The organism is Roseateles sp. P1_C1_2 (assembly GCF_056406535.1).
This window is the reverse complement of record NZ_JBFUAB010000019.1, coordinates 113650-169421: the sequence shown is the minus strand read 5'-3', so window position 1 is coordinate 169421 and position 55772 is coordinate 113650. Positions and strand designations below refer to the sequence as shown.

General features: G+C 68.0%; 54 protein-coding genes (2 of these 54 only partly in view). 29 read left to right on the top strand and 25 right to left on the bottom strand.

The annotated features are described in order from the left end of the window. From AC1D2H_RS19855 to AC1D2H_RS19845, 3 genes are all read left to right on the top strand, one after another. A protein-coding gene (locus tag AC1D2H_RS19855; protein ID WP_478012171.1) for an MFS transporter crosses the window boundary here: on the top strand, positions 1-708 show its 3' portion. The gene continues 552 nt to the left of window position 1, outside the view; only the last 708 of its 1260 coding nucleotides appear in the window; its start codon lies beyond the left edge, outside the window; it ends in the stop codon at positions 706-708. A gap of 60 nt (positions 709-768) precedes the next feature. Beyond that, positions 769-1233 carry a hypothetical protein gene (locus AC1D2H_RS19850; protein WP_478012170.1) on the top strand — a complete coding sequence of 155 codons (465 nt, stop codon included), beginning with the start codon at positions 769-771 and terminating at the stop codon, positions 1231-1233. A gap of 66 nt (positions 1234-1299) precedes the next feature. Continuing rightward, entirely contained in the window at positions 1300-1764 is a 465-nt protein-coding gene (locus AC1D2H_RS19845; RefSeq protein WP_478012169.1) for a hypothetical protein, read from the top strand. Here the strand turns inward: AC1D2H_RS19845 and AC1D2H_RS19840 are convergent, their stop codons facing one another. Further along, entirely contained in the window at positions 1765-3516 is a 1752-nt protein-coding gene (locus tag AC1D2H_RS19840; RefSeq protein ID WP_478012168.1) for a bifunctional protein-serine/threonine kinase/phosphatase, read from the bottom strand. It lies immediately after the preceding gene. A 195-nt stretch (positions 3517-3711) separates the two neighbouring features. Between AC1D2H_RS19840 and nirB the strand changes: the two genes are divergently transcribed. From nirB to AC1D2H_RS19810, 6 genes are all read left to right on the top strand, one after another. Beyond that, a complete protein-coding gene (gene nirB / locus AC1D2H_RS19835) occupies positions 3712-6162 on the top strand; it encodes a nitrite reductase large subunit NirB (RefSeq protein WP_478012167.1) in 2451 nt (816 codons plus the stop codon). Further along, entirely contained in the window at positions 6162-6944 is a 783-nt protein-coding gene (locus AC1D2H_RS19830; RefSeq protein WP_477937225.1) for a type IV pili methyl-accepting chemotaxis transducer N-terminal domain-containing protein, read from the top strand. Before nirB ends, AC1D2H_RS19830 begins: the two co-directional genes overlap by 1 nt. Before the next feature lie 5 nt (positions 6945-6949). Then, complete coding sequence (gene nirD, locus AC1D2H_RS19825; RefSeq protein WP_478012166.1) at positions 6950-7333, top strand: nitrite reductase small subunit NirD; 384 nt, start codon at positions 6950-6952, stop codon at positions 7331-7333. Positions 7334-7363: 30 nt separating this feature from the next. Further along, positions 7364-10108 carry a nitrate reductase gene (locus AC1D2H_RS19820; RefSeq protein WP_478012165.1) on the top strand — a complete coding sequence of 915 codons (2745 nt, stop codon included), beginning with the start codon at positions 7364-7366 and terminating at the stop codon, positions 10106-10108. Further along, the gene (gene cobA, locus AC1D2H_RS19815) at positions 10105-10854 is read left to right on the top strand and encodes a uroporphyrinogen-III C-methyltransferase (protein WP_478012164.1); all 750 of its coding nucleotides are present in this window, start codon (positions 10105-10107) and stop codon (positions 10852-10854) included. Before AC1D2H_RS19820 ends, cobA begins: the two co-directional genes overlap by 4 nt. Before the next feature lie 96 nt (positions 10855-10950). Next, a complete protein-coding gene (locus AC1D2H_RS19810) occupies positions 10951-11571 on the top strand; it encodes a YdeI/OmpD-associated family protein (protein ID WP_478012163.1) in 621 nt (206 codons plus the stop codon). 182 nt (positions 11572-11753) lie between these two features. On the opposite strand, the gene AC1D2H_RS19805 is transcribed toward AC1D2H_RS19810, so the two are convergent. After that, a complete protein-coding gene (locus tag AC1D2H_RS19805; protein WP_478012162.1) occupies positions 11754-12164 on the bottom strand; it encodes a hypothetical protein in 411 nt (136 codons plus the stop codon). Between the two features lie 36 nt (positions 12165-12200). Then, entirely contained in the window at positions 12201-13751 is a 1551-nt protein-coding gene (locus AC1D2H_RS19800) for a methyl-accepting chemotaxis protein (RefSeq protein ID WP_478012161.1), read from the bottom strand. A 118-nt stretch (positions 13752-13869) separates the two neighbouring features. Between AC1D2H_RS19800 and AC1D2H_RS19795 the strand changes: the two genes are divergently transcribed. Then, complete coding sequence (locus tag AC1D2H_RS19795; protein ID WP_478012160.1) at positions 13870-14634, top strand: type III pantothenate kinase; 765 nt, start codon at positions 13870-13872, stop codon at positions 14632-14634. On the opposite strand, the gene AC1D2H_RS19790 is transcribed toward AC1D2H_RS19795, so the two are convergent. Continuing rightward, positions 14615-15760, bottom strand: coding sequence for a helix-turn-helix transcriptional regulator (locus AC1D2H_RS19790; protein ID WP_478012159.1), 1146 nt, complete (start codon positions 15758-15760; stop codon positions 14615-14617). The genes AC1D2H_RS19795 and AC1D2H_RS19790 overlap by 20 nt on opposite strands. A gap of 252 nt (positions 15761-16012) precedes the next feature. Further along, positions 16013-16717 (bottom strand): phosphatase PAP2 family protein, encoded by a 705-nt coding sequence (locus AC1D2H_RS19785; protein ID WP_478012158.1) that lies wholly within the window; start codon positions 16715-16717, stop codon positions 16013-16015. A 603-nt stretch (positions 16718-17320) separates the two neighbouring features. Here AC1D2H_RS19785 and AC1D2H_RS19780 point away from each other — a divergent pair. Both AC1D2H_RS19780 and AC1D2H_RS19775 read left to right on the top strand, forming a co-directional pair. Further along, on the top strand, positions 17321-18160 hold the full coding sequence (locus tag AC1D2H_RS19780) for an ABC transporter substrate binding protein (protein ID WP_478012157.1): 840 nt from the start codon (positions 17321-17323) through the stop codon (positions 18158-18160). Beyond that, positions 18157-20499 carry an ATP-binding response regulator gene (locus tag AC1D2H_RS19775; protein WP_478012156.1) on the top strand — a complete coding sequence of 781 codons (2343 nt, stop codon included), beginning with the start codon at positions 18157-18159 and terminating at the stop codon, positions 20497-20499. The genes AC1D2H_RS19780 and AC1D2H_RS19775 overlap by 4 nt, the downstream gene beginning before the upstream one ends. 2 nt (positions 20500-20501) lie before the next feature. Here AC1D2H_RS19775 and AC1D2H_RS19770 read toward each other — a convergent pair whose 3' ends face one another. After that, complete coding sequence (locus AC1D2H_RS19770; RefSeq protein ID WP_478012155.1) at positions 20502-21239, bottom strand: response regulator; 738 nt, start codon at positions 21237-21239, stop codon at positions 20502-20504. Between the two features lie 288 nt (positions 21240-21527). Between AC1D2H_RS19770 and AC1D2H_RS19765 the strand changes: the two genes are divergently transcribed. Beyond that, positions 21528-22172: a helix-turn-helix transcriptional regulator gene (locus AC1D2H_RS19765; RefSeq protein ID WP_478012154.1), complete on the top strand. Its 645-nt coding sequence runs from the start codon at positions 21528-21530 to the stop codon at positions 22170-22172. A 95-nt stretch (positions 22173-22267) separates the two neighbouring features. Here AC1D2H_RS19765 and hslU read toward each other — a convergent pair whose 3' ends face one another. The 5 genes from hslU to AC1D2H_RS19740 all read right to left on the bottom strand — a co-directional run bounded on the left by hslU (position 22268) and on the right by AC1D2H_RS19740 (position 27808). Continuing rightward, positions 22268-23581: an ATP-dependent protease ATPase subunit HslU gene (hslU, locus tag AC1D2H_RS19760; protein WP_477931836.1), complete on the bottom strand. Its 1314-nt coding sequence runs from the start codon at positions 23579-23581 to the stop codon at positions 22268-22270. Beyond that, complete coding sequence (gene hslV / locus AC1D2H_RS19755) at positions 23578-24144, bottom strand: ATP-dependent protease subunit HslV (protein WP_477931837.1); 567 nt, start codon at positions 24142-24144, stop codon at positions 23578-23580. The genes hslU and hslV overlap by 4 nt, the downstream gene beginning before the upstream one ends. A gap of 42 nt (positions 24145-24186) precedes the next feature. Continuing rightward, the gene (locus AC1D2H_RS19750; protein ID WP_478012153.1) at positions 24187-25938 is read right to left on the bottom strand and encodes a hypothetical protein; all 1752 of its coding nucleotides are present in this window, start codon (positions 25936-25938) and stop codon (positions 24187-24189) included. Between the two features lie 18 nt (positions 25939-25956). Beyond that, on the bottom strand, positions 25957-26595 hold the full coding sequence (gene dksA / locus AC1D2H_RS19745; protein WP_478012152.1) for an RNA polymerase-binding protein DksA: 639 nt from the start codon (positions 26593-26595) through the stop codon (positions 25957-25959). A gap of 157 nt (positions 26596-26752) precedes the next feature. Next, complete coding sequence (locus AC1D2H_RS19740; RefSeq protein WP_477931840.1) at positions 26753-27808, bottom strand: CobW family GTP-binding protein; 1056 nt, start codon at positions 27806-27808, stop codon at positions 26753-26755. A gap of 115 nt (positions 27809-27923) precedes the next feature. On the opposite strand from AC1D2H_RS19740, the gene AC1D2H_RS19735 reads away from it, so the two are divergent. Genes AC1D2H_RS19735 through AC1D2H_RS19705 form a run of 7 tightly spaced genes read left to right on the top strand, consistent with a single transcriptional unit; the run spans position 27924 to position 35608 of the window. Next, positions 27924-28805, top strand: coding sequence for an HlyC/CorC family transporter (locus AC1D2H_RS19735; RefSeq protein WP_477931841.1), 882 nt, complete (start codon positions 27924-27926; stop codon positions 28803-28805). Next, positions 28802-30244, top strand: coding sequence for an apolipoprotein N-acyltransferase (lnt, locus tag AC1D2H_RS19730; protein WP_478012151.1), 1443 nt, complete (start codon positions 28802-28804; stop codon positions 30242-30244). The genes AC1D2H_RS19735 and lnt overlap by 4 nt, the downstream gene beginning before the upstream one ends. Positions 30245-30273: 29 nt before the next feature. After that, positions 30274-31206, top strand: a complete 933-nt coding sequence (gene glyQ / locus AC1D2H_RS19725; protein WP_477931843.1) for a glycine--tRNA ligase subunit alpha — start codon at positions 30274-30276, stop codon at positions 31204-31206. Then, positions 31206-33338, top strand: a complete 2133-nt coding sequence (gene glyS, locus AC1D2H_RS19720; RefSeq protein WP_478012150.1) for a glycine--tRNA ligase subunit beta — start codon at positions 31206-31208, stop codon at positions 33336-33338. Before glyQ ends, glyS begins: the two co-directional genes overlap by 1 nt. A gap of 7 nt (positions 33339-33345) precedes the next feature. After that, a complete protein-coding gene (gmhB, locus tag AC1D2H_RS19715) occupies positions 33346-33990 on the top strand; it encodes a D-glycero-beta-D-manno-heptose 1,7-bisphosphate 7-phosphatase (RefSeq protein ID WP_477931845.1) in 645 nt (214 codons plus the stop codon). Further along, positions 33990-34793 (top strand): lysophospholipid acyltransferase family protein, encoded by an 804-nt coding sequence (locus AC1D2H_RS19710; protein WP_478012149.1) that lies wholly within the window; start codon positions 33990-33992, stop codon positions 34791-34793. Before gmhB ends, AC1D2H_RS19710 begins: the two co-directional genes overlap by 1 nt. A gap of 5 nt (positions 34794-34798) precedes the next feature. Further along, positions 34799-35608 (top strand): M48 family metallopeptidase, encoded by an 810-nt coding sequence (locus AC1D2H_RS19705; RefSeq protein ID WP_477931847.1) that lies wholly within the window; start codon positions 34799-34801, stop codon positions 35606-35608. A gap of 220 nt (positions 35609-35828) precedes the next feature. Here AC1D2H_RS19705 and AC1D2H_RS19700 read toward each other — a convergent pair whose 3' ends face one another. Next, the gene (locus AC1D2H_RS19700) at positions 35829-36899 is read right to left on the bottom strand and encodes an MBL fold metallo-hydrolase (protein ID WP_478012148.1); all 1071 of its coding nucleotides are present in this window, start codon (positions 36897-36899) and stop codon (positions 35829-35831) included. Positions 36900-36939: 40 nt separating this feature from the next. On the opposite strand from AC1D2H_RS19700, the gene AC1D2H_RS19695 reads away from it, so the two are divergent. From AC1D2H_RS19695 to AC1D2H_RS19685, 3 genes are all read left to right on the top strand, one after another. Next, positions 36940-37353, top strand: coding sequence for a MerR family transcriptional regulator (locus AC1D2H_RS19695; protein WP_478012147.1), 414 nt, complete (start codon positions 36940-36942; stop codon positions 37351-37353). A gap of 136 nt (positions 37354-37489) precedes the next feature. Beyond that, the gene (locus AC1D2H_RS19690) at positions 37490-38245 is read left to right on the top strand and encodes a TonB family protein (protein WP_478012146.1); all 756 of its coding nucleotides are present in this window, start codon (positions 37490-37492) and stop codon (positions 38243-38245) included. Positions 38246-38343: 98 nt separating this feature from the next. After that, a complete protein-coding gene (locus AC1D2H_RS19685; protein WP_478012145.1) occupies positions 38344-39363 on the top strand; it encodes an SGNH/GDSL hydrolase family protein in 1020 nt (339 codons plus the stop codon). On the opposite strand, the gene AC1D2H_RS19680 is transcribed toward AC1D2H_RS19685, so the two are convergent. Then, positions 39325-40239 carry a LysR family transcriptional regulator gene (locus tag AC1D2H_RS19680; protein ID WP_478012144.1) on the bottom strand — a complete coding sequence of 305 codons (915 nt, stop codon included), beginning with the start codon at positions 40237-40239 and terminating at the stop codon, positions 39325-39327. The two genes, AC1D2H_RS19685 and AC1D2H_RS19680, sit on opposite strands and share 39 nt — an antisense overlap. 116 nt (positions 40240-40355) lie before the next feature. Here AC1D2H_RS19680 and AC1D2H_RS19675 point away from each other — a divergent pair, with 116 nt between their 5' ends. Genes AC1D2H_RS19675 through AC1D2H_RS19665 form a run of 3 tightly spaced genes read left to right on the top strand, consistent with a single transcriptional unit; the run spans position 40356 to position 42771 of the window. Beyond that, complete coding sequence (locus AC1D2H_RS19675; RefSeq protein ID WP_477931853.1) at positions 40356-40961, top strand: FMN-dependent NADH-azoreductase; 606 nt, start codon at positions 40356-40358, stop codon at positions 40959-40961. Positions 40962-40970: 9 nt separating this feature from the next. After that, positions 40971-41840, top strand: coding sequence for a pirin family protein (locus AC1D2H_RS19670; RefSeq protein WP_477931854.1), 870 nt, complete (start codon positions 40971-40973; stop codon positions 41838-41840). A 31-nt stretch (positions 41841-41871) separates the two neighbouring features. After that, positions 41872-42771 carry a LysR family transcriptional regulator gene (locus tag AC1D2H_RS19665; protein WP_477931855.1) on the top strand — a complete coding sequence of 300 codons (900 nt, stop codon included), beginning with the start codon at positions 41872-41874 and terminating at the stop codon, positions 42769-42771. Here the strand turns inward: AC1D2H_RS19665 and AC1D2H_RS19660 are convergent. Both AC1D2H_RS19660 and AC1D2H_RS19655 read right to left on the bottom strand, forming a co-directional pair. After that, positions 42768-43679, bottom strand: a complete 912-nt coding sequence (locus AC1D2H_RS19660) for a pyridoxamine 5'-phosphate oxidase family protein (protein WP_477931856.1) — start codon at positions 43677-43679, stop codon at positions 42768-42770. The two genes, AC1D2H_RS19665 and AC1D2H_RS19660, sit on opposite strands and share 4 nt — an antisense overlap. A gap of 5 nt (positions 43680-43684) precedes the next feature. Further along, positions 43685-44311: a glutathione S-transferase family protein gene (locus AC1D2H_RS19655; RefSeq protein ID WP_478012143.1), complete on the bottom strand. Its 627-nt coding sequence runs from the start codon at positions 44309-44311 to the stop codon at positions 43685-43687. A 103-nt stretch (positions 44312-44414) separates the two neighbouring features. Here AC1D2H_RS19655 and AC1D2H_RS19650 point away from each other — a divergent pair, with 103 nt between their 5' ends. From AC1D2H_RS19650 to AC1D2H_RS19640, 3 genes are all read left to right on the top strand, one after another. After that, complete coding sequence (locus AC1D2H_RS19650) at positions 44415-45017, top strand: DUF938 domain-containing protein (RefSeq protein ID WP_478012141.1); 603 nt, start codon at positions 44415-44417, stop codon at positions 45015-45017. Between the two features lie 19 nt (positions 45018-45036). Continuing rightward, entirely contained in the window at positions 45037-45777 is a 741-nt protein-coding gene (locus tag AC1D2H_RS19645; protein ID WP_478012140.1) for a sulfite exporter TauE/SafE family protein, read from the top strand. A 940-nt stretch (positions 45778-46717) separates the two neighbouring features. Beyond that, a complete protein-coding gene (locus AC1D2H_RS19640) occupies positions 46718-47482 on the top strand; it encodes a helix-turn-helix domain-containing protein (protein ID WP_478012139.1) in 765 nt (254 codons plus the stop codon). A gap of 13 nt (positions 47483-47495) precedes the next feature. Here the strand turns inward: AC1D2H_RS19640 and AC1D2H_RS19635 are convergent, their stop codons facing one another. The 10 genes from AC1D2H_RS19635 to AC1D2H_RS19590 form a co-directional block, all read right to left on the bottom strand. Beyond that, complete coding sequence (locus AC1D2H_RS19635; protein WP_478012138.1) at positions 47496-47792, bottom strand: hypothetical protein; 297 nt, start codon at positions 47790-47792, stop codon at positions 47496-47498. Between the two features lie 3 nt (positions 47793-47795). After that, a complete protein-coding gene (locus tag AC1D2H_RS19630; protein ID WP_478012137.1) occupies positions 47796-48530 on the bottom strand; it encodes an ABC transporter ATP-binding protein in 735 nt (244 codons plus the stop codon). After that, a complete protein-coding gene (locus AC1D2H_RS19625; protein WP_478012136.1) occupies positions 48527-50302 on the bottom strand; it encodes a branched-chain amino acid ABC transporter ATP-binding protein/permease in 1776 nt (591 codons plus the stop codon). The genes AC1D2H_RS19630 and AC1D2H_RS19625 overlap by 4 nt, the downstream gene beginning before the upstream one ends. Positions 50303-50486: 184 nt before the next feature. Continuing rightward, the gene (locus AC1D2H_RS19620) at positions 50487-51524 is read right to left on the bottom strand and encodes a branched-chain amino acid ABC transporter permease (RefSeq protein ID WP_478012135.1); all 1038 of its coding nucleotides are present in this window, start codon (positions 51522-51524) and stop codon (positions 50487-50489) included. Positions 51525-51842: 318 nt separating this feature from the next. Next, a complete protein-coding gene (locus AC1D2H_RS19615) occupies positions 51843-52007 on the bottom strand; it encodes a hypothetical protein (protein WP_478012134.1) in 165 nt (54 codons plus the stop codon). Between the two features lie 6 nt (positions 52008-52013). Further along, positions 52014-53891, bottom strand: coding sequence for a potassium transporter Kup (locus AC1D2H_RS19610; protein WP_477931865.1), 1878 nt, complete (start codon positions 53889-53891; stop codon positions 52014-52016). Positions 53892-54042: 151 nt separating this feature from the next. Continuing rightward, positions 54043-54324 carry a hypothetical protein gene (locus AC1D2H_RS19605; protein WP_478012173.1) on the bottom strand — a complete coding sequence of 94 codons (282 nt, stop codon included), beginning with the start codon at positions 54322-54324 and terminating at the stop codon, positions 54043-54045. A 3-nt stretch (positions 54325-54327) separates the two neighbouring features. Further along, positions 54328-54618, bottom strand: a complete 291-nt coding sequence (locus AC1D2H_RS19600; RefSeq protein ID WP_478012133.1) for a hypothetical protein — start codon at positions 54616-54618, stop codon at positions 54328-54330. A 27-nt stretch (positions 54619-54645) separates the two neighbouring features. Then, the gene (locus AC1D2H_RS19595) at positions 54646-55377 is read right to left on the bottom strand and encodes a type 1 glutamine amidotransferase (protein ID WP_478012132.1); all 732 of its coding nucleotides are present in this window, start codon (positions 55375-55377) and stop codon (positions 54646-54648) included. 146 nt (positions 55378-55523) lie between these two features. Beyond that, positions 55524-55772: the end of a response regulator gene (locus AC1D2H_RS19590; RefSeq protein WP_478012131.1), read on the bottom strand. It continues 444 nt past the right edge of the window; only the last 249 of its 693 coding nucleotides appear in the window; the start codon falls outside the window, past its right edge; it ends in the stop codon at positions 55524-55526.

The window sequence follows — 55772 nt, the reverse complement described above, 5'->3', positions numbered from 1 at the left end:
GTCGTCTTCGCCAAGGAGCCGCCCGATGTCGACTCGCACGCCTCGCTGCGCGAGCACGTCGCCTGCCTGTTCGAGAAGGACGGCTGGGCCTTCAGCCTGATCTATGGCGTGACCTTCGGTGGCTTCATCGGCCTCACCACCTTCCTGCCCACCTACTACTACGACCAGTTCGGCGTCTCCAAGGTGCAGGCCGGCCAACTGACCATGCTGGCGGCCTTCATGGGTGCGGCGGTGCGCGTCATCGGCGGCGCGCTGTCGGACCGCTGGGGTGGCGTCAATGTGCTGACGGGGGTGCTCGTCGTCGTGGCGGTCACGTTGACCGGTGTCGGCATGGCCAGCGGCTCGCTGGTGCTGACGACGCTGCTGCTCATCGCCTGCTTCGCGGCCCTCGGCGCGGGCAACGGAGCCCTGTTCCAACTGGTGCCGCTGCGCTGGCCCGCGGCCACGGCCGTGGCGGGCTCGATGATCGGCGAGATCGGCGCGCTGGGCGGCGGCCTGGTGCCCAACCTGATGGGCCTGTCCAAGCAGCATGCCGGCACCTACCTCTGGGGCTTTGTCGTCTTCGCCGTGCTGGCGGTGCTGATGCTCTTCGTCATGCGCGTCATGCAGATCCGCTGGACGCGCACCTGGGCCGAAAAGGGTGGCCGCGCGCGCCATGCGGCGGAGACATCCAAGGAAGCCGAGCCGGTGCACTACCAGCGCGTCTGAGCCCCTATGCCCCTGGCGTGAGGGACAGCCGCAGGCGGATCGCTGGGCACACTGCGGCCCATGAAACCCTTCGTTGCCCTCACCCTTCTCGCCCTCGCCGCAGGCGCCCAGGCCGGCGTCAGCTGCAAGTTCGGCGGCGCCGCCATCAACGTCTCCGACAGCCTGGCCGACCTCAGCCACTCGCCCGCGGGCAAGCGCGACGCCAACGGCAAGCTGTCGCTGTTCCGCCTGCTGACACTGGACGAGTCCGAGGGCGATACCAACAGCATCGAACTGAAGACCGTCGACGTGACCCGGCCCGGCGACTACGTGCTGTCGGTCGAACCGGGCTGGCGCTCGCTCGTCAATGTGCGCGGCAAGCGCGAAAAGGTGAGTGGCGGCAAGTTCCACATCACGCAGTTCGAGGTGAAGGACACGGTCGCCCACGCCGTCGGCACCGTGGAGTTCACGAGCGAGACAACGCGCGGCAGCTGCAGCTTCGACGTGCAGGCCCAGGCCATCAACCGCGACCGGCTGGGGCTCTGAGCCCAGGGCCACGTCCCAACTGAGGGGGACAGGGGCCGCATGCGACCGTCGGCACACTGCGGCGGCATGAAGACCCTCATCGCCCTCACCCTCTTCGGCCTGGCCGCCAGCGCCCAGGCCGGTACCAGCTGCAAGATCGGCGGCGCCGACATCCGCGTCTCCGACAGTTATTCCGACTTCAACTACTCGCCCAGCGGCAAGGCCGGCGCCACGGGCAAGCTGTCGCGCTTTCGGCTGATGACGCTGGACGGCGGCGAAGCCCCGACCAGCAACGTCGAGCTGAAGGCCGTCGACATCACGGGACCCGGTGACTACACCCTGTCCATGGAGTCGCTGTGGCGCTCGGTCATCCGCGTGCAGGGCAAGAGCCAGCGCGTGACGGCCGGCAAATTCCACTTCACGCGCTTTGAAATGAAAGACGCCGCCGGCCGCGCGGCGGGCACGGTCGAGTTCACGACCGACCAGACCAGCGGCTCCTGCACGTTTGACGTCGAGATCAAGGGCATCAACCGCGACCGGCTGGGTCTCTGATCATTTCGGCAGGAAGACGAGCCAGGCAATCAGCAGCAGATTGAGGATCAGGGACAGACCCAGGGCAATCTGCCAACCCGACACCGTGTCGTGCGATGACCTGACTGGACGCGTTGATGCCGGCTGATCCCGCGCCGCCAGGCGCTCCAGCGCCAGCAGCAATTCATCGGCCGTCTCGAAGCGGGCCTTGGCCTCGCGCGCGACTGCGCGCATGACGAGACGGTCCAGCGGCATCGGCACACTGGGCTGCAGCCGGCTGACGCTGGCCGGCTCGCGCTTGTAGCGCGCCAGCTGGTAGGGCTCGATCTCGCCATAGGGCAGGCGGCCGGTCAGCGCCTGATACAGCGTCACACCCAGCGCAAACAGGTCGGAACCGGCATCGGCCGGGACGGGTGGGTCCTGCCATTGCTCGGGGTTGATATAGCTGGGCGTGCCGGCATGCAGCTCGTGCGAGGCCGCCGGCGCGCGTGAGCTCAAGGCCACGCCGAGGTCCAGCACGCGCCACTGGCCGTCGTCGCCGAAATGCAGGTTGGCGGGCTTGATGTCGCGGTGCACGACGCCGGCCGCATGCAACAGGCTCAACGAGCGAGCGACGGCGCTCGCCAGCGCCTGTGCCTGGGCCACATCCAGCGGGCCTTTGGCCAGCAGCTGCTCCAGCGTGTGGCCGCCATGCCAGTCGAACACGGCATAGAAGTGGGTGGCGCCGTCGGCCGGTGCATGCACGCGCACGAAGCCACTTTCGCCACCACCACGCCGCCGGTGCCGCGGCGCCTCGGCCAGGCGCAGGCCCAGCCAGATCTCGTGGGCCAGCATGGCGCGCTCTTCGGGGTCGTCGGCGCGGCCCGGGCGCAGCATCTTCAGGGCCACAAGGCGCCCCGTGGCCAGCTCGCGCGCCTGCAGGAGGCGGTGCACGCCGTTGTCGGCCACGACGGCGGTGACCTGGTAGCCGTCCAGCGTTGCACCGACACCGAGCGGCCCGGGGCTGGGCAGGGTGCGGCCGAGCGCCGCGAGATCGTTCAGGCCCGGGTCCGCCAGGTCCTTCACATCCAGCACCAGGGCGGTCGCGTTGTCGTGGCTGCCAGCCGCCAATGCCGTGGCGGTCAGCGCATCGGCCGCCGCCTGGGCGCCGGGCGTCGTGCGCAGCACATCGGCGATCTGGCGGCTGCGCAGGGCGCCATGCACGCCATCGCTGGTCAGCAGCAGGCGGTCGCCCACCTTGAGATCACCGGCGCTGTGGTCCAGGCGCAGCGCATCGTCCAGGCCCAGGGCGCGCGTCAGGCCGGCGAAGTCGCGGCGCTCCATGCGGTGGTCCTGCGTCAGCAACAGGCATTGGCCGTCGCGCAGCAACCAGGCGCGGCTGTCGCCCACATGGGCCAGCGCATAGCGGCGGCCGCGCAGCGCGAGGGCGGTCAGCGTCGTCAGCGCTTCGCGCGGCTGGCCATCGGCCCCGGGGCGGCGGTTGTGGGAGGCCAGCCAGGCGTTCTGGTGGCCGAGCAGGCGATCCAGGGCCACGCTGGTATCCCAGTCGGCAGGCACGCCATGGAAGTCGCGCAGCAGGCTCATGACCGAGGTCTGGGCGGCCATCAGCCCGTCGCCATTGGAGTGCTCGCCACCGCTGACGCCATCGGCGAGCGCCGCCACCCAGCCGCGCTCGGCCTCGTGCGCAGCCGGCGCCTGCACGCCAGCGAAGTCCTCGTTGCGAGGACGCTTGCCTTGCAGGCTGGACAGGCCGGTGTCGAGTTCGAAGCGCATGCGCGTGAGTGGATCACCAACGGGGTGCTTGCCCGCTCTTGGTGCGATTTTTGGGGTGAGTGCACCCGCACCGGGCCGGAAACCGCTTCGGTGTGGGGCGCTGTCGGCCGTGGAACACGGTGCAGCGGGGAAAACGGCCAGCTTCATCGCTGGCACATGGCTTGCAAAGCAATTGACAGGCCACAGGAGTACGGCATGAAAAAGATGAAGCTGGTGATGGTGGGCAACGGCATGGCCGGCGTGCGTACGCTGGAGGAGCTGCTGAAGATCACGCCGGATCTCTACGACATCACCGTCTTCGGCGCCGAGCCGCATCCGAACTACAACCGCATCCTGCTGTCGCCGGTGCTGGCCGGCGAGCAGACGATCGACGAGATCATCCTGAACCCGCTCTCCTGGTATGAGGAGAACGGCATCACCCTGCACCTGGGCAAGACGGTCACCGAGATCGACCGCGTGCGCCGCCGCGTCGTGGCGGCCGACGGCACGGTGGCCGAATACGACCGCCTGCTGATCGCCACCGGCTCCAACCCCTTCGTGCTGCCCGTGCCGGGCAAGGATCTCGAAGGTGTCATCGCCTACCGCGACATCGCCGACACCAACGCGATGATCGACGCGGCCACGAAGTACAAGCACGCCGTCGTCATCGGCGGCGGCCTGCTCGGCCTCGAAGCCGCCAACGGCCTGATGCTGCGCGGCATGCAGGTGACCGTCGTCCACCTGGTCGACACGCTGATGGAGCGCCAGCTCGACGGCGTTGCCGGCGACCTGCTGCGCAAGTCCCTCGTCGATCGCGGCCTGAACTTCATGCTCGGCGCGCAGACGCAGGAGCTGGTGGCCGGTCCCTCGGGTCGCGTCCAAGCGATCAAGCTCAAGGACAAGGACGGCCAGGTCCTCGACGTGCCGGCCGACCTCGTCGTCATGGCCGCCGGCATCCGCCCCAACACCGGCCTGGCCGAGAAGGCCGGCCTGCACTGCAGCCGCGGCATCGTCGTGACGGACACCATGCAGACCGTCACCGACCCGCGCGTCTACTCGGTCGGCGAGTGCGCGGCCCACCGCGGCATTGCCTACGGCCTGGTGGCGCCGCTGTTCGAGCAGGGCAAGGTCTGCGCGACCCATCTGGCCCAGTTCGGCATCGGCCGCTACCTCGGCTCGTCGGTCAGCACCAAGCTCAAGGTGACGGGCATCGACCTCTTCAGCGCCGGCAACTTCACCGGCGGCGCGGGCACCGAAGAGATCGTCATGAGCGACCCCTTCGCCGGCGTCTACAAGAAGCTCGTCATCCAGAACGACCAGCTCGTCGGCGCCTGCCTGTATGGCGACACGGTGGACGGCGGCTGGTATTTCAAGCTGCTGCGCGAGGGCCGCAAGATCGGCGACATCCGCGACAAGCTGATGTTCGGCGAGGCCGGGGCCAATATCGGCGACGTCGGCCACCAGGGCGTCAATCGCGCCGCGGCGATGGCCGACACCGACGAGGTCTGCGGCTGCAACGGCGTCGCCAAGGGCGCGATCTGCAAGGCCATCCGCGACAAGGGCCTGTTCACGCTGGACGAGGTGCGCAAGCACACCAAGGCGAGCGCGAGCTGCGGCAGCTGTACCGGCCTGGTCGAGCAGCTCATCATGTTCACGGCCGGCGGCGACTATTCCGCCACGCCCAAGAAGAAGGCCATCTGCGCCTGCACCGACGCCAGCCACCAGGACACCCGCGACGTCATTGCCAAGGCCCATCTACTGACCTCGGCCGAGGTCTTCCGCGCGCTGGACTGGAAGACGCCCAACGGCTGCGCCACCTGCCGCCCCGCCATCAACTACTACCTGATCTCGACCTGGCCCAAGGAGGCCGTCGACGACCCGCAGAGCCGCTTCATCAACGAACGCTCCCACGCCAACATCCAGAAGGACGGCCGCTACTCGGTCATCCCGCGCATGTGGGGCGGCGAGACGACGAGCTCCGAACTGCGCCGCATTGCCGACGCGGTGGACAAGTACCAGATCCCCACCGTCAAGGTCACCGGCGGCCAGCGCATCGACCTGCTGGGCGTCAAGAAGGAAGACCTCGTCAACGTCTGGAAAGACATCGGCATGCCCTCGGGCCATGCCTATGCCAAGGCGCTGCGCACCGTGAAGACCTGCGTGGGCTCGGAGTGGTGCCGCTTCGGCACCCAGGACAGCACGCAGATGGGCAAGGACCTGGAGCGGGCGCTGTGGCGCATGTACGCCCCGCACAAGGTCAAGATCGCCGTGTCGGGCTGCCCACGCAACTGCGCGGAGGCCGGCATCAAGGATGTCGGCGTCATCGGCGTCGACTCGGGCTGGGAGATCTATGTCGCCGGCAACGGCGGCATCAAGACCGAGGTGGCCGAGTTCTTCTGCAAGCTGAAGACACCCGAGGAGGTGCTGGAGTACAGCGGCGCCTTCCTGCAGCTCTACCGCCTGGAGGGCTGGTATCTGGAGCGCACGGTGCACTACGTCGCCCGCGTTGGCCTGGACCATGTCAAGAAGAAGATCCTCGAGGACGCCGACAACCGCAAGGCGCTGTGGGCGCAACTGCAGTTCAGCCTGGACGGCGAGCCCGACCCCTGGTTCGACTTCGGCCCCGCCCATGTCGACCTGCGCCAGTTCGAGAAGGTGGGCGCGTGATGCTGAACCGACGCGTCATCCTTCTTGCAGGCCTCACTGGTTTGACTGCGGGCCCCGCACTGGCCCAGGGCCGCATCAACCAGCTCGGCGAAGCCATCGACAAGTCCGGCGCCCAACGCATGCTGAGCCAGCGCATGGGCAAGGCCTGGCTGGGGCAGTTGCGCCCGGAACTCGCCCCACGCGCTCGCGCCGTGCTGCAGGCCAGCGAGGCGCGCTTCGAACGCCAGCTGCAGGAGCTGCTGGCCTTTGCGCCCACCCCTGAGATCGCGGGCAGCTACAAGGCCATGCAGCACCGTTTCGGCGACTACCGCGCCCTGCTGCAGAGCAAGCCCAGCGCCGAACGCGTCGACGAGCTGCTGCAGGCCTCGGGCGAAATGCTCAGCCTGGCCCAGGTCGCCACCGGCCAGTTGCAACAGCGCTCCGCTGCGGCGACCGCCATGCTGGTCAATATGTCGGGCCGGCAACGCATGCTGTCACAGCGCCTGGCCCTGTTCTTCATGGCGGGCCAGCAAGGCGCGCGGCCCGACCTGGTCGCCAAGGAAACCGTCAAGGCCCGCGCCGAGTTCGAGACCGCCATGCGCGTGCTGGGCTCGGCCCCCGAGGTGACGCCGGCCATCCGCGACAACCTGGAGCTGGCGCGCAATCAATGGGTCTTCCTGCAATCGGCGCTGGGCGGCGAAAGCCAGGGGCCGGAAGCGGCCAGCAACGTCTTCGTGGCGAGCGAGAACCTGCTCGCCGTGATGGAAACCGTGACGGGGCAGTTTGCCCGCCAACTGGGGTGATGAGCATGGACGACTGGACCCGCATCTGTGCGCTGCAGGACATCCCCGTGCTGGGCTCGCGCCGCGTGCAGCGCGCCGTCGGCGTCGACGTGGCCGTGTTCCGAAATGCCGAGGACGAGGTCTTCGCGCTGCTGGACCGCTGCCCGCACAAGGGCGGCCCCTTGAGCCAGGGCATCGTCTTCGGCAAGAGCGTGGCCTGCCCGCTGCACAACTGGACGATCGGTCTGAACGACGGCAGCGCCCGCGAGCCTGATGAGGGCTGCACGCCGAGCTTTCGCGTGAAGCTGGAGGGCGGTGCCGTCTTCCTTTCGCAGACGGAGCTGGACACCTTGGCCCTGGACCTGCCGGCACCCGTGGCCGGCCCGAAGATTTCGATAGCGGTGGCGTAAGAGGCTGAGACCCGCCCGCCTGAGAAGAACATGAGCGAGACAAAGTCCACCTGCCCCTACTGCGGCGTCGGCTGCGGGGTCGTCATCGAGCATGACGACACCCAGATCACCGGCGTCCGCGGCGACCCCGACCACCCGGCCAACTTCGGCCGGCTCTGCACCAAGGGCACCAATCTGCATCTGACGGCCACGCCGGTCGTCATCCAGCACCAGCGCCTGCGTGAGCCCGCACGCCGCGCCGCGCGTGGCGCCCAACCCGAGGTCATCGGCTGGGACCAGGCCAACCGCGAGATCGCCGACAAGCTGCTGGCCATCCGCGCCGAGCATGGTCCGGAATCCATCGGCGTCTACATCTCCGGCCAGCTGCTGACCGAGGACTATCACGCCTTCAACAAGCTGGCCCGCGCCGTCATCGGCACACCCCACATCGACTCCAACTCGCGGCTGTGCATGAGCTCGGCCGTCGTCGGCTACAAGCAGTCGCTCGGCGCCGACGCGCCGCCCTGCAGCTACGAGGACATCGAGCTGGCCGACTGCGTGCTGATCAGTGGCGCCAACCCGGCCTGGGCCCATCCCATCCTGTTCCGCCGCCTGGAGGCCGCGAAAAACAGCAAGCCGGGCCACAAGCTCATCGTCATCGACCCGCGCCGCACCGAGACGGCCGAGCTGGCCGACCTGCATCTGCAGATCCGCCCCGGCACCGACGTGGCCCTGTGCCACGGCCTGCTGCACGCCGTCATCTGGCAGGGCTGGACGGCGGGCGACTTCATCGCCCAGTCCACCGAAGGCTTCGATGCGCTGAAGGAGCTGGTGCGCGACTGGGCGCCGTCCCGCGCGGCCCAGGTCTGCGGCGTGAAGGAAGCCGACATCTGGCAGGCCGCGGAATGGTTCGCCACCTCGCCTTCGTCACTGAGCCTCTATTGCCAAGGGCTGAACCAGAGCAGCAGCGGCACGGCCAAGAACACGGCCCTGATCAACCTGCACCTGGCCACCGGCCAGATCGGCCGCGCCGGCGCCGGCCCCTTCTCGCTGACGGGCCAGCCCAATGCCATGGGCGGCCGTGAGAGCGGCGGCATGGCCACACTCTTGCCCGGCCACCGCGACCCGGGCAAGGCCGAGGACTGGGCCGAGATCGAGACGCTCTGGGGCGTGCCCGAGCTGCCGGGCAAGCGCGGCCACACCGCCGTCGAGATGTTCGAAGCCGCCGCGCGCGGCGAGATCAAGGCGCTGTGGATAGTCTGTACCAACCCGGCCCAGTCCATGCCCGACCAAGCCACCGTGCGCCAGGCGCTGGAGCGCTGCGAGCTGGTCATCCTGCAGGAAGCCTTCGCCCACACCGCCACGGCCAAATACGCCGACTACCTGCTGCCCGCCGCCACCTGGGGCGAGAAGGAAGGCACGGTCACCAACAGCGAGCGCCGCATCAGCCGCGTGCGACCGGCCGTGCCGGCGGCCGGCGAGGCGCGGGCCGACTGGCTCATCGCTCGCGACATTGCCGCATTGGTCGACGCCGGCCTCGGCCGCGCGCCACGCCTCAGCGTCGGCAAGGCCGAAGACCTCTGGCTTGAGCACCGCGAGGCCACGCGCGGCCGCGACCTCGACATCACCGGTCTGTCCTGGATCACGCTGGATACCGAAGGCCCGCAGCAGTGGCCCTACGTCAACGGCCCCACGGCGCGCCTGTACACCGACGGCCGCTTCGCCACCGCCGATGGTCGCGCGCGCTTCATCACCAAGGCCTACCAGGCCACTGCCGAGATGGCCACGCCCAAGCGGCCATTTGCTTTGACCACCGGCCGCATGCGCGACCAATGGCATGGCATGAGCCGCAGCGGCAGCGTGCCACGCCTGTTCGCCCACGAAGGCAAGCCGCTGGTGCGCATCAACCCGAGCGACGCCGCACGCCGCAAGCTGGCCGAGGGTGAACTCGTGCATGTGCGCTCCAAGCGCGGCGAGCTCGTGCTGCCCCTCAAGCTCGACGAGAACGTGCCGCTGGCCGGTGCCGACATCGCCATGCACTGGGGCGACGAATTCATCGGTGCCCAGCTCGGCATCAATGCCGTCACGCAAGGCGCCTTCTGCCCCGACTCCAAGCAGCCCGAGCTGAAGTTCAGCGCCGTCGCCATCGAGCCGGCCGACCTGCCCTGGCGCCTCAGCGCCTGCGCCTGGGTCGCGCCCCCGGACGGCCCGCGCCTGCGCGAACAGCTGCGCGCGCTGATGCCACGCTTCGGCTATGCGCATTGCCTGCCCGAACCCGCCAAGGGTGAGCAGGTGGGCTGGGCGTTTGAAGCCGCCTGCGCCGAGGCGCCCTCACCCGAACTGGTTGCGGAACTCGGCGCCGTGCTGGGCCTCAACAGCCCCGCCGTGCTGCGCTATGCCGATGCCCAGCGCGGCCGACTGCGCCTGCTCAATCTCGATGGCGACGATCTGCACACCGCGCCGCTGCAGGCCCTGCTGCGCGTCGGCCAGCACGACGAAGGCGCCTGGCTTGTCGATCTCTGGCGCGAGCGCACGGCCGCATCCACGGTCGGCCGCTGGCTGCTGTCGCCCGGCGCACCGCCGACCAACCCCGCTGCCGCGGCCAGCCCCCAGGTCTGCAACTGCTTCGACGTTCGCGAGGACGTCATCCGCCTGACGCTGTCGCGCTGCAGCGGCAGCCCGACCGAGCGCCTGGCCCAGCTGCAGTCAGAGAAGCGCTGCGGCACGCAATGCGGCTCCTGCCTGCCGACGCTGCGGCGCCTGGTTGCCACGACACCTGAAGAGGTCCCCGCATGAACCACGCCGTCTCTCTTGTTGGCGCCGGCCCCGGCGACCCGGAACTGCTGACCGTCCGTGCACTCAAGCGCATCGAAGGCGCGGATGTGGTGCTGGCCGACGACCTGATCGACCCGCGCGTGCTGGCCCTCGTCAAAGGCCGCCTGCTGCGCGTCGGCAAGCGCGGTGGCTGCATCTCGACGGACCAGCACTTCATCCACGCGCTGATGATCCGCGAGGCCCGCGCCGGCCACCGCGTCGTGCGCCTCAAGGGCGGCGACCCCTTCGTCTTCGGCCGCGGCGGCGAGGAAGTGGATGCCCTGCGCGAAGCCGGCCTCGACGTCGAAGTGGTCAGCGGCCTGACCAGCGGCATCGCCGGCCCGGCCGCCGTCGGCATCCCGGTGACGGACCGTCGCGCCTCGCCCGGCGTCATCCTCGTCACCGGCCACCCCGGCGAAGGCCGCGCCGAGCCCGACTGGGCGGCGCTGGCCCGCACCGGGCTGACCCTGGTCATCTACATGGGCGTGGCCCGCGCGGCCGACATCACGGCCCAGCTGATCGCAGCCGGCTTGAAAGCCGACCTGCCGGCGGCCATCGTCAGCGCAGCGCACACGGCGCAGCAGCGCCATGCGGTGACGACACTGGCCGGCCTGCCCGACTGCATCGCTCGCGAGGGGCTGAAGAGCCCGGCCTTGCTGGTCATCGGCGAGGTGGCCGCCCATGCGGCGCTCGATGCGGTCCAGCATGGCTTGCGCAATGTCGGCTGAGCAGCCCGCTCGGCGCTGATGCCGATTGCGGCGGCAGCAGCTTCAGGCTGACCCTGCGGCCCTACGGTTCGCCAGGGCCTGCGGCACACTGCACGCATGCCCGCCATCAAGCCCGCTGCCCCGGCCGAGGCCGCCCCGACGCTGTTCAAGAACGCCAAGGCCTTCGAGGCCTGGCTGAAGAAGAACCACGCGAAGTCCGATGGCCTGTGGCTGCAGATCGCCAAGCGCGGCGCTGCCGAGCCCAGCGTGACCTACCCCGAGGCGGTGGAGATCGCGCTGTGCTGGGGCTGGATCGACGGTCAGAAGAAGGGGCTGGACGACCAGCACTTCCTGCAGCGTTTCACGCCGCGGCGCGCGCGCAGCATCTGGTCCAAGATCAATGTCGACAAGGTGGCCGCGCTGACCGAGGCGGGCCGCATGCAACCGCCTGGCCAGGCGCAGGTCGAGGCCGCCAAGGCCGACGGCCGCTGGGCCCAGGCCTACGACGGCGCCAAGACGTCCACCGTGCCCGACGACCTCGCCGCGGCGCTAGACGCCAGCCCGCCAGCCAAGGCCTTCTTCGCCACCGTCAACGCGAGCAACCGCTACGCCGTGCTCTGGCGCGTCCAGACCGCTGTCAAGCCTGAGACGCGCGCCAAGCGAATCGCGCAACTGGTGGACATGCTCGCCCGCGGCGAAACGGTGCACATCTTCAAGCCCAAGGCCAAGGCCGGCTAGGCCGGTGGCGCTCGGCCAACGCGAGGGGCTGCGGCTCCGACAGCCGATAGCTGAGGCGCTCGGTCGCAAACTTCACTGCCGAAGGACGTCGGCTCCAGGCTGGGAGCAGCCTTCGCAATCTGCGGGTCGACCACGGCCGCGAACCCCAGTACTCGGGCGCATCTCCACCCCAGAGGGCGGCATCAGCCGTCGTTTGCAGTGGAAGCCTGCTTCTCCGGCCAAAGATTCTTCAGAGGCGGACCACGATCAAAGACTTCAGTGCCGACCTTGACCAGCAAGTAGCCTGCTGCATCAATCTCGTATGTCACTCCCGAGAGATTTCTATAGGACGTGGCGGTGATGCGAGTCAGCGGAATGCCGATCGAGCCATCGATCTGAGCTTGATCAAGACAGCGGGCAACGATGAAGAATCGATCAGCTATCTGCTCAATGGCCCGCGTGCAGTCCGGGCTCCTTAGCTTCCAGACTCCAAGAACCTGGCGTTGCGCATCCTGAGGCAACGTTTCCGGCCGATTCGGAGGATCCGCGGAAGCATTCGAACCGCAGATGCCTAAGACGAGCCATGCAGCAAGGAAGAGAACAGGGATCTTCATTTTGTCCGGCAGCAGCGTCGAGCAATACGGATCCCGTCAGCTCAGCTTGAAGCTGCTCACCAACCCGGCCAGGCGCACGGCCTGCTCCTTCAGCGACTGAGCTGCCGCGGCGGACTCTTCGACCAGCGCGGCGTTCTGCTGCGTCATCTGGTCCAGCTCCGTCACCGTGCCGTTGACCTGGGCGATGCCCTGGCTCTGCTCGACGGCCGCAGCGCTGATCTCGCCAATGATGTCGGTCACGCGCTGCACCGAGCCGACGATGTCGGTCATCGTCGTGCCGGCGTCGTTGACGAGGTGGGTGCCGGCCTCGACGCGCTCGACGCTGGCGCCGATCAGCGCCTTGATCTCGCGGGCCGCTTCGGCGCTGCGCTGGGCCAGCGAGCGCACCTCGCCGGCCACCACCGCGAAGCCGCGGCCCTGCTCGCCAGCCCGCGCCGCTTCCACGGCGGCGTTCAGCGCCAGGATGTTGGTCTGGAAGGCGATGCCGTCGATGGTGCCGATGATGTCGGCGATCTTGCGGCTGGCGGCGTTGATCTCGCCCATGGTGCTGACGACGCGCGACACCACCGCGCCACCGCGGCCGGCCGTCTCGGCGGCGGCGCCGGCGAGCTGCTTGGCCGTCATGGCCGAATCGGCGCTCTGGCTGACGGTGCCGGTCAGCTGCGTCATGGAGCTGGAGGCCTGCTGCAGGTTGGACGCCGTCTGCTCGGTGCGCTGTGACAGGTCCATATTGCCGGTCGCCACTTCGGTCGAGGCGACCTGGATGCTCTCGGCCGATTCGCGCACCTGGCCGACGATCTCGGACAGGGACTTCTGCATGGCCGCCAGGGCCTGCATCATCTCGGCGGACTCGTCCGTGCCGCGGGCCTCGGGTGCGCGCGACAGGTCACCGTCGGCCATGCGTTCGGCAAAGCGCTTGGCGGCCACCAGCGGGCCGATGATGGAGCGCGAGATCAGCACTGCCAGCGCGCCGCCGATGACGACACAGACGACGAAGGCGACCAGGAAACCGATGAAGACGTTGCCGACCAGGCTGTCGACCTTGGTGAAGACATCGTCCCCCCGCTTCTTCAGGTCGCCCTCGATGTTGTTCAGCATGGCCAGGGCGGGGTCGTAGGCCGCGTCGGCGGCCTTGATGTCCTCGAAGGCGGCCTGGGCGTCGGCATAGCTGTCGGCCAGGATCTTGTCGGCCACCGGCTTGACGGCCTTGCGGTAGTCGGCCATCAGGCCGCGGAACTTGACCAGGGCCTCCTTGCCCTTCTCTTCGGTCGAGATCTTGCCGAAGTCCTCCATGGCCTGGTCGAGGCTCGTCTGGGCGGTGTCCCACTCCTTCCGGGCACGGGCCATGCCCTCCTTGTTGAAGATGGAAGCCACCAGCGTGGACGTCGCCGCCTTGCTCTGCAGCAGCTGGCTGCGCGCCGACATGGTGATGTTGGACGCCGGGATCAGCTTCTGCGTGATGCCCTGGATGGCCTGCTGCGACACCTTGAGCCCGAAGCCACCCACGGCCACCAGCAGCGCCGTCATCGCCAGGATGATGCCGAAGGCCAGCCAGAGGCGGGCTTGGATGCGCAGACGTCGCAGCATGGAAATTCTCCTGGTGAGAGGGGGCAATCAGAAGTAGCCGCTGATTGAAGCAGAAACCCGCACAGGCAGATACAAATGCGCTGGTAGGCTCGCGGCATCGTTCACGCCACAGCCGCCCATGAGCTTTCTGGCTATCGACATTGGCAACACCCGGCTCAAATGGGCCGTCTATGCAGACGACGCCCAGCCCGGCGACCCGCCGCAGCAGCACGGCGCCGTCTTCCTGGAAAACATCGACCGCCTGGCCGACGAGGACTGGCAAGGCCTGGCCCCGCCCACCCGCATCCTCGGCAGCAATGTCGCCGGTGACGCGGTGCGGCGCCGCGTCGAAGAGCAGATGGAGCACTGGGACCTGGTGCCGCGCTGGGTCGTGCCCGCCGCCGAGGCCGCCGGCGTGAAGAACGGCTACGACCACCCGACGCGCCTTGGCGCCGACCGCTGGGTGGCTGTCATCGGTGCCCATGCGCATGCGAAGAAGCGTGGCTTCGAGGGACCGGTGCTGACCGTCATGATCGGCACGGCGGTGACCGTGGACTCGCTGTCCACCGACGGCCAGTTTCTCGGCGGCCTCATCCTGCCCGGCCACGGCATCATGCTGCGTGCGCTGGAAGGCGGCACGGCCGGCCTGCGCGTGCCCACCGGCGAGGTGCGTGACTTCCCCACCAACACCAGCGACGCGCTGACGACCGGCGGCACCTTTGCCATCACGGGCGCCATCGAGCGCATGCACCGCCTGCTGACCAAACGCGAGAACCGCGAGCCGCTGCTGCTGATGACGGGCGGTGCCGGCTGGAAGGTGGCGCCGGCGCTGGACGCGCCTCACGAGCTCATCGAAGGCCTGATCTTCGACGGCCTGCTGGCCATCAATTCGGCGCGGACCTGAGCTTGTCGACCAGCTCGCGCGCCGAGCGCACGCCCAGGCGCTGGTAGAGCTTGCGGGCGTGGTCGACGACGGTGCTGGGGGCCACGTTCAGCCTTTGCGCGACCTCGGCCTGGGCCAGCCCCCGCAGCAGCAGCCGCGCGACGGCGGCCTGGCCGCTGGACAGCTCGAAGCCCTGCAACCGGCGCTCGTCCGCCAGTTCGCGCGGCTCGAAGCGGCGCAGTTGCACCTGTGTCCAGCTCGGCGCACTCCCGTCGACGGCATCCAGGCGCCGGGCGCTGAATTCGAAACGCCCCCAGGGGCTGTCCACCCTCTGCACGACCGGACCCTGCCGCGCGGCCACGTGGAGGCCAGCCAGCACCGCTTCGGCGGAAGGCTGGCTCGGCTCCGGGCCCGGCCCCGGGCCGGCCAGCGCCAACAGGCGCCGGGCGCCGGCGCTGGCGTGGCCCAGGCGGCCTGCCTCGTCCAGCAGCAGCACCTCGGCGGGCTCTGGCGCGGCCTGCCAGCGCTCGGGCTCGCAGCGCGGCGCGACGTCGCGCGACAGGGCCTGGGCCAGGTGGGGCAGCAGCGACAGCAGCCGGGTCTCTTCGGCGGCCGTGAAGCAGGGCTCGCCCGGCCCGCGGTAGAGCACCAGTGAGCCCAGGGGCTGGCCGCCGCGCGAGCGCACGATGAGCTCGACGCGGTAGCGGAAGCCCTGGGGCCGCCAGATCTCGGCATACAGGGCCGAGCCGAGGAAGCGCGCCGTGTCCAGCTGCGTGGCGCTGTTGAGCACGGCGCCGGAGCCGAGCGCCTGGGCGAAGGAGGGCATGGCCTCGGCCTCGCGCTTGTTGTGGAACTCGTCGAAATAGAGCCTGGCGACGGCCTCATCCACCGGCCCCTCGATGCAGTAGCGCGTCAGCGCGCCATCGCCGTCACACCAGTCGAACAGGTTGCGGCTGGACGGCACGAAGGCGTGCAGCTCCGCGAGCAGCGTCGGCATGACGAGAGGTGTGGGCAGGCCCAATGCACACAGCTCGCGCAGGCGGATCAGCTCGCGGGACTTCTTCGGCGTCATGCGTCGATTCTCGTGAGCAAGCGGCGCCAGCGGCTCACCAGTCTTGGGGATGCCGCGCGAGGGCTGGCGCGGCATCGTGCATCCTCCGCCAGCGCGTTTCGCCTCCGGGCGCTTGCCGCGGTCACCGGAGCCTGAATCCAACGCCAGGCGACACCAAAGGGCCTCCATCAAGAACACACATCCATGCCGTCGCGTCGCGCTGGCGATCGTCGGCTTGCTGCGGCAGGTCAGCGCGGGGCAGCCGATTGCGTGGAGGCGTCTCGCTTGATGGCGTTCCCACGCGATCAGCGATGCGCATGGCGCGACCGCGCCATGCGCGAAATGCCGTTACTGAGAAGCGGCGAGAGCCGCCAGTTCGGCCTTGGCTTTCGCGAAGACCGGCTGGAAGGTCGCCGACTTCATCAGCAGGCCGACGAATCCCTCGGCCAGTTCGCGGCCACCCGCGGTGTCGGAGGCGTAGTGAAGGCCAGCGATTTCGCGGTTTCGGCCGACGGAATAGGCCGCCGCCATCAAGTTCTTCGTGCTGCCGGGACGGATCAGGGCCAACAGCAAGGCCATCGTGAAGGCCTGGCTGGAATGCCCACTCGGATAGGACGGATGCCCTGGATGGTCGGGATCACCCGGCGGGAACATCGGGTCCAGGTCGAGCTTGCAGCAGAAGGCCGGACGCCCGCGGTTGAAAGTCATCTTGGTCCTGAACACGCCCGGCGTGAGGTCCCAGAACGCGGCACGGATCATTTCCCGCGTATCCGGAGCGGCGGCGCCCGGCGCGACCACATAAAGCACGGCTTCCACGAGCTTGTCATAGAAGCGCGCCTGCTCAAGGATGACCTGCTCCCGCATCGGGCGTTCGGTGGTGGCAGCAAACACCGCCCGGCATTCCACTTCGATGCAATCTGGCCCGGGTGGCGGGGAGATCTGAACCTGGTCGATCCAAGCGATCGGCAGGTGTTTGGGCTCCCGATCGACCATGGCCCTCGTGTTCTTGTCCCAACCGCTGAACGGAAAGGGTTTCACTTCAAAGTCACTCATGACTCATCCTTCTCTCAAAACGAACATCAAGAAGACAACGCGACGGAGATTCGAAGGCGCGGCATGTCGGTCGCCAGCACGGCTTGAACCCGGCAGACCTGGCACCATCGAGCAGCGTCAGGACCGTACCGGCGAAGGCGGCTGACTGATGACTGACTGCGCCAGACGCGATGCCTGCACCGGCCGAGCCACGTCGGGAGTCGGCGGCGGCGGGTCTTTCCATTCCGTCGTACCCCCTGGCTCACCGAATCGAACCCAAACCGGCTCCGGCGCCGCATGGCCCGGTGGCGGGCTGGGAAGCGCCGAGTCGGCCGAGGACGTGCCCTTAGCGAGAACACGCCTTGTCGCGCCCTGCGGACCCTCAGAAGATCGCAAACTGGTGGTTTCCATTTCATTCCCTCCTCTATTGGTGACGGTTGACTGATGTCGCAGACCGAGACTTCCGGAGTCGCAGCGCGCGGAACGCGAAGTCGCGATCTGTGGGCCCATTCCTTCTTCTTGCCTGCTTTGGCAGTTTTGATTGCTTGCGGTTTGCACGCATCCACAGATCAGAGGAGCCGCCCGCTGGTCGTCTACCTTGGTCGGGCAACTGCGGAACTGGACTTGAGCTACCGCGCCTTCATGCGCGCGCTGCAACCCCATCTCGGAGCGCTGAGCGCGCGACCCCGAATCGAGTTCGTCGCCGTCGATGCGCGCAACGAAGATGAAGCCTTGGCGCGCGTGTTGCGGAAGGGGCCCACCGTCATCGTTGCTCCCAATGGGTCCACCGCCCTGGCTGCCCGTCGTTCAGCCCCAAGCATCCCGACCATATTTTCCAGCTACCTCGACCCCGTCCAGGCCGGATTGGTGTCCTCGGTCCAACAGCGCAGCGAGTCGGCCACGGGCGTATGGATTTCAGATCATCTTGATGGCAAGCGCCTCGAATTGCTCCACGACGCTTACCCCTACGTGAAGTCCATCCTTGTCTTGGGCGACAGTTACTGGCGCGAGGGCATCCAGGCGGAAAGCAGCCTACCCCCGGTTGCGGCCAGGCTGGGCATCGAACTGGTGATCCTCTCCGCTGATACGCGAGCCGAGATCGATGCCGCCCTCGATGACCCACGGTTCGGCCGGTTCGACGCTTGGTGCATTCCACGCACGTCCGTGGCCATGGCCGCAACGGGCGACATCGTCGAACGCGCCCGCACGCTGAAGAAGCCCCTCATCCTCGCCAACACGGCGGACGTCACAGCCGGCGCACCAATGTCCTACGCCCTGGACACAGCCTTCATTTGGCCGGCCCTGGCTGAGCTGGTTGTCCGGGTGCTGAACGGAGAGTCCGCCGCCTCGATTCCGGTGCAACGCCCGCAACGGTTCGTGCTTGCAGTGCGCACGGGGCCTGAGACGGGCTTACCACCTCCAAGCATCGAAGTCGTGCGTCGGGCCGACATCGTCATCCGATGAGCCTCGCGCGCCGCACGGGCGTGCGCCCGCTGGCCCACCAGTACGCCGCGCTGATGTGCGGCCTGACACTTCTGCTGGTGATGCTGTCCGGCATCTCCGAGAGCTATTTCGGCTATCGAGAATCCCTGGAACATATCGAGCAGATCCAGCAGGCCCAGGCCGGCCAGGGGGCGAACGAGATCGCCATCTATCTAGGCATCATCAAGACCGGCATCCGCGACGTCGCGAAGATGCCATGGGGGCGGCAGAGCTTCGGGCCGCAGCAGCGTCGCGACGAGTTCTACCGGCTGATGCAATTGGTGCCCGCGATCATCGACCTGCAGGCCATCGACGGGCAGGGCCGCGAGACGCTGCACATCTCCAAGCATGCACCGGACCGAATCGATTCGGGTGAACCGCTGGCGGAGCCCGAACTGCTGTTCCGTACCAAGGACCTGTCGGCGATCCGCCATGGCCGCACCTTTTTCCGCGACGGCTACCTGCCCACGATCCGGCTCTCGGCGTTCGATGGTGTCGGTGCGATCGTTGCCACCGTCGACCTGCGCCTGCTCAGCGAGGTGGTAGCGCGATTGAACGCGGGCGAGGGCGGCCGCGCCTATATCGTCGACGAGCAAGGCCAGTTGATCGCACACACGCGGTCGACCCATGTGTTGAGCCGCATCGACCTTTCGAAGTCCGAAGCCGTCGTGAAAGCCAGGGCTTCGGCCGCCTCGACGGCCATCCTGGTAACAGGCCTCGCGACGACAGACCTCGAGCATCTGCCGGTGATCGTGACCGCCGCCAGCGTTCCCCTCACAGGTTGGCTGGTCTTCATGGAGCAACCGCGCGGCGAGGCTCTCAAGCCAGCCTGGGCAACGCTGACACGCACCCTGCTGCTGATGGCCCTGGGCGGCGCGGTCGCGGTTGTGGGCGGCATTGCATTCGCGCGCCGCATGGCGGCACCCATCGTGGCGCTACGCCGCGCAACGGCTCAGGTCGCGCGCGGCGATCTCGACGCGACCATACAGCTCAGTCGCCACGACGAGATCGAAGATCTGGCCCAGGATTTCAACCAGATGGCGGCACGCCTGCGCGACCTCTACGCCAGCCTGGAAGCCAAGGTGGAGGCGCGCACCCAGGAACTCTCCGACGCCCGCGATGTCCTCGAAGACAGCGCCCACGAGATCGACCTGCTGAACCAGCGCCTGATGACGCAGCTCGACGAGTTGTCCCTTCGCAAGGATGAAGCCGAACGCGCCAACGCCGCCAAGAGTCGCTTCCTGGCCGCGGCCAGCCACGACCTGCGCCAGCCGATGCATTCCATCAGCCTGCTGATCGGTGTGCTGCGCACCCGCCTGGCCGACCCGGCGCAGATCGACCTCGCCGACAAGGTGCAGTCCTCGGTCACCACGATGGAAAACCTGTTCGGCAACCTGCTGGACATTTCAAAACTCGACGCCGGCGCCGTGCATCCCCACATAGAGGACGTGGACCTGGGCTGGCTGCTGGAGCGCGCCGTCGAGACCTGGTTGCCGCAGGCCCAGGAGAAGGGGCTCAGCCTGCGATTGCGGCACGGCCGCTGGGTAGTGCGCGGCGACGCGACGCTGCTGGAGCGCATCGTCGGCAACCTGCTCGCCAACGCCATCCGCTACACGCGCAGCGGTGGCGTGCTGGTCGGCTGCCGGCGCCGCGGCGAGCAGTGCGAACTGCAGATCTGGGACACCGGGCCGGGCATCGCGGAAGAGCACCGCGAGGCCATCTTCGAGGAGTTCTTCCGCATCGGCGTGCCCGGCACGGGGCAGGAGAAGGGGCTGGGGTTGGGCCTGTCCATCGTGCAGCGCTGCGTGCACATGCTGGGCTATTCGATCGCCGTGCAGAGCCGCGAGGGGCGGGGCTCGGTGTTCAAGGTGACGTTGCCGCTGGCGGCCGGCACCATGGCGCCGCATGCCACCAACAGCACCATGGACTCGCCGCCGCAGGCGCTGGAAGGGAATTTCATCGTCGTCATCGACGATGAAGCCACCAACCGCGAGGCCGTGCGGGACGGCCTGCTGGGCGCAGGTTGCCACGTGGTGATCGCGTCCAGCGGCGACGACGCGCTGACGCAGTTGCAGGCCCATCTGCGCACGCCCGACCTCATCCTGACCGACTTCCAGCTCGGCGCCTCGGGCGACGGCCTGGACGTGATCCGCCGGCTGCGCGCCCACTACGACGAGGAGATCCCCGCGCTGGTGGTGACTGCCAATACGGATACCCGCCTGGTGGCCGAGGCTACGGCCCTGGGCGCCGGCCTGTTGCACAAGCCGGTTGGGCTTCAGCGCCTGCTGATGGCACTCAAGGACTCGCTGGAAACGGCCTGAGGCTAGGCGCCGTCGAAACGCAGGCCGATGCGGCCCGCAGCCACGATGGCCTGGGTGCGGGTGGTGACGTTCAGGGCCCGCAGCACGGCCGAGGTGTGGGCCTTCACGGTGCTGAGCGACAGGTCGAGCTCGCGGCCGATCAGCTTGGCGGGCTTGCCCTGCAGCAGCAGATGCAGCACTTCGGCCTGGCGGGGTGTGAGGCCCAGATCGGCAGGGCGGCGCGGCGCTATGCCCGCCGCCGGGGATTCGGGCCCCGCTGGCGAGGCGCTGAGCATGGGCGTGACGGCGGCCGAAGGCGTCGTCATCATCGTGGCCGGCGGCGTGGCCGGGGCCGGGTTGCGCGCCGCGAGGAAGACGCTCGGCGGCAGATAGATGCCCTTGGCGAGGATGAGCTTGAGCGCGCCGATCATGACGGCCGACGTCGAGCTCTTGGGGATGAAGCCCATGGCGCCAGCATCCAGGGCAGCGAGGACGGTGTCCTTGTCGTCGGCCGACGACATGACGACCACCGGCATCTCCGGATGGGCCTCGCGCAACTGCCGCACGCCCTCCAGGCCCGAGGCGCCCGGCAGGCCGAGATCGATGAGCACGAGATCGGCGGCGCCACGCTCCGCGATCACAGCGACGGCCTCCTCGCAGCTGCCGGCTTCCCAGGTTTCCAAAGGCTGCACGAGGGGGCGCAGCAGCAGGGCAATGCCCTCCCTGAACAAGGTGTGGTCGTCGACGAGCAGGACTCTCATGGGGCGCAGAAGGTTCGAGCCGATGTTAGCGAGCAATGGGCTTCTCCAACCCGATCCGGCATTGGGCTTTGGGATAGGCCTTAGTGGCAAGCCATGCTCACAAACCCTCACAACCGAGCCGCCTCTTTCACGGGCATGACGCTTTCTTCCAGCGGCAGCGCCACGGCCTCGCGATGGCGACGACCGGGCCATTTGGCCGGGCCGTGTAGATGATGTGTGACCGGGGCTGGGCCATCAAACTTGTCAGCAAATCAACCGCTGTCATCGCCACTGCTCGGGGAGATCTTCATGCTGACCGCCCTTCAAACCAACACCACCAATCCTCGCATTCAGGCGGGCTACACGCCGCCGGTCAACACCTGCCAGGTGCTGGCCGCCCTGCCCCAGCCGATGTTGGTCGTGCGGCCGGACCGGCGCCTGCTGTTCCGCAATCGCAGTGCCGAGGGCTTGCTGCGTGACCGGCGCGTCGACGTGAGCGCCGACCACCTGATGCAGGTGGGCCAGCTCGACGCCCAGCGGCTGGAATCGCCACTGCGCCTGGCCCAGGCGGGCTCGGCCTCCCATGTCGGCCTTTGGTTTGCACCGCAGATCAGCACCGGCTGGCTGCACTGCATGCCCCTGCCCGAAGATTTCACCGCCAGCACCGGCTGGCCGATGGAGGCCGTCCTGCTGGTCATCCACCTCGACCAGCCCGCCCTGACCCAGGCCGCCCGCATCGACGCGCTGGCGCGCCACAGCCGGCTCAGCGCCACCGAACGCCATGTGCTGATGCTGCTGGGCGACGGCATGACGGTCGAGATCGCCGCGACTCATCTCGGCCTGTGCCTGTCGACGCTGCGCAGCCATGTGCGCAACCTGCTCGGCAAGACGCAGGCGTCCACGCTGATGCAACTGCTGCGCTGGGTGGGCAGCGGCCAGGCGCTGCCGCATTAGCCCACCCCCTACGGCCTGACGGCCGCCCCCTCAAGGAGGCACTGCCAGTGGCCCGGCAAGCCGGTTCCACGGCAGTCACTCGGTAATCCCAATCCCTAAAGAATGAAGCGCGACAGGTCTTCGTTCGCCGCCAACGCCTCCAGCTTGGCGTTCACCGCCGCCGCGTCGATCGTCACCGTCTGACCCGCGTTGTGCGGCGCATCGAAGCTGATCTCGTCGAGCAGCCTCTCCATCACCGTCGCCAGGCGCCGCGCACCGATGTTCTCGGTGCGCTCGTTGACCTCGAAGGCGATCTCCGCCAGGCGGCGGATGGCACCGGGCTGCAGGTCCAGAGTGACGCCTTCGGTGGCCAGCAAGGCCTGGTACTGCTTGACCAGGCTGGCGTGGGTGCTCGTCAGGATGGCCTCGAAGTCGGCCACGGACAGCGAATCCAGCTCGACGCGGATGGGCAGGCGGCCCTGCAGTTCGGGGATGAGGTCGCTGGGCTTGGCGAGATGGAAGGCACCGCTGGCGATGAAGAGGATGTGGTCGGTCCGCACCATGCCGTACTTGGTCGACACCGTCGTACCCTCCACCAGCGGCAGCAGGTCGCGCTGCACGCCCTGGCGCGACACCTCCGCGCCGCCGTGCTCGTTGCGCGAGGCGACCTTGTCGATCTCGTCGATGAAGACGATGCCCATCTCCTGGGCATTGGTCAGCGCCGCTGCGCGGATCTCTTCCTCGTTGACGAGCTTGGCCGCCTCTTCGTCGACCAGCAGCTTCATCGCCTCGGCGATCTTGAGCTTGCGCGTCTTCTTCTGGTTGCCGCCGAACTGGCTGAACATGCCCTTGAGTTGCTCGGCCATGTCCTCCATGCCCGGCTGATTGCCGAAGGGGCCCAGCACTTCCATCGTCGGCTTGGGGGCAAGCAGGTCGAGCTCGATGTCCCTGTCGTCGAGCTGGCCTTCACGCAGGCGCTTGCGCATGGTCTGGCGCGTGGCGTTGTCGGCGTCAGTGCCGGGCAGCAGCACGCCAAGGATGCGGTCCTCCGCAGCATCCTCGGCGCGGGTCTGGCAGCGGCGCATGGCCACCTCGCGCTCCTGCTTGACGGCGACTTCGACGAGATCGCGCACGATCGAGTCCACGTCCTTGCCGACATAGCCCACCTCGGTGAACTTGGTGGCCTCGACCTTGATGAAGGGCGCGCCAGCCAGCCGAGCCAGGCGGCGTGCGATCTCGGTCTTGCCGACGCCGGTCGGCCCGATCATCAAGATGTTCTTGGGCGTGATCTCGCCGCGCAGCTTCTCGTCGACCTGCTGGCGGCGCCAGCGGTTGCGCATCGCGATGGCGACGGCGCGCTTGGCAGCGTTCTGGCCGACGATGTGGCGGTCCAGCTCCGAGACAATCTCTTGTGGCGTCATGGAACTCATTCCAGAACCTCCAAGGTGTGGTTCTGGTTGGTGTAGATGCAGATCTCGCCGGCGATCTCCAGCGACTTCTTGACGATGTCGGCGGCGCTCAGTTCGGTGTGCGCCAGCAGCGCCTTGGCCGCGGCCTGGGCATAGGCGCCGCCGGAGCCGATGGCGACGATGCCCTGCTCGGGCTCCAGCACGTCGCCATTGCCGGTGATGATGAGGGAGGCCGTCTTGTCGGCCACGGCCAGCATGGCTTCCAGGCGGCGCAGCACGCGGTCGGTGCGCCAGTCGCGCGTCAGCTCGACGGCGGCGCGAACGAGGTGCCCCTGGTGCTTCTCGAGCTTGGCTTCGAAGCGCTCGAACAGCGTGAAGGCGTCGGACGTCGCACCGGCAAAGCCCGCCAGGACCTGGTCGCGATAGAGCTTGCGCACCTTGCGCGCGCTGGCCTTGACGATGGTGTTGCCCAGCGTCACTTGGCCGTCGCCACCGATGGCGACCTGCCAGCCGGTGGGCGTCTGGCGCCGCACGGAAACGATGGTGGTGCCGTGATAGACGGCGGAAGAGGAATCAGAAGACATAGCCGTTCCAGTTGAGGTTCGGCCCGAGTTTCGCAAGGCCGGTCAGTTGATTCTGACCTTCACCTTGGCGTGCTCGTTGATCCCCATGGCGCCGAAGAACAGCGCGACGAGCCGGTGGGCGTCGTTGAAGACGACCATGCGGTTCTCGCTGCGGCGCTGCAGCACCCAGTTCAGCAGATCGCCGGCGGCCATGAAGTCCAGGCGGATCAGCTTGGTGCAGGAGATGTTGATGATGCTCGCGTCTCCGACCTCGCCGGACAGCGCGCGCAGGTTGTCGGAAATGTCGCCGCTCATCTGGCCCATCAGCTCGAGCATGGCCAGGCTGACCTCGGAGACGCTGGTGTCGAGGAAGGTCGACTGCGCCTCGCTCTGCATCGTGCTCGTGGCCGGGCTGTTCGTCGACGAGCCTTCGCCGCCGATGCGCACGCGGCATTTGGCGCGCTCCCACGACGGTGGCGAGACCTCGTAGGTCACGCAGTAGTCGATGGCGGCCTCGTCGAACTGGTCGGGCCGGTTGGCCAGGCGCAGGGCTTCCAGGCGCAGCATCCACATTGCCGGGTCGGTGTCGCGCTCGCCGACCGGGGCCAGTTCCTTGAGCTGGTTCAGGAAGCGGTCGCCCCCCACCCAGCGCTGGTCGACCTGCTGCTGGGCCCAGGCGCGGAACAGCTGGCGCATCTGGATGGCCGCCTCGATCTCGATGTCTTCCAGCGTGCCCCAGTCGAAGACCCAGGGCATGGGCAGGGTCTCGCTGCGCTTTTGCAGCAGGGCCACGTCCTCGGCCCTCACCGTCGAGGGCGCCGTCCAGCTCACCTGGCTGGCCTTGGCCATGGGCGAGCGGTTGGCCTGGCGCGTCGATTCGGCCACCAGCTTGGGCATGGAGAACCACTGCGGCGCCGACAGGCCGAACTGCTGGGCGTACTCGACGGCCAGCGCCTCGAACTTGCCCTGGGCACCGGTGGCGCGGTAGTGGTCGAACAGCACCAGCCAGGTTTCGCCGTGCAGATTGCGGCTGCCGCCCGGGCGCACCAGTTCGGTCAGCGCGCGCTCGCTGTTCTCGTAGTCGGCGTTGGCGAAGGCGATGACGGCCTCATCGAGCTCGGGGTCGTGCACGACCTCCTGCACCTCGACATCGGGCGTGGACTCGGCCAGCGTGAAGGACAGCGGCATGTCCAGCGGCGGCAGGTCGGGCAGGCGGCTGGGCGGCGAGTCGGACAGCGGCGGGATGGCCGCGCCCATGGTCACCGCGGCGGGTGGCGTCGGGGCCTGCAGGCGCTCCACCTCGCGTGGCGTGGAGAACTCGCTGACGCGGCCGCCATCGGCAGGCGGCGGAGCGGCCACGGTGGACGAGAAGGCCACGGGCCGCGTGCTGGTGTCGAAAAAACCGGGCTGCTGCTTGGGCACGGCCTGCGTCGTCGCAAAGCTCTCGCCCACCATCTGCTGCTCGATCTCGTCGATCTTGGCCTTCACGCCGAGATCGATCTTGGAGTTGGGCTCGCTGATGCGCTCGTCGTCGCCCAGCCGGGACGGCGACGCCGCCAGGGCCGCGAGCTGCTCGGGCGTCAGGCCCTCGCGGCGGATGCGGCGCAGCATGTCGAGCTCGCGCTTGCGCACGAAGTCATTGCGGCGCTTGCGCTCCACCATCGCGCGCAGTTCGGCCTTGGCGAGGTCGCCCTCGGGGTCGTCCTGGCGCGAATTGATCTCGGACCAGTCCGTCGTGGGGTTGGCCACGAAGCGCGCAACCTTGCGGAAGAAGCTGTCGCCTTCCTTCGGGTCTGCGGGCTTGGATTCGGACATGGTCACTTGGCTAGGGTATCAGTCCCCGAACATCTTTTGCTTGAGCTCGCGGCGCTGCTGCGCTTCGAGCGACAGCGTGGCGGTCGGGCGGGCGATCAGTCGGCCGAGGCCGATGGGTTCGCCAGTCTCGTCGCAATAGCCGTACTCGCCACTGTCCAAACGTGCGATGGATTGCACGATCTTCTTGAGAAGCTTGCGCTCGCGGTCGCGGGTGCGCAGTTCCAGGGCGTGCTCTTCCTCGATCGTGGCGCGGTCGGCCGGATCGGGGACGATGGTCGTGTCCTCGCGCAGATGCTCGGTCGTCTCGCCCGCGTTGGACAACACGCCGTCCTTCAGCTCGGTGAGCTTGGCGCGGAAGAACTCGATCTGCTTGGCATTCATGTACTCCGAGTCCGGCATGGCCAGAACCTCGGCGTCACTCAGCTCGGCGCCCGATTTGCTCTTCCAGGCGTTCACCAGCTTGGGGTCGCCCTTGGCGGCCACGCGCGGCGCGGCCTCGTCGACCTGGTTGGCGCTGCGCGAGGGCGGTTTTGGCGGGGCGAAGCGATCGGCAAAGCGATTCGCAGGTGCGGGCGCTTCCAACATCGCCACGTCGGCGCCGATATCGGTCTTCTTTGCACCCTTGGATGCGGTTTTTGGGGCCGGGGTCTTGCTCACTGTCTTCTCCTCGCTCAGGGCGTGCATCGGCGCGGTGTCAGACCTTGATCCCACTGCTTTTCAGCCGGCTGCCCAATTTTGAGCGCGGCGGATTGTAGCCACAGGGATTCATCGGTCCTCACCCCCCGGAAACGGTGCTCCGGGGGATAAAAAAACATCACGCCAAACAGCCTTCCAAGCCTTGCATCAAAACCTCTTTGGGCAGGTCGATACCAATGAACACCATCTTGCTCTGCTTTTTCTCGCCGGGCATCCAACGCGGGCCGAGATCGGAGCCCATCATCTGATGGACACCCTGGAAGATGACCTTCTTCTCCGTGCCTTTCATGTGTAGGACACCCTTGTATCTGAGCATCTTGGGGCCATAAACCTGCACGATGGCGCCAAGGAAATCCTCCAGCTTGGCCGGATTGAAGGGCTTGTCCGAGCGGAAGACGAAGCTCTTCACGTCGTCGTCGTGGGCATGGTGGTGGGGGTGGTCGCAGTGCTCGCCATGTTCATGATCGTGGTGATCGTGATCATGATGATGGTGGCCATGGTCGTCCGCCTTGAGGAAATCGGGGTCGATCTCCAGTTTGGCGTTCAGATTGAAGCCGCGCAGGTCGAACACCTTGGACAGGGCCACCTCGCCGAAATGGGCGGTCTGGATGGGCGCCCGCGGGTTCATGTGCTTGATGCGGTGCACCAGGGCCTCGACGGCCGCCGGCTCGGCCAAGTCGCTCTTGCTGATGAAGATCTGGTCGGCAAAACCGACCTGCATGCGGGCTTCCTGGCGGGAATTGAGCTGCTCGTCGGCGTGCTTGGCGTCCACCAGCGTCAGCACCGAGTCCAGCAGATAGCTCTCGGCGATCTCGTCGTCCATGAAGAAGGTCTGGGCGACCGGGCCGGGGTCGGCCAGGCCGGTGGTCTCGATGACGACGCGCTCGAAGTCCAGCTCGCCCTTGCGGCGCTTGGCCGCCAGGTCGCTCAGCGTCGTGCGCAGATCCTCGCGGATGGTGCAGCAGACGCAGCCATTGTTCATCTGGATGATCTGCTCGTTGGTGTCCGACACCAGGATGTCGTTGTCGATGTTCTCTTCGCCGAACTCGTTCTCGATGACGGCGATCTTCTGGCCGTGGGCCTCGGTCAGCACGCGCTTGAGCAGCGTGGTTTTCCCGGCGCCGAGGAAGCCGGTCAGGATGGTGGCGGGAATGAGGCCTTGGGGCTTGGACATGATGGAGGACCGTTTTCTCGAAGGCAGCAGATATGAGGGCTAGGGGGCCCGAAACAAGGGGCTTGTCAAACCAATCGGCTATTCTGTCCCTTCCGCAATATCCTGACAGCTCCCCTTGAGCGAACCGCATTCAGGCAGGCCCCCAGTTCGCGGGGCCGCCAAACACCCGCCCGAGGCCCGTGGCCTGCTGGAGCGCATGCTGGAGTTCCTGCACCCCGGCCCCGACTCCAAGAGCGAACTGATCGATACCCTGGCCGACGCCGAGCAGCGCGAGCTGATCGAGCCCGAGTCGCGCCAGATGCTGGAGGGCGTGCTGCGCATGGCCGAGCTGTCGGCCGGCGACGCCATGGTGGCCGCGCCGCGCATGGACCTGCTGGACATCGACGCGCCCTACGACGAACTGCTGGGCCTGGTCATCGACAGCGGCCATTCGCGCTTCCCGGTCTTCGAGGGCAGCCGCGACAACATCATGGGCATCCTGCTGGCCAAGGACCTGCTGAAGATGCAGCGCGCCCCGGAGCTGAATCTGCGCGCCTTGCTGCGCCCGCCTGTTTTCGTGCCCGAGAGCAAGGGCTTGAACGAACTGCTGCGCGACTTCCGTTCCAACCGCAATCACCTGGCCATCGTCATCGACGAGTTCGGCAACACCGCCGGCCTCATCACCATCGAAGACGTGCTGGAGGAGATCGTCGGCGAGATCGAGGACGAGTTCGACGACAAGGATGGCGAGTCCGGTATCTACACGCTGGCCGACGGCAGCCAGCGCATCGCCGGCGACGCGACCATCGCTGCCGTCAACGGCAGCTTCGGCCTGGCCTTGCCGGACAACGACTTCGACACCATCGGCGGTCTCGTCGCCCATGAGCACGGCCGCGTGCCGCGCCGCGGCGAGGTCGTGACGGTTTCGGGCCTGAACTTCGCCGTCATGCTGACCCGGGGCGGCGCCGTGCGCTGGTTCAAGGTCACGCGCGCACCCGAAGACGAGACCGAAGCGTGAAGGGCGCCAGAGCCGCGGCCGTCGCGCTGGTCGCGGGCCTGCTGCACACCTGCGCCTTCGCCCCCACCGGGGCCTGGTATCTGCAGTTGATCGCGCTGGCGCTGCTGTTCGCCGTCGTCGAGAGCGCCACGCCCCGGCTGGCGGCGCGGGTCGGCGCCCTGTTCGGCTTCGGCTGGTTCGCCTCGGGCCTGTGGTGGCTGCACATCAGCATGCATCAGTTCGGCGGCATCCCCTGGCTGCTGGCCGCCTTGGCGGTGGCGCTGCTGGCGGCCATTCTGAGCGCCTATTACGCGTTGGCCCTGGGCCTGACGGCCAGGCTGGTCGCAGCGGGCCGCTGGCGGCTGCTGGCCTTGGTGCCGGCCTGGCTGCTGGCCGAGCTGGCAAGGGCGACCTGGTTCAGCGGCTTCCCGTGGATCGCCTCCGGCTATGCGCACACGGTCGGCCCGCTGGCCGGCTGGGCGCCCTGGGTGGGCGTCTACGGCATTTCCGCGCTGGCGGCACTGGCGGCGACGGGCCTCGTGCTGCTCAAGCGCGGCGCCACGGCCTGGGCCGCCGCCGCGATAGCCGTCCCCTTGGCCGGCCTGCTGCTGCCGCAGGACTTCACGACCTCCACGGGGCGCCTGGCCCTGTCCCTCGTGCAGCCCAGCATCCCGCAGGACCAGAAGTTCGACGCCGCCCGCTTCGCCACCAACCTGGAGGTGCTGGCCCGGCTCATCGAATCGGCGCGCGGCCAGGTCGTCATCACGCCCGAATCCGTCGTGCCGCTGCCGCTGGCCGAGCTGGACCGCGCGACGCTCGTGCGCCTGTCCCGCCCCGACCACCCGGCGCTGCTCGGCGCCTTCCTGGGCAATGCCGACGAAGGCTTCGTCAACTCCGTCGTCGCCATGGGCAGCGACTACCACTACGGCAAGCGCCACCTGCTGCCCTTCGGCGAATTCATCCCGCCCGGCCTGGGCTGGTTCGTGCACGCCATGAACATCCCGCTGGACGACCAGGCCCGTGGCGACCACCAGCGGCCCTGGGCTGTCGCCGGCCAGCGCCTGCGGCCACTGATCTGCTACGAGGATCTGTTCGGCGAGGACGTCGTTCAAAGCGCCGTCGGGCCCGACGCGGCCACCGTCTTTGTCAACGTCAGCAACCTGGCCTGGTTCGGCACCGTCATGATCCAGGACCAGCATCTGCAGTTCTCCCAGATGCGGGCGATGGAATTCCAGCGTCCCGTCGCCCGCTCGACCAACACCGGCGCCACCGCCGTCGTCGACCATCAAGGCCACATCACGGCGCGCCTGCCGGCCCTGGCGCGCGGCGTGCTGGAGGCCGAGGTCGAAGGCCGGAGCGGCAGCACGCCCTACGCCCGCTGGCTGGCGGCGCTGGGCCTCTGGCCCCTCTGGGCCGTCGCCCTGCTTACCCTGATCGGGTTGCAGAGGGCGGCCCAATAGAATCGACCACCCCTCTTCTGCCCGAGCCCATGCTGACCTTCCAGCAAATCATCCTGACGCTTCAGGACTATTGGTCCCAACAAGGCTGCGCCCTGCTGCAGCCCTACGACATGGAAGTCGGCGCCGGCACCAGCCACACCGCCACCTTCCTGCGCGCCCTCGGCCCCGAGCCCTGGAAGGCCGGCTATGTGCAGCCCAGCCGCCGCCCCAAGGACGGCCGCTACGGCGACAACCCGAATCGCCTGCAGCACTACTACCAGTACCAGGTCGTGCTCAAGCCCGCGCCGGCCAACATCCTGGAGCTGTATCTCGGCTCGCTGGAGGCGCTGGGCTTCGACCTGAAGAAGAACGATGTGCGCTTCGTCGAGGACGACTGGGAGAACCCGACGCTCGGCTGCTGGGGCCTGGGCTGGGAGGTCTGGCTCAACGGCATGGAAGTGACGCAGTTCACCTACTTCCAGCAGGTCGGCGGCATCGACTGCAAGCCCATCACCGGCGAGATCACCTACGGGCTGGAGCGCCTGGCCATGTATCTGCAGGGCAAGGAATCGGTCTACGACCTCGTCTACACCGACGGCCTGACTTACGGCGACGTGTTCCACCAGAACGAGGTTGAGCAGTCGACCTACAACTTCGAGCACAGCGACGTGGACTTCCTGCTCGGCGCCTTTGCCGCGCACGAAAAGCAGTCCAAGCACCTGATGGAGCAGCAACTGGCCCTGCCCGCCTACGAGCAGTTGCTGAAGGCCGGCCACAGCTTCAACCTGCTGGACGCCCGCGGCGCCATCTCGGTCACCGAGCGTGCCGCCTACATCGGCCGCATCCGCAACCTGGCCCGTGCCGTGGCACAGAGCTATCTCGACAGCCGCGCGCGCCTCGGTTTCCCGATGGCGCCCAAAGCCTGGGCTGACGAAGTCGTCGCGCAGATCGAACTGAAGAACAGCAAGAAGGCGGCCGCTTGATGAATCTGCTCGTTGAACTGTTTGTCGAAGAGCTGCCTCCCAAGGCGCTGAAGAAGCTGGGCGAGTCCTTCGCCGGCGTGCTGGCCGACAGCCTGAAGGCGCAAGGCCTGGCTGGCGCCGATGCCGCCGTCACGTCCTTCGCGTCGCCGCGCCGGCTCGGCGTGCACGTCACCGGCGTCGCCAGCAAGGCCGCCGACAAGGCCGTGCAGCAGAAGCTGATGCCCGTCGCCGTCGCATTGACCGCCGACGGCCAGGCCACGCCGGCCCTGCTGAAGAAGCTGGCCTCCATCGGCGCCGGTCCCGAGGTCGTGCCGCAACTCAAGCGCCAACCCGATGGCAAGGCCGAAGCGCTGTTCTGGGACAGCCTGCAACCCGGCGCCACGCTCGCTCAAGGTTTGCAGAAGGCGCTGGACGAGACGCTCGCCAAGCTGCCCATTCCCAAGGTCATGAGCTACCAGCTCGCCGACGGCTGGACCGACGTGAAGTTCGTGCGCCCGGCGCATGGCCTGATCGCGCTGCACGGCACGGACGTCGTGCCCGTCCAGGCCCTGGGCCTGACGTCCGGCCGCACGACCAGCGGCCACCGCTTCGAGTCGGCCCAGGCCACGGTCAGCATCGACTCCGCCGACGGCTACGCGACGCAGTTGCGCGAGCAGGGCGCCGTCATCGCCAGCTTCGCCGAGCGCCGCGCCGAGATCTCGCGCCAGCTCAAGGGCGCCGCCGATGCGCTGAGCCTGACGCCCATTGACGACGAAGCCCTGCTCGACGAAGTGACCGCCCTGGTCGAGCGCCCGAATGTGCTGACCTGCGCCTTCGAGGCCGAGTTCCTCACCGTGCCGCAGGAATGCCTCATCCTGACGATGAAGGCCAACCAGAAGTACTTCCCGCTGCTGGACTCGCATGGCAAGCTGACCCGCCACTTCCTGGTGGTGAGCAACATCGCCCCGGCCGACGCCAGCGCCGTCACGCAGGGCAACGAGCGCGTCGTGCGCCCGCGCCTGGCCGATGCCAAGTTCTTCTTCGACCAGGATCGCAAGAAGAAGCTCGCCGACCGCCTGCCCGGCCTGGCCAAGGTCGTCTATCACGGCAAGCTGGGCTCGCAGGGTGAGCGCGCCGAGCGCGTGTGGGCGATTGCCCACGCCATCGTCAACCAGCTCAGCATGGCGACCCTGCCCTACACCGTCGACGCCGACGACGAGTTCAAGGTGCTGGACAGCAAGGTGCAGCAGGCGGCGCAGCTCGCCAAATGCGACCTGCTGACCGACATGGTCGGCGAGTTCCCCGAGCTGCAGGGCATCATGGGCGGTTACTACGCCCGCCACGAGGGCCTGCGCGACGGCGTCGCCATCGCGATTGAAGACCACTACAAGCCGCGCTTCGCCGGCGACGCGCTGCCGCGCAACCACACCGGCACCGTCGTGGCCCTGGCCGACAAGCTGGAGACGCTGGTCGGCCTGTTCGGCATCGGCCAACTGCCCACCGGCGACAAGGACCCCTTCGCGCTGCGCCGCCATGCGCTGGGCGTCATCCGCATCCTGGTCGAGAAGAACCTGCCGCTGGACCTGCCGGCGCTGGTCGATGCCGCCGTGCCGGCTTTCGGCGAGCTCATCGACAACCCACGCGAAGCGCTGCTGTCCTTCTTCGCCGACCGCCTGGCCGTCAATCTGCGCGACCAGGGCTACAGCGCCCAGGAAGTGGACGCCGTGCTGGCCCTGAACCCCACGCGGCTTGGCGATGTGCCCAAGCGCCTGGTGGCCGTGCGTGCCTTCGCCGCGCTGGCCGAGGCCGCGTCGCTGGCCGCTGCCAACAAGCGCGTCGGCAACATCCTGAAGAAGGTCGAAGGCGAGCTGCCAACGGCCCTCAGCCAAGACCTGCTGAAGGAAGCCGCCGAACAGGCCCTGGCCCAGGCGATTGCCGAGGTCCAGCCGGCTGCTGACCTGCTGTTCGAGCAGCATGACTACACCGGCTCGCTGCAACGCCTGGCGGCGCTCAGAGGCCCGGTCGACGCCTTCTTCGACGGCGTGATGGTCAACGCCGAAGACCCGGCCTTGCGCGCCAACCGCCTGGCGCTGCTGGGCCGTCTGCACGCCGCCATGAACCGGGTCGCCGACCTGTCCCGCCTTGCCGCATAAGAGCTCCATGCGCGCCGACCACGCCCACGGCATGAAGCTCGTCATCCTCGGGCGTGACGGCACGATCAATCGCTACCGCGACGATCACGTCAAGGCACCCGAGGAACTCGACCCGCTGCCCGGTGCGCTGGAGGCCGTCGCCCGCCTCAACCATGCCGGCTGGCACACCGTGCTGGCCACCAACCAGGCCGGCATCGGCCGCGGCCTGCTCGACATGGCCTCGCTGAATGCCGTGCACATCCGCCTGAACCAGCTGCTGGCCGAAAAGGGCGGGCGCCTCGACGCCGCCTTCTTCTGCCCGCACACGCCCGAGGAAGGCTGCGACTGCCGCAAGCCGCTGCCGGGGCTGATCCAGCAGATCGGCGAGCGCTTCGATGTCGAGCTGAAGTCTGTCCATATGGTCGGTGCATCGCTGACCGACCTGCTGACGGCCCAGAACGCCGGCTGCATGCCGCATCTGGTGCTGACCGGCCCCTTTGGCAGCCTCAGCACCGAGGAGCTCGCCAACCTGCTGGTGCAGGTGCCCCAGGCCCGTGTGCACGACGACCTGATGAGCTTTGCCGAAACCATCGTCCAGGAAGAGCGCCGCCGCGTCGCCGAGCAGCGCGGCCAGGTCTTGACCCCCGACACCCAGGCCGGAGACCTGAACTGATGTCCACCTTGCTGAGCGCCATCCGCTCGCTGATCTTCGTCATCGTCCTCATCGTGACGGTCATCCCCTGGGCGACCGGCGTGCTCATCCTGTCCATCTTCCGCCGCGGCGACCCCATCTATTGGGCCTGCGCCAACTGGCTGAAGATCGCCATCTGGAGCGCGCGCTGGATCTGCGGCATCCGCTGGCGCATCCATGGCATGGAGAACCTGCCGCCCGCGTCGGACCGCCGCGCCGGCGTCGTGCTGCTGTCCAAGCACCAGAGCACCTGGGAGACCTTTGCCTACCCGGCCCTGCTCAGCCATCCGCTGGCCTATGTGTTCAAGCGCGAGCTGCTCTATGTGCCCTTCTTCGGCTGGGCGATGGCGCGCATGGACATGATCCACATCGACCGCGGCCGCCGCACCGAGGCCTGGAACAAGGTGCTGGCCCAGGGCAAGCGCCTGGGCGGCCAGGGCAACTGGGTCATCATGTTCCCGGAGGGCACGCGCATCCCGCGCGGCGAGGTGGGCGACTACAAGACCGGCGGCACCCGCCTGGCCCTCGAGGCCGGTCTGCCCGTCGTGCCCATTGCCGTGACGGCGGCGCGCTGCTGGCCGCGCAAGAGCTTCCTGCTGCGCCCTGGCGTCGTGGACGTCTCCATCGGCCGGCAGATCCGCCCCGATGGCCGCGAGCCGGCCGAACTGATGCGCGAGGTCAAGGACTGGATCGAGAGCGAGATGCGCCGCCTCGACCCCGAGGCCTATACCCACCACCCTTCGCCCGCCGGCGCCGCCGGCGACGCGTCTGCGACCCAACGCTGAGCCCCATGCCCGCCAAGCGCCCGGCCCCCCTCCTGCAGGACAGCCAGCTGTCGCTGTTCGATGTGGAGCCGGCAATCACGCCGGCCGAGCCGGGTGCACCGCGTGCGCGGCGCGAGCTGCTGCTGGGCCAGCACCGCATCGGCTACGAGCTCAAGCGGGCGCGCCGGCGCAGCATCGGCTTCGTCGTCGGGCCGCAGGGCCTGCGCGTCAGTGCGCCGCGCTGGGTACCGGTGGCCGAGATCGAACGCGCCCTGCATCACAAGGGCGAGTGGATCCTGCGCAAGCTCGTCGAGCAACGCGAACGCCAGCAGCGCATCCAGGCCTCGCGCATCGAATGGCTGGACGGCGGCCGCCTGCCCTACCTCGGCGAAGCCCTGAGCCTGGTGATCGCCCCTGCCGAGCGCGAGGTCGTCTGGGACGCCGCGTCCCGCCAGCTGCGCCTGCCCCTGCCCCACGGCGCCTCGGCCGAGCAGATCCGCGATCTGGCCCAGTCCTGGCTCCAGGCCCGTGCGAAGGAAGACTTCCTGCCGCGCTGCCACCAGTTCGCCGACCTGCTCGGCGTGTCGATGAAGACGCTGCGCCTGTCCTCGGCGCAGACGCGTTGGGGCAGCGCCAGCGCCGACGGCTCCATCCGCCTCAACTGGCGACTCATCCATTTCGCGCCGGCCATCATCGACTACGTCGTCGCCCACGAGCTGGCCCATCTGCGCGAGATGAACCACAGCCCGGCCTTCTGGGACACCGTGCGCTCCGTGCTGCCCGACTTCGAGCGCTCGCGCGATGCGCTGCGCGAGGAATCCATCGTGGTCCAGTAGGCCCCTCGTCCGGAGCCCCGATACCCGCCGCAATGGTTTGCATGTGAATACTACCGAGCGACAGTCACCCTGCCGCCTTCACAAAGCGCAACACTTCGTCTGACGCTGTCACACAGGTACCCCAGAGCCGGCACAGTCCGGAGGGAGCGAAGGTACCGAGCTAAGCCGGACCGCCGCCGCACGATTCACCTCGTCGGCGGCGTTTCTCTTTGTGCCGGCGTCAGGCGGGCAGGAAGCGGTAGACGCCGTCGGCGCCCAGTTCGCGCCTGAGCTCGCCCTTCAGCCACAGCGCATGCAGGTGTGCAATCGCCTCGCCCATCGCGAAGGTGGTCTGGTGCAGGTCGAGCTTGCGCTTGAACAACACGGGCAGCAGGCCGGCCGCATGCGTCGGCTCGGCGCGGCAGGCGGCGGCGACCTCGGCGAGGCGCTCGACATGGTGCTCCTGCAACTGGTCGATGCGTTCATGCAGGCCCGTGAAGGGCTTGCCGTGCGAGGGCAGCACCAGCGTGTCGGCCGGCAGTTCCAGGTAGCGCTTGAGCGAGTCCAGATAGAGCGTCAGCGGGTCGGCCTCGGGCTCGACGTCGACGACGGAGACATTCGTCGAGATGCGTGGCAGCACCATGTCGCCGCTGATCAGCAGCTTGGCCTCTTCACAGAACAGGCTGATGTGCTCGGGCGCATGACCGTAGCCGGCGATGCAGCGCCAGCTGCGCCCGCCGATGTCGACCACGCTGCCATCCATCAGCCGGCGGTAGCTGGACGGCACGACCGGCACCATCTTGGGGTAGTAGTCGGCGCGGGCGCGGATCTTCTCCAGCGACTCGGGGTCGGTCAGGCCATGGCTGCCGAAGAAGGCGGCGGCCGACGCGCCCCCCATGCCCACCGTCGAGCTGCTGGCCAGGCGGGCCAGGTTGAAGTCGGTCGCGCTCATCCACAGCCTGCAGCCCCACTTCTCGGTCAGCCAGTGGGCCAGGCCGAGGTGGTCGGGGTGGAAGTGGGTGGCGATGACGCGCAGCACCGGCAAACCGTCCAGATGAGCGGCAAACACCTGCTCCCAGTTGGCGCGCGTGTCGTCGCTGGCGATGCCGCAGTCGACGATGGTCCAGCCCTGGATCTCACCTTCAGGGCCGTCCTGCCGATCGCGCAGCAGCCACAGGTTGATGTGATCGAGCGCAAAGGGCAGGCCCATGCGCACCCAGCGCACGCCAGGCGCCAGGTCCAGCGCCTCGCCGGCTTGGGGCAGGGTATCGCCCAGGGGGTAATGGAGTTCGGATTCGCGTGGATTGCCCATGGCCGACTTAGACTGACGTTAACGTCAACTGAGTGTAGCCATGCCCCCTCGCCGTCCTGTCGCCGCCGCGACCGAAGCACTGCAGCCGACCTTCACGATCACCGAACTCGCCGCCGAGTTCGACATCACGCCGCGCGCCATCCGCTTCTACGAGGACATGGGCCTGCTGGAGCCCGGCCGCAAGGGCCGCAACCGCATCTACACGCCGCGCGACCGCACGCGGCTGAAGCTGACGCTGCGCGGCAAGCGCCTGGGCCTGGCCCTGCAGGAGATCAAGCAGCTCGTCGACATGTACGACAGCCAGGCCAGCGCCGCGCCCCAGTTGCGTGCCTTCCTCACCATCCTGGCCCAGCACCGCGATCAGCTCGAGCAGCAGCGCCATGACATCGAAGTCACGCTGGCCGAGATCCAGCAGCACGAGAAGCGCTGCCGCGCATTGCTCGGTCAAGCGTGACGCTTTGCCGGGAGCGGCCTCTAATTGCGTCGCATGGAGGACAAACCCCGCTGACGCCATCCCACACTCTGACTAGAGTCCGCCCCTCGACCGAGGTGGTATTGGCCACCGGCCGGAACGTCTTTGTGGAGCCGTCATGACACTCGGACCGCGCCCTGCCCTGGCGCTTGCCCTGCCCGCTATCGCGGGCGCCCTGCTGATGCTGGCCCAAGCTGCCAGCGCCCAACAAGAAGCGCCCAAGGCCGAGAGCCTCGAGCGCGCACAGAAGGCTGCCGACGCGGTCTTCCACTGGATCAAGCTGAACGCCGACAAGGGCGCGAGCCGCGACAAGCCTGCCGCGGCCCCGGCCCCGGCGCCGGCCCCCGCACGCAAGCCCACCCCCGCGCCCGTGGCTGCAGCGCCCAGGCCCGCGCCATCGGCCGCACCCAGTGCCGCACCGACCGCCATGGCCGCCGCTGTCCCCACCGCGATCGCCGCCGCGCCTCAGGCCGCACCGGAGCCCGAACCCGAGATCGATCGCACGCCGGTGGTGCTGGCTTCGGCCGCACCCACGCCCGCGCCGGCCGCCCCGCTGGCCACCGCCGCGCGCGCGGCCGAGCCGCCGCCCAAGCCGGCCGAGGAAGAGATCGAGGAGCCGCTGAAGCTGCTGGCCAAGGTCGAACCGGCCATCCCGCGCCAGATGCAGCAGCAGGGCAACTTCCGCAATGGCTTTGCCCAGGTGCAATTCACGGTCGGCCCCGACGGCTCGGTGCAGCAGGCCGCGGTCATCAAGGCCAGCCACTCGCGGCTGGGAACGGCGGCCGTCGAGGCCGTGAAGCAATGGCGCTTCGCGCCCATCCGCAAAGCACGAGAGGCGGCCGTCGAAGTCGCCTTCAAGAGCGACACGGACTGATATCAGGCTCGGGCGTCTACGGGTTGACGCTGAGCAGAGGGGCAGGGATGCTGCGCTCGAGCCGTTAGAAGTCCTGCGGCCGAAATCAGGGAGTCTCCATGTCCATCCGTCTGCTCGCCCGCACCATTGCGGGCATTGGTCTTTGTGCCGCCGCATGCGCGGCCTCAGCCGCCCCCTACTCCGGCCTCGTCGTCTTCGGCGACAGCATTTCCGACAGCGGCAACAATTTCCTGCTGCTGTCCCAGGCGCCTGGCGGGATGCCGGCCGTGAACATCACGGGCGACAACTACTACAGCAAGATCCCGTCGGTGGCCGGCACCTATTCCAACGGCCCCGTCTGGACGCAGTACTTTGCCCAGTCCCTGGGTATCCCGCTGGCGCCATCTCTGGCCAATGGCGGCAATTTCGCCTTCGGCGGCGCGCAGACCGGCCTGAACGGCAACGAGATCCCGCAGCTTCCCGGCTTCCCGTACAGCATGCAAACCCAGCTTGGCATGTATCTGGGTGCCACCGGCAACCACGCTGATCCGAACGCCCTCTATGTGGTGGCCGGCGGCGGCAACAACATCCGCGCGGCGCTGGAGGCGATCGCCCTCGGCGCCGACCCGACCGCCACGGCCAACGCCACCGTGGCCGGCTATGCCGCCGACATGGCCGGCATCGTTGGCAGCCTCAAGCTGGCCGGCGCCCAGCATGTGCTGGTGCTGAACACGCCCAACTTCGGCCTCACGCCGTTGGCCAATGCCCTGGGCGTCAGTGCCCAGGCCTCGGGGCTCAGCTTCGCCATGGACGCCGCCCTGAACGGTGCGCTGACCGGCAGCGGCGCGCAGATCTTCGACATGTACGGTTTCATGACGGCCGCGGTGGGCAACGCCGCGCAACTGGGTTTCACCGACTGGACCCATGCCTGCGCCGCCGTCAACAGCAGCTGCGACGTCAACACCTCGCTGTTCTGGGACGGCATCCACCCGACGACGCTGGCCCACCAGCAACTGGCCGCCGCGGTGCTCGCCGTGGCCGTGCCCGTGCCCGAGCCCGACGTGGCCGCGCTGTTCGTGCTGGGCCTGGGGGTCGTGGCGCTAAGGGCCAGGCGCCGGGCAGGTGTCCAGCAGGGCTGACATCGCTTCGAGAAACACCCGGGTGCGCAGCGGCATCAGCCGCCGCTCCGGGAACACCGCCCAGCAGCTCGAACCGGGCAGATGCCAGTCCGGCAGCAAGCGCTGCAGGCGGCCCAGTTCCAGCGCCTCCCTGACGATGAGGCGGTCGATGCCGGCGATGCCGACGCCGCTCTCCGCCAGTTGCGCCAGCAGGCTGGGTGCATTGGCCAGCGTGCGCTGGGCTGGCCGGGCCAGATAGGGCTCGGCACCCTCGCGCAGCAGCCGCCAGGGCACGGACTCGCCGGTGCGGGTCAGCAGCATCAGCCCGTGCATCGAATCCAGCGCCTGCGGCAGCAGTGGTTCGCCGACGCGGGCCACGTAGGCCGGTGAGGCGTACAGGCCCCAATGCGTCGTCGCCAGCTTGCGCGCGGCGAGCTGGCTGTCCTCGTCCAGCTGGCCCATGCGGATGACGAGGTCAAAGCCCTCGCCGATCAGGTCCACGCGCCGTGGCGTCAGGTCCAGTTCCAGCTGCACCTCGGGGTAGGCCAGCGCGAACTCGGCCAGCATGCCGGCGGCCACCTGCTGGGCGAAGTCCGCCGGCATGCTGACGCGCAGCCGGCCGCTGGGCTTGCGCTGGCGATGCAGGGCCAGGGCCAGCGCGCCATCCACCTCGGACGCGACGGCGCGCGCATGCTCCAGCACGCCCGCGCCGAAGTCCGTCAGCGTCAGTTTGCGCGTCGTGCGCTGCAGCAGCTTCTCGCCCAGGCGGGTCTCCAGCGCGCCGATGCGCCGCGACACGGTGCTCTTGGGCCAGTGCACCCGCTCGGCGGCGCGGCTGAAGCTGCCGGCCTCCATGACGCGGGCAAACAGCAGCAGGTCGTCGGCATCGGATTCCATTGTTTGACCTTAATTGATCCACCAGCGGAACAATCTTATGCAATTCGACGACTTCTGGACTTGATTGGCGACTCCTAGAGTTCAACCCATCGCAACCCCTCCTCTCGGAGCCCCAGATGAACATCCTGCAAATCAACGCCAGCGCCCGCCGTGCCACCGATGACCAAGGCTCGGTCTCCACCCGCCTGGCCAATGAACTGACCGCCGGCCTGCGTGCTGGCAACGCCGCCGCCACGGTCACCGTGCGCGACCTGACGCTGACGCCCCAGCCGGTGCTCGACGAAGTCGCCCTCGGCGCCCTGTTCACGCCGGCCGACCAGCGCACGCCCGAGCAGGCCGCCCGCGTCGCGCTGGACGACGCCCTGATCGCCGAGCTGCAAGCCGCCGACACCGTCGTCATCGGCGTGCCCATGTACAACTTCAACGTCACGGCCCAGTTCAAGAACTGGATCGACGCGGTCGCCCGCGCCGGCGTCACCTTCAAGTACAGCGAGAAGGGCCCCGTCGGCCTGCTGACCGGCAAGAAGGTCTTCATCGTCACCAGCCGCGGCGGCATCCACCGTGACCAGCCCAGCGACCAGATGACGCCCTATCTGCGCACCGTGCTGGCCTTCCTGGGCATGACCGACGTCGAGTTCGTCTACGCTGAAGGCATGGCCTTTGCCGCCGAACAAGGCCTGGCCGCCGCCCGTACTCAAATCACGCAACTGCTTGCCGCTTAAGGAACCATCATGAGCACCGTCGTCACTTCCCTGTTGACCCAACCGCGTGAGGTCGAGCGCCTCGTCGCCGGTCAGCCGACCAGCGACGGTGCCGGTGTCAAGCTCAACCGCGTGCTGACGCAGAACCTGCAGCGCCGGCTGGACCCCTTCCTGATGCTGGACGCCTTCGGCACGGACAACCCCGACGACTACATCGCCGGCTTCCCCGACCATCCGCACCGCGGCTTCGAGACCATCACCTACATGCTCAATGGCCGCATGCGCCACCGCGATTCGGCCGGCAATGAAGGCCTGATCAGCGACGGCGGCGTGCAATGGATGACCGCCGGCCGTGGCGTCATCCACAGCGAGACGCCCGAGCAGAACGCGGGCCGCATGGCCGGCTTCCAGCTCTGGCTCAACCTGGCGGGCAAGGACAAGATGAACGCGCCCTGGTATCGCGACATCGCCAGCGCCGAGGTGCCCGAGTTCGAGAGCGACGGCGTGAAGGCGCGCGTCATCGCCGGCGAGAGCCATGGCGTGACCGGCGCCGTGCAGCGCGACAACACCGAGCCGCTGTATCTGGACCTGCACTTCGCGCCCGGCGCCCGCTTCGAGCAGCTGCTGCCGCCCGAGTTCAACGCCTTCGTCTACGTCTACGAAGGCGCGTTGAAGTTCGACAGCGGCTGCCTGCAGCCCGAAGGCCGCATGGCCATCCTGGCCAACACGCCCGGCAGCGACGGCGTGCGTTTGAAGGCCGGCGACAAGCCGACCAAGGCCTTGCTGATCGCCGGCAAGCCGCTGGGCGAACCGATCGCGCAATACGGCCCCTTCGTCATGAACACGGAAGCGGAGCTGGTACAGGCGGTACGCGACTTCCAGGCCGGAAGACTCGCCTGAGCGCGGATCCTGCCGGGCCAAAATGCCCGGCATGGATCGTCTGCAAGCCATGGAAGTGTTCGTCGCTGTCGTCGACAGCGGCGGCTTTGCGAGTGCGGCGCGCAAGCTGGACCTGTCGGCCCCTGTCGTCACCCGCGCCGTCGCCGAACTGGAGGCGCGCCTCGGCCTGCGCCTGCTGACGCGCACGACCCGCAGCGTGCGCGTGACCGAGGCGGGCGCCCGCTACGCCGACGACTGCCGGCGCATCCTGGCCGACGTCAGCGAATCCGAAAGCGCCACCAGCGACAGCCGCAGCCAGCTCAAGGGCCTGCTCAGCGTCACGGCGCCGGTATTGTTCGGCAACCTGCATGTGACCCCCATCGTCACCGACTACCTGCGGCGCTACCCCGACGTCGACGCGCAATGCGTCTTCGTCGACCGCGTCGTCAACCTCGTCGATGAAGGCCTGGACGTGGCCGTGCGCATCGGCGAACTGCCCGACTCCTCGCTGCGAGCCGTCGGTGTCGGCCAGGTGCGGCGCATGCTGCTGGCCTCGCCGGACTATCTCGCCGCGCACGGCCGGCCACAGCGCCCCGAGGAGCTGTCCCGGCACACGCTGATCCAACCCACCCAGGTGGCGCCCTACCCTGAATGGCGCTTTGCCGAAGGCGGCAAGCCGCTGGTGCAGCGCATCCGGCCGCGGCTGCGCACGACGACGAATGATGCGGCGCGCTCTTTCGCGATGGCCGGTCTCGGCATTGCGCGCCTGCTCAGCTACCAGGCTGCCGATGCGCTGGCCCGCGGAGAGCTGCTGCCGCTGCTCGAGGAGTTCGAGCCGCCGCCCATCCCGGTGCACGTCGTGCATCACGAGGGCCGGCACATGATGCAGAAGGTGCGCGCCTTCGTGGACCTCGCGGTGGACAACCTCCGAGCCAACCCCGCTCTGCGCTAGACGTTCTGCGGCGCCCAGTCGCGAAAGCGCCAGCGCAGCGGCAGCGCGTCGCGCAGCCACCAGCCCTCGTCGAGGTGGAAGCGCCAGGCACGCTCGGCCTTGTCGAGCGCGGCCAGCTCCGGCCCTTCCCAGACGATCTCCGCACGGCCCGTCAGCGTCAGCAGATCACCGCGCTCGAAGTCGATGAAGAGCAGGCCGGCGCGGCCGTCGAGCTGCAGATTGCCCAGCGTCATGTACATGCGGTTGCCGGAATAGTCGGGCACCAGCAGCGTGCGGGCGTCCTCCTGCATGACGAAGCCGGCGGGACCGCCACGATGCGACACGTCCGCCCCCGCCGGGCCCGCATGCGTTGCGACGAACAAGGTGTCGGCGGCGGCGATCAGCCAGGCCGCGTCGCCGTCCAGACTGTCCACGCGCTCGATGGCGCGCGGCCGCGTGTCGCTCGCATCGCGTGCCCACTCGAACTCGCGGCCCTGGATGTATTGCGGGCAATTGCCCACCGTCTGGCTGACGCGCAGGCGCAGGCCTTCCGGGCCGGCCGCCACCAGCTCGCCGTTGACGCGGTTGCGCCGCCGCGTGTGCAGCTCGATGCCCAGCAGCCCCAATGGCGCACCCGGGGTCATGCCGGTCGCGGCCGGGTCGCCCGGCATGGGCGTGGCCGCGAAGGTCAGATGCCAGGCATCCGGCGCCTGCACAAAGCCCGGCTGCCCGACCAGCACCGTGGCCCAAGGGCGGCCGGCTGGATCGACGCTGCCGGCCAGCATCAGCGGCAGCTGCTCGTAGAAGCGCTGGTGCTGCTCGGGCATGTGGTCGCGCACAACGCGGCGGCCGATCTCGTCCATGCGCTCGGCGACACCGAGGCGGGTCTGCACGGCGACTTCGCCGGCATGGAAGGGGGCTGCATTCATGGCGATCAGGCCGCGACGCGCAGGCCGGCCGCGGTGGCCTTGAAGGGGACGAAACCCGGCAGCGCCTCGATGCGAGCCAGCCACGCGCGCAGCGCCGGATACGGCGCCAGGTCCACATTGCCCTCGGGCGCATTGACGATATAGCTGTAGCCGGCAATGTCGGCCAGCGTGGCGGCGTCGCCCACCAGGAAGGAGCGCTGCGCCAGCTCGTTTTCCATCACCTTGAACAGCGCATGCGCGCGACCTATGACTTCATCGACATCGAAGCGCGCACCGAACACGGTGACCAGGCGCGCCGCGGCGGGGCCGAAGGCGATCAGGCTCGACGCGACCGACAACCAGGCCTGCACGGCGGCACGGCCGGCGGCATCCTGGGGCAGCCAGCGGCCGGTGCTGTCGTACTTGGTGGCCAGGTAGACCAGGATGGCCGTGCTGTCCCAGACGCAATGGCCATCGTCCTCCAGCAGCGGCAATTGGCCGAAGGGATGGCGGGCGATGAACTCGGGCGTCTTGTGGGCGCGAGCCGCGAGGTCCACGTCGATCAGCTCGTGCGGCAGCCCCAGCAGGGACAGGGCGAGCTCGGCGCGGTGGGCGTGGCCGGACAGGGCGTGGCGGTACAGCTTGAGGGTCATGCGGCCTCCTTGAAACAATGGAGCTCACTGTGCCCAGCTTCAGGCCGCCGAGAAACGGCGCGCGCCGCAAGTCATTCTTTCCGCGGCTGGCAAGATTAGGGCGATGAACGCACGCCGCCACAGCCCCGCCGCCGAACGCAACGGCCCGCCCATCCTCGCGGCCCTGCAGCGCCTGCTGCCGGCGCAAGGCGTCATTCTGGAGATTGCCAGCGGCACGGGCCAGCACGCCGCCTTCTGCAGCGAGGGCCTGCCCGGATGGCATTGGCAGCCCAGCGATTTCGACGCGGCCTCCCTGCCCTCCATCGCCGCTTGGTGCGAAGGCCTGGCCCGGGTGCGCCCGCCGATCACGCTGAATGTGCTGGATGAGGTCTGGGCCGGTGTGCCGGCCCAGGTCGACGCGATCTACTGCGCCAACATGATCCACATCGCGCCCTGGGCCTGCACGGCGGGGCTGATGCAGGGCGCCGCCCGGCATCTGGCGCCCGGCGGCCTGCTCATCACCTACGGCCCCTGCATCCTCGACGACATGCCGACGGCACCCAGCAATCTCGCCTTCGACGCCGACCTGCGCCAGCGCAACCCCGCCTGGGGCCTGCGCCGCCTGGCGGACGTGGCCACGCAGGCTGCGGCCGCCGGCCTTTGCCTGCGCGAAACCCTGGCCATGCCGGCCAACAATATGCTGCTGACCTGGGCGCGCGCCATTTGACGGCCGCGCCCGTTCAAACATGCTCCTTGGACTCCTCGTGCTCGCCGGCCTCTGGGCCGGCCTGCAGAACTCGCTGGCCGGTGGTGGCTCCTTCGTCACGCTGCCGGCGCTGATCCTGTCGGGCATGTCGCCGCTGGCGGCCAACATCACGTCGACCGTGGCCTTGTTTCCCGGCCAGCTCAGCTCGGGGTGGGCGGGCCGGCGCCTGGTCGTCGGCACCGCGACGCTGTCCTTCCGCGCCTTGGGTCTCGTCAGCCTGCTCGGCGGCGCGGTCGGCGCCTGGCTGCTGCTGAACACGCCGTCCTCGGTGTTCGCGCGCCTGGTGCCCTGGCTGGTGCTGTTTGCCACCAGCGTGTTCGCCTGGGGCAGCTTTTTGCGCAAGCCGGTGGCGGAGGGCCATCACTTCAGCGCCCGCGCGACCGCCGCGATGCAGTTCCTCATCGCCATCTACGGTGGCTACTTCGGTGGCGGCATCGGCTTCCTGATGCTGGCCGCGCTGACGGTGGCGGGCATGCCCACGCGCAATGCCGGCGCGACGAAGAACGTGCTGGCCGGCATCATGAACGCATCGGCGGTGGCCTTGTTCGTGCTGTCGCCCGAGGTGCACTGGCTGCAGGCCATCGTGCTCGGCAGCAGCGCCGTCGTGGGTGGCCTGGCCGGCGCCTGGGCCCTGCATCACGTCAACGAGAAGGCGCTGCGCATCGCCATCATCGCGCTCGGTGTGGCGCTGACGGTTGGTCTGTTCCTGCGACCGCTTTGAGCGGTCCGTTTGCGAAGCTCGCGCCTCATCGATGCATTGCCGGGGGTCCGTCCCGGCGGCCGGGGAACTTTCTTCTGCGGGGCCACAAGAAAGTCACCAAAGAAGAGGCCCTGACCCGCACACCACCGCGACGCCGCCATCAGCGGCGCGCGAAAACGACCACCGGCATTGAGGCAAGAAGCGAGCCGCTGCGCTCTCGCACACGACTTGTGACGAGCCGGATTCATCGCACCAGCACCCCGTTCGACGCGCGGCTGCACGCCGGGCTCATCGGGAAATACGAACAGCCGCGTCGCTCGGGCGACGCCGCATTGGGCTGTTCTGATGAGCCCGGCGTGCAGCCGGCGTTAACTGGCCTGACGGTCCGATCGCTGGCGCTCTTCACAAGTCGTGTGCGAGAGCGCCGCGGTTCGCTTGTGGGCACGGCCCACGCCGAGCTTGCGAGCGCATGACGCCACTCGAGTGCGGATTGCATTGAGCGCTCCTCTTTTGGTGACTTTTCTCTGGCGCGTCAGAGAAAGCCGAAGGCTTCGCCAAAAGTTACCCGCCCTCGCGGGGCGGACTCCCGCGGCACTGCATCGGGTCGAGAGGCTCTTCACAGAGTTCTCAAGTGCATTTGCGAGCGGTGCGGGTGTTAGCCTGCACCGCAGGGCCTGAACTCAGACGCAACGGCAGACGGGCTGGCAGGCACAGTTCGGCCCGCAGGCACAGCCGGCAGAGGCTGCCGCAGCGGCCAGTTGGGTCGCAAGCGACTGGCAGCCGCAGGTGCAGGAAGCGCCGGGGCAGTTGGCGCAATGGCAGGTGGGAATGGTGGGGTTTTGCATGGATAACTCCGTGAGGTGACAAGAATGCGGACCGATCGGCCCGTGAAGAGAATTCTGTTCATCGCAGGCCTTGCCCGCTTGAACGAAAGGGCTGATCTGCAAGGACGGAGAACGCCTTGAGCAACAGGCCCATCGTCGGCATCGGCCGCGTGCTGCTATGGAGCGGTGGCAGCCTGTGGATCGGCCGTGCCACGGGCCACGCGCAGGCCCATGCCCATCACGCCATCCAGATCTCGATGGCGCTTACCGGGCGGCTGCGCCTGTGCGGCGACGAGCAGCCCTGGAAGGCGCACGCCGTCGCCATGGTCAGCCCGCACCAGCGCCATCAATTCGATGGTGGCGGCGAAACGGTGGCGCAGATCTTTGTGGAACCCGAGACCGCGCAAGGTCGTGCCCTGCTGCAGTTGTATGGCAAGGCGCCCATCGTGGATCTGCCCCTCGACTCGATCGAGCCTCTACTCGCCGCCTTGCTCGACGCATTTACCGCCGACGCACCGGACGAAGCCCTCGTCGCCATCAGTCACCGCCTCGTCGACACGCTTTGCGGCCAGGCGCTGCCTGCACTCAGCGTGGACCCGCGCATCAGCCGCGCCATCGAGTTCATGCGGGGCCGCCTGAGCGAGCCGGTGACGCTCGCACAGGCCGCCGCCGCGGCGCACCTGTCACCCAGCCGCTTTCGCCACCTCTTCGTCGCGCAGACCGGCATGTCGCTGCGGGCCTATCTGCTGTGGGCCCGCGTCGAAGCCGCCGTCGGCGCGGCGATGGGCGGGGTGTCGTGGACTGAAGCGGCGCAGGACTGGGGCTTTGCGGATTCGGCCCACCTCAGCCGGACGTGCCGGCGCATGTTCGGCATTGCGCCGACGATGTTGGTCAGACCGTAGATTGAGCGTCAGGTCAGGCGAAGAAGTACCCCAGAGGGTGCAAAAGTACAACGGCTGCAATCACCCACGATGTCCTTCTGCTGCCGCCCATCGCCCGTGCACCGAGCCAAGCTATTCCAGCCGCAACAGCGAAAAGGACGCCGGCATACAAAGGCGTACTCGGGCCTGATATGAGCGTTGCATCACCTCGCTTGCCGCGCAAAGTCAGACCTTCGTTCAGCAACACCAGCCAGCCGGAGCAAACAAGAACCAAGAAGATGACGAAGACGACGAATCTTTCGGCAGCTTTGTCGGCGAGCGTCCGTTTCACAAGCTACGAGTCCTTCCGCCCTGCCCCCAGATAGGTCTCAATCACCCTCGGATCCGCCGCCAACTGATCCGCCGGCCCGCTGAGCCCGAACTCCCCCGTCTCCAGCACATGCCCATGATCGGCCACGCGCAGCGCGGCGCGGGCGTTCTGTTCGACGAGCAGGATGCTGACGCCACTGGCGCGCAGGTCGTCCACGATGGTGAAGATCTCGCGCACGATGAGCGGCGCGAGGCCGAGGCTGGGCTCGTCCAGCATCAAGAGTTTGGGCTGACCCATCAGCGCGCGGCCCAGGGCCAGCATCTGGCGTTCGCCGCCGGACAAGGTGCCCGCGGCCTGCTTGCTGCGCTCCTTCAAGCGCGGGAAGCGCGCGTAGACGCTTTCCATGCCGTCGCGCCACTTGCGGTCGCCCAGCTTCTTGGGCCGCCAGCCGCCGAGCAGCAGGTTGTCTTCGACCGTCATGGTGCCGAACAGCTCGCGCTTCTCGGGCACCAGGGCCAGGCCGGCGAGCACGCGCTCTTCCAGCGTCAACTTGGCGATGTCTTCGCCGGCAAAGCGCAGCGTGCTGCTGCGCGACGGGATCAGCCCCATCAGCGCGCCCAGCAGCGTCGACTTGCCCGCGCCGTTGGGGCCGATGACGGTGACGACGCTCTTCTCGGGCGCGGAGAAGCTCAGGCCATGCAGCACCTCGGCGCGGCCATAGCCGGCGTGCAGGTCGGCGACTTCGAGGAGGGCGCTCATTCATCCGCTCCCAGATAGGCCGCGCGCACCGCGGGGCTGGCCTGCACTTCGGCCGGCGTGCCGTCCATCAGATAGCGGCCGAACTCCATGACGACGATGCGGTCGGTCAGCTTCATGACGAAGTCCATGTCGTGCTCGACGAGCAGCAGCGACAGGCCCTCGGCCTTCAACTGCTTCAGCACCTCGGCGAGCGCTTCCTTTTCCTTGTGGCGCAGGCCGGCGGCGGGTTCGTCCAGCAGCAGCAGCGAGGGGTCGCTGGCGAGTGCCCGGGCGATCTCGACCAGGCGCTGCGGGCCCAGGGCCAGGTTGCCGGCCAGCTCGTGCGCCTGCTCGGCCAGGCCGATGCGGCGCAGCTGGCGCATGGCCTCGGCGCGCGCCTGCGCCTCCTCGGCCCTGTTCAGGCCGAGCATCGCGCGGACGGTGCCGCTCCTGGTGCGCAGATAGGTGCCGAGGGCGACGTTCTCCAGCACCGTCATGTCGGGCACCAGCTTCACATGTTGGAAGGTGCGGCTCAAGCCCGCGCGGGCGATGTCGCGGCTCTCGCGGCCGTCGACGCGCTGGCCCAGCAACTCGACCTCGCCGCTGGTCAGCGGCAGCACGCCGGAGACGAGGTTGAAGGTGGTGCTCTTGCCGGCGCCGTTGGGGCCGATGAGGCCGACGATGTCGCCGGCGCGGATGGTGAAGCTGATGTCGTTGACGGCAACGAGGCCACCAAAGGTCTTCCTGATCTTGCGCACGTCCAGCAGCGGCGCGCCGGGCTGCGGGTGGCTGCGCGCGCTCAGGGCCGGCACGCTCTCATCGACGGCGCGCGCGGCGCGAGCCGGCAGCCAGCGTGCGATCAGCGGCCACAGGCCATCCGGCGCGAAGCGCAGCACCAGCACCAGCACGACGCCGAAGACGATGATTTCGTAGTTGCCCGAGCCGCCAAACACCAGCGGCAGCACGACCTTGAGTTGATCCTCCGCCAGCTTCACCAGCGCCGCGCCGGTGAAGGCGCCGCCCACGGTGCCGATGCCGCCCAGCACCGCCATGAAGAGGTATTCGATGCCGAACTTGATGCCGAAGGGCGAGGGGTTCACGCTGCGCTGCATGTGGGCATACAGCCAGCCCGACACCGAAGCCAGCAGGGCCGCAACGACGAACATGATGAGCTTGTAGCGAAAGGTCGAAGCGCCCATGGCCTCGGGCATCGTCGAGCCGCCGCCGCGGTTGGTGTTGAGCGCGCGCATGATGCGGCCGGGCCGCGAGTCCAGCAGCCGCGTCACGCCCAGGGCCGCGAGCAGGGCCGCCAGCCAGATCAGCAGGTAGATGCGGCGTTCGCTCTGGAAGCTGAAGTCGCCGAGGGTGATGGCGGGCAGGCCCAGCAGGCCGTCGTACTTGCCCAGCTCTTCCAGGTTGCCAACGAGGTAGTACAGCGCCAGGCACCAGCAGATGGTGGCCAGCGGCAGGTAGTGGCCCGACATGCGCAAGGTCAGCGCACCGATGACCAGGGCCAGCACCAGCGTGACGGCGAGTCCCGCCACCAGGCCCAGCCAGGGCGACATGCCCAGCGCATTGCACAGATAGCCCGTCGCATAGGCACCCACGCCGGCAAACGCGGCCTGGCCGAAGGAGGTCAAGCCGCCGACGCCGGTCAGCAGCACCAGGCCGAGCACGACGAGGGAGAACAGGCCGATGTAGTTGAGCTGGGTGATCCAGAAGTCCGGCACCGGCGCGAAGGGCAGGACCAGCAGCACGACGGCGGCGGCGATGGACAGATGTGTGCGGTTCATGTCAGCTATCCGCTCCGCACTCGCGGCCGGGTATTGCGGGCCGAGCGCCGGGCCGCCCCCTAGCCGGCCCGCGCTGGCGATGTGCTCGCGGCTCGACGCCGCGAGCATCGCCGTCCCCTCGGGGGACCGACCAGGCCTGCCCGCGTTCAGCGGCGCAGGAGTGGGCGAGAGGCGCATGTTTCATTCAATGCTCCTCATGGTGCGGGTCCACGAAGGACCGCCAGAGGAGGATGGGCAGGATCACCGTGAAGACGATGACCTCCTTGAAGGCGCTGGCCCAGAAGGAACCGAAGCTTTCGATCAGGCCCACACCGATCGCGCCCGCCAGCGCCATCGGGAAGCTGGCCAAGCCACCGAACACCGCCGCGACAAAGCCCTTCAGGCCGATCAGGAAGCCGGTGTCGTAATAGATGGTCGTCGACGGCGAGATCAGCAGACCCGACAGCGCGCCGATGAAGGCCGCCATCGTGAAGCTCAAGGAGCCGGCGGCATCACCCGAGATGCCCATCAGCCGCGCGCCGGTGCGGTTGATCGACGTGGCGCGCAGGGCCTTGCCCATCAGCGTGCGCTCGAAGAAGAAGAACATCGCGACCAGCAGCGCGATGGAGGCGCCGAAGATGATCAGCGTCTGCCCCGTGAAGGAGAGCGGCCCGACGTCGTAACGAGCCTCCCAGAAGGCCGGCGTGCGATAGCCCTCGGCGCCGAAGAAGACCAGGCCCACGCCGGTCAGCGCGAAGTGCACGCCGACGGAGACGATCAGCAGGGTCAGCACACTGGCACCCGACAGCGCGCGATAGGCCAGGCGGTAGAGCAGCGGGCCCATGGCGGTGACGATGGCCAGCGTCAGCAGTACCTGCACGATGAGCGGTGGCTGTTGCGGCGCCATCCAACGCGCAAAGGCGGCAATCAGCAAGGGCGGATTCAGGGAGGTGAACACTCGCATGACGATGCGCCGCATCGACCAGCGCTCGCGCACCGCCTGAATCCCGTCTAGCACTGCGCCCGCCACAGCCAGTATCACCAGCAGCCAGACCGTGCCCGGCACGCGCCCCATCTGCAGCGCCGCCAGCGTCAGCGCCCCAAAGGCGACGAACTCGCCCTGCGGAATGAAGATGACGCGGGTGACCGAGAACACCAGCACGAGGGCGAGGGCGACGAGGGCGTAGATGGCCCCGTTGGTCAGGCCGTCGAGGCCGAGGATGGCGGCAATCGTGAGGTCCATGGCGGCGCGTGGTGAATGCCTGCCCATGGTATCGGCGATTTACCGACCGAACGGTCGGGAAATCACTCAGTGACGGCACCGGCGGTCTCAGTCGCCGGGTGGAAGCTGATACCAAAGCTTCGAACTGAAGGTCAATGTATCGAACCGGACCTCGAGCTTCAGCGAATGCGCATGGCAAAGTTTCGAATGCCGTGGGCCGCAAGAGGCACATGAATCGGAGGCGAAGACAAGGGTTGCCGGAGGCAGCTTTGCGGCGGAAGGCACCGCTTAGCTTCTCGCTGGGCGTCCACTGCCGGCCAGGACCTGACATCGAGCCTGTCAGGCGGCCAAGATCTTCTGGCGAACTCCGTCACCCACGATGAAGAAGCAGGAGATCGCCGCGAACATGCCGGCGTAAACAAACCAACCCTGCCAGGTCAACGGCCAGGACCAGCCCAAGCCACTTTCCTTGGCTTTGAACCAATATTTCCGTTCTGGATTCATGACGTTCTAGATCTGGATGCGTGTTCCCAGCTCGACGACGGCGTTGTCCGGCAGTCGGAAGAACTTGGCGACGCCGCTGGAGTTGCGGCTCAGCGCGGAGAAAAGGCGTTCGCGCCAGTTCGCCATGCCGCCGCCGGGCGTCGGCACCACGGTCTCGCGGCTGAGGAAGTAGCTGGTCTCGAAGGGCTCGACACGCAGACCCTTGGGCTCGCACAAGGCCAATGCGGCGGGGACGTCGGGCTCTTCCATGAAGCCGTAGTGGACAAGGACACGCCAGAAGCCGGGGGCGAGCTGGGCCAGCTCCACGCGGCCGGCCTCGTCGACGCTGGGGCGGTCGTGAAACTGCACGTTGAGGATGACGTTGGTCTCGTGCAGCACCTGGTTGTGCTTGAGGTTGTGCAGCAGGGCCTGCGGCACAAGCGTGGGGTCGGCCACGGTGTAGACGGCCGTGCGCTGGGCGCGGTGGGCACCGCCGTGGGCGAGGCTTTCGATGAAGGGCTCCAGTTCCAGGCCTTCGTTGCGCAGGCTGTCCATCAGCAGCTGACGGCCACGGGCCCAGGTGCTCATCATGACGAAGAGCATCAGCCCCAGCGCGAGCGGGAACCAGCCACCATCGAAGAACTTGATGGCGCAGCCGGCTACGAGCAGCGCGTCCACGGCCAGGAAGAACACGGTAGCGCCGATGGCCAGCGGTGCGGGCAACTTCCAACCGTCGCGGATGACGAAGAAGGTCAGCACGGTGGTGATGAGCATGGTCAGCGTCACGGCGATGCCGTAGGCGCCGGCCAGGGCCGAAGAGCTTCCGAACATGAACACGGCGCCCAGCACGCCGGCCAGCAGCGCCCAGTTGACGGCGGGCACATAGATCTGGCCCGACTCGCTGGCGGAGGTGTGGCGCATCGTGAGGCGAGGCAGGAAGCCGAGCAGGATGGCCTGCTTGGTCATGGAATAGGCGCCGGAGATGACCGCCTGCGAGGCGATGACGGCGGCCAATGCGGCGAGGCCCACCATGGGCAGCACCAGCGAGGCCGGGAAGAGGCGAAAGAAAGGGTTCTCGATGGCCGTGGGGTCACCGATCAGCAGCGCGCCTTGGCCGAGGTAGTTCAGCGCCAGCGCGGGGAATACGAGGCCCGTCCAAGCCAGGCGGATGGGCTTGACGCCGAAGTGGCCCATGTCGGCATACAGGGCCTCGGCGCCGGTCAGCGCGAGGACGATGGCGCCGATGGCCGCGAACAGATGCCAGCCGCGCTGGCTGAGGAAGGCCCAGGCCTCCAGCGGGTTGAGCGCCGCGAGGATCTGCGGCTGCTGGGCGATATGGACGACGCCAATGGCCGCCAGCACGCCGAACCACAGCACGATGACCGGGCCGAAAACCTTGCCGACTGCGGCCGTGCCGTAGCGCTGCACGACGAAGAGCCCCACGATGATGGCCGCCGAGATGGGCAGCACATAGGGCTTGAGCGTGGGCGTGACAACCTCCAGCCCCTCGATGGCGCCCATCACGGAGATGGCCGGCGTGATGACGCTGTCGCCATAGAACAGCGTGGCGCCGAACAGACCCAGCAGCAGCAGCGCGCTGCGCAGCCGGGGCCGTTGCTGCACGGCGTGCGCTGCGAGCGCGGTCAGCGCCAGGGCGCCCCCTTCGCCGCGGTTGTCGGCGCGCAGGATGAGGATGACGTACTTCAGCGTGACGACGAACATCAGCGCCCAGACGATGACCGAGGTCGCGCCAATGAGGTTGTGATTGTTCAGCGCCACGCCCGTTGCAGGCAGGAAGACTTCCTTGAGCGTGTAGAGCGGGCTGGTGCCGATGTCGCCGTAGACGACGCCGATGGCACCGAGTGTCAAGGCGGCCAGGCCGCTGCGTTTGTTTTCAATGCTCATGCGGTATGGACCCGGAGGGGATGCCGCAGTTTCGAGGTTTTCGTATAAAGAACTTATAAAGACGATCGACAGCCAACAGCAAGCTCCGAGGATCGCCGCTGCCGAGGCGGGGCGGCTGGTCGATACGACTTTGTCACCCACCCTTGGTACGTCATTGACCGCCCCAGCGCCACCGTGGTGGTTCACCTTTGAGCCAGCAGACGACGATGAGCGCCAGGCTGATCAGTACGGTGTAGGCGATGAAACCGATCAGCCCCAACCGTCCCTGAAAGATCGCACCCATGGCGACGAGCACCGCGAAGACGGTCAGGACAACCCAGCCCTGCCAGGTTCGCGGAACGCCCCAGCCCCAGCCGTAGCGCTTGGCGGGGAACCAGTAGTCAGCTTCCTTGTTCGCATGACTGTCTTTCTTTGCAGGATCTGGTGAGTGGATTCCTTACGCCATCACTGGGCGAGTCTGCCGGCGCAGCGACACCAACCCTTCTGGCTCTGAACTGAAGGCAAGCCATTGCACGTCAGTGCCACCCCTGCGCAGCACGAGCTGCCGGATCTGCAGGCTGACCACCAGCCCGACGAGCAAGGCAGCAACAAGGCCCGCGCCGGCGGCAACACACCAAAGCAGCCATGTCGCCGCGGGCATTCTCGGCGCCAGCTCGCGACCGGCAATGAAGAGCAGCGCGCCCATGCACAGCACGGCGAGTAGGACACGCATCAACAGGCCGAACACGTCGCTAGTGCGGGATGCCATGCGGGTTCAGTGCCAGTTGACGGCCAGTGCTCGCCGCGAAGAAGGTCCGAGCAGCCTCGACGTCCACTCGCTGTAGACCCGCCTCGCGATGCGATGCAGTTCGGCCACGCGTTGCGGCAGATCCTTGAGGATGAGGGCCGGCGACTGCACGGCCGGACCCTGGACGCGCGACAACTCATCGGCGCTCTGGCTGCACCAGTCACGGACGATGCCCTCGTCCACCTCAAAGTGGCATTGGAAGGCCAGGTGGGGTCCGATCTCGAATCCCTTGTTGAGGCAGTGCGGCCCATAGAGCAGGCGCCGCGCTCGAGCAGGAATCTGAAACGTTTCGTAGTGCCAGTTGAAGGCAGTGACCTCCTGGGCCTGCAGCAGCGGCCGGCCGGCCGGAGTCACCTGCAGGCGGCTCCAGCCGATGTTGGCAAAGCCGGTGCGGCTCACGCGGGCTCCCATCGCGCGAGCCAGCATCTGGCCGCCGAAGCAATGGCCCAGCATCGGTACATCGGCGTCAAGCGCACGCCGCACCAGGTCCAGCTCGGCCTCGATCCAGCCGAGCGGCTCATTCACGCTGCGGTTGCTGCCCAGCAGGACGATGCCGCTGTAGTCGCTGGCCTGATGGGGCACGAAGTCACCGTGGTCGGGCATGACGATTCGGGTGTCGATGCCAGACTGCGTCAAATGATCGAGGAGCTGCCCGGGGCGTTGGGTGCTGTCGTGCTGAAGGATGAGTACCGGTCTCATGAAGCTGGCTCACGTGCGGGTGTGCCATCTGTGGATGGAGACGCCAATCTAGGACTTCCGGTATTAGGTTCTTATAAAGATTCGAAGCCAGGATAGAAAGAACGCCTCAAGGCCGATGGCGACCGCTCAGCCGCGGACTCGCCGGGTCAGGCCTTGGGATTCAACCGGTAGCCCACGCCTGCTTCGGTGATCAGCCAGCGGGGCCGGTTGGGGTCCGCCTCGACCTTCTTGCGCAGATTGGCCATGTGGACGCGCACATAGTGCAAATCCTCCATGTGGTCCGGCCCCCAGACTGCCTTCAGCAGGTGCTGGTAGGTCAGCACGCGGCCGGGTGCCGCACAGAACTCCTGCAGCAGCCGGTACTCGATGGGCGTGAGATGCAGGCGTTGTCCATC

Excerpts from the sequence above, each read along its gene's own strand:
- AC1D2H_RS19685 (WP_478012145.1), top strand. The coding sequence starts at position 38,344 with ATGTCCATCCGTCTGCTCGCCCGCACCATTGCGGGCATTGGTCTTTGT.
- glyS (WP_478012150.1), top strand. The coding sequence starts at position 31,206 with ATGAATCTGCTCGTTGAACTGTTTGTCGAAGAGCTGCCTCCCAAGGCG.
- AC1D2H_RS19695 (WP_478012147.1), top strand. The coding sequence starts at position 36,940 with ATGCCCCCTCGCCGTCCTGTCGCCGCCGCGACCGAAGCACTGCAGCCG.
- AC1D2H_RS19805 (WP_478012162.1), bottom strand. The coding sequence starts at position 12,164 with ATGAAGATCCCTGTTCTCTTCCTTGCTGCATGGCTCGTCTTAGGCATC.
- AC1D2H_RS19615 (WP_478012134.1), bottom strand. The coding sequence starts at position 52,007 with ATGAATCCAGAACGGAAATATTGGTTCAAAGCCAAGGAAAGTGGCTTG.
- AC1D2H_RS19840 (WP_478012168.1), bottom strand. The coding sequence starts at position 3,516 with ATGCGCTTCGAACTCGACACCGGCCTGTCCAGCCTGCAAGGCAAGCGT.
- AC1D2H_RS19810 (WP_478012163.1), top strand. The coding sequence starts at position 10,951 with ATGCCCGCCATCAAGCCCGCTGCCCCGGCCGAGGCCGCCCCGACGCTG.
- AC1D2H_RS19610 (WP_477931865.1), bottom strand. The coding sequence starts at position 53,891 with ATGAGCATTGAAAACAAACGCAGCGGCCTGGCCGCCTTGACACTCGGT.
- AC1D2H_RS19680 (WP_478012144.1), bottom strand. The coding sequence starts at position 40,239 with ATGGAATCCGATGCCGACGACCTGCTGCTGTTTGCCCGCGTCATGGAG.
- hslV (WP_477931837.1), bottom strand. The coding sequence starts at position 24,144 with ATGTCTTCTGATTCCTCTTCCGCCGTCTATCACGGCACCACCATCGTT.
- AC1D2H_RS19820 (WP_478012165.1), top strand. The coding sequence starts at position 7,364 with ATGAGCGAGACAAAGTCCACCTGCCCCTACTGCGGCGTCGGCTGCGGG.
- AC1D2H_RS19770 (WP_478012155.1), bottom strand. The coding sequence starts at position 21,239 with ATGAGAGTCCTGCTCGTCGACGACCACACCTTGTTCAGGGAGGGCATT.
- gmhB (WP_477931845.1), top strand. The coding sequence starts at position 33,346 with ATGCGCGCCGACCACGCCCACGGCATGAAGCTCGTCATCCTCGGGCGT.
- AC1D2H_RS19785 (WP_478012158.1), bottom strand. The coding sequence starts at position 16,717 with ATGAGTGACTTTGAAGTGAAACCCTTTCCGTTCAGCGGTTGGGACAAG.
- AC1D2H_RS19630 (WP_478012137.1), bottom strand. The coding sequence starts at position 48,530 with ATGAGCGCCCTCCTCGAAGTCGCCGACCTGCACGCCGGCTATGGCCGC.
- AC1D2H_RS19700 (WP_478012148.1), bottom strand. The coding sequence starts at position 36,899 with ATGGGCAATCCACGCGAATCCGAACTCCATTACCCCCTGGGCGATACC.
- nirD (WP_478012166.1), top strand. The coding sequence starts at position 6,950 with ATGGACGACTGGACCCGCATCTGTGCGCTGCAGGACATCCCCGTGCTG.
- AC1D2H_RS19790 (WP_478012159.1), bottom strand. The coding sequence starts at position 15,760 with ATGCCGCGCCAGCCCTCGCGCGGCATCCCCAAGACTGGTGAGCCGCTG.
- AC1D2H_RS19650 (WP_478012141.1), top strand. The coding sequence starts at position 44,415 with ATGAACGCACGCCGCCACAGCCCCGCCGCCGAACGCAACGGCCCGCCC.
- AC1D2H_RS19655 (WP_478012143.1), bottom strand. The coding sequence starts at position 44,311 with ATGACCCTCAAGCTGTACCGCCACGCCCTGTCCGGCCACGCCCACCGC.
- AC1D2H_RS19845 (WP_478012169.1), top strand. The coding sequence starts at position 1,300 with ATGAAGACCCTCATCGCCCTCACCCTCTTCGGCCTGGCCGCCAGCGCC.
- AC1D2H_RS19670 (WP_477931854.1), top strand. The coding sequence starts at position 40,971 with ATGAGCACCGTCGTCACTTCCCTGTTGACCCAACCGCGTGAGGTCGAG.
- AC1D2H_RS19645 (WP_478012140.1), top strand. The coding sequence starts at position 45,037 with ATGCTCCTTGGACTCCTCGTGCTCGCCGGCCTCTGGGCCGGCCTGCAG.
- AC1D2H_RS19800 (WP_478012161.1), bottom strand. The coding sequence starts at position 13,751 with ATGCTGCGACGTCTGCGCATCCAAGCCCGCCTCTGGCTGGCCTTCGGC.
- hslU (WP_477931836.1), bottom strand. The coding sequence starts at position 23,581 with ATGAGTTCCATGACGCCACAAGAGATTGTCTCGGAGCTGGACCGCCAC.
- AC1D2H_RS19620 (WP_478012135.1), bottom strand. The coding sequence starts at position 51,524 with ATGGACCTCACGATTGCCGCCATCCTCGGCCTCGACGGCCTGACCAAC.
- AC1D2H_RS19625 (WP_478012136.1), bottom strand. The coding sequence starts at position 50,302 with ATGAACCGCACACATCTGTCCATCGCCGCCGCCGTCGTGCTGCTGGTC.
- nirB (WP_478012167.1), top strand. The coding sequence starts at position 3,712 with ATGAAAAAGATGAAGCTGGTGATGGTGGGCAACGGCATGGCCGGCGTG.
- AC1D2H_RS19595 (WP_478012132.1), bottom strand. The coding sequence starts at position 55,377 with ATGAGACCGGTACTCATCCTTCAGCACGACAGCACCCAACGCCCCGGG.
- AC1D2H_RS19750 (WP_478012153.1), bottom strand. The coding sequence starts at position 25,938 with ATGTCCGAATCCAAGCCCGCAGACCCGAAGGAAGGCGACAGCTTCTTC.
- AC1D2H_RS19705 (WP_477931847.1), top strand. The coding sequence starts at position 34,799 with ATGCCCGCCAAGCGCCCGGCCCCCCTCCTGCAGGACAGCCAGCTGTCG.
- AC1D2H_RS19690 (WP_478012146.1), top strand. The coding sequence starts at position 37,490 with ATGACACTCGGACCGCGCCCTGCCCTGGCGCTTGCCCTGCCCGCTATC.
- AC1D2H_RS19675 (WP_477931853.1), top strand. The coding sequence starts at position 40,356 with ATGAACATCCTGCAAATCAACGCCAGCGCCCGCCGTGCCACCGATGAC.
- AC1D2H_RS19775 (WP_478012156.1), top strand. The coding sequence starts at position 18,157 with ATGAGCCTCGCGCGCCGCACGGGCGTGCGCCCGCTGGCCCACCAGTAC.
- AC1D2H_RS19660 (WP_477931856.1), bottom strand. The coding sequence starts at position 43,679 with ATGAATGCAGCCCCCTTCCATGCCGGCGAAGTCGCCGTGCAGACCCGC.
- AC1D2H_RS19830 (WP_477937225.1), top strand. The coding sequence starts at position 6,162 with ATGCTGAACCGACGCGTCATCCTTCTTGCAGGCCTCACTGGTTTGACT.
- AC1D2H_RS19710 (WP_478012149.1), top strand. The coding sequence starts at position 33,990 with ATGTCCACCTTGCTGAGCGCCATCCGCTCGCTGATCTTCGTCATCGTC.
- AC1D2H_RS19740 (WP_477931840.1), bottom strand. The coding sequence starts at position 27,808 with ATGTCCAAGCCCCAAGGCCTCATTCCCGCCACCATCCTGACCGGCTTC.
- cobA (WP_478012164.1), top strand. The coding sequence starts at position 10,105 with ATGAACCACGCCGTCTCTCTTGTTGGCGCCGGCCCCGGCGACCCGGAA.
- glyQ (WP_477931843.1), top strand. The coding sequence starts at position 30,274 with ATGCTGACCTTCCAGCAAATCATCCTGACGCTTCAGGACTATTGGTCC.
- AC1D2H_RS19665 (WP_477931855.1), top strand. The coding sequence starts at position 41,872 with ATGGATCGTCTGCAAGCCATGGAAGTGTTCGTCGCTGTCGTCGACAGC.
- AC1D2H_RS19850 (WP_478012170.1), top strand. The coding sequence starts at position 769 with ATGAAACCCTTCGTTGCCCTCACCCTTCTCGCCCTCGCCGCAGGCGCC.
- AC1D2H_RS19765 (WP_478012154.1), top strand. The coding sequence starts at position 21,528 with ATGCTGACCGCCCTTCAAACCAACACCACCAATCCTCGCATTCAGGCG.
- AC1D2H_RS19795 (WP_478012160.1), top strand. The coding sequence starts at position 13,870 with ATGAGCTTTCTGGCTATCGACATTGGCAACACCCGGCTCAAATGGGCC.